This is a genomic window from Streptomyces tanashiensis, assembly GCF_014648895.1.
GTDB classification, from domain to species: Bacteria; Actinomycetota; Actinomycetes; order Streptomycetales; family Streptomycetaceae; genus Streptomyces; species Streptomyces tanashiensis.
Map to the genome: position 1 here is coordinate 972,245 of NZ_BMRZ01000003.1, position 55,671 is coordinate 1,027,915.

Sequence of the window (55,671 nt, forward strand, 5' to 3'; positions counted from 1 at the left end):
CGTACTTCCAGCGGCGCGCCGGCGTCCTGACCCTCACCGCCACCACGGCGGCCGGAACGGGCGGCTACGACGTGTACGACACGGGGGAGAGCCAGGGCCTCGCCTTCGCCGCCGAGGCCGTACCCGGGCTCCTCGCGCCCTTCCTGGAGCCCGTACACACGCCGGAGGCCCGGCCCACCCTCAGGTGAACCGGGCCTCCGTACCGGTGGATCAGGCCGAGGCCGGCGGATACAGGCTCCGCGGCAGCTCCGAAGCGGCCGCCGCGTCCAGCAGCCACAGCGTGCGCGAGCGGCCGTAGGCACCGGCCGCCGGGGCCTGCACCTCGCCCGCGCCCGACAGCGCGATCGCCGCGGCCTTCGCCTTGTCCTCCCCGGCCGCGAGCAGCCAGACCTCCTTGGCCGCCCGGATCGCCGGGAGCGTCAGCGAGACGCGGACCGGCGGCGGCTTCGGCGCGCCGTGCACCCCGACCACCGTCCGCTCGGTCTCGCGGACCGCCGGCAGCTCCGGGAAGAGCGAGGCCACATGCGTGTCCGGGCCGACGCCCAGCATCAGCACGTCGAAGGTCGGCACCCCGCCGTGGTCGCCGGGACCCGCGGCCGCGGCCAGCTCCTCCGCGTACGCCGCGGCGGCGGCGTCGACGTCGACGTACGGCCCGTCCGAGGCCGGCATGGCGTGCACCCGCGCCGGGTCGAGCGGCACCCGGTCGAGCAGCGCCGCACGGGCCTGGGTGACGTTCCGCTCGGGGTCGCCCTCGGGCAGGAACCGCTCGTCGCCCCACCACAGGTCGAGCCGCGACCAGTCGACCGCGTCCCGCGCGGGCGCCGAACCGAGCGCCGCGAGCAGGCCGTTGCCGTTGCGGCCGCCGGTCAGCACGACCGAGGCGGAGCCACGCGCCGCCTGGGCGTCCACGATCCGGGTGATGAGCCGGGCCGCTGCGGCCTCGGCCATCAGCTCCTTGTCGCGGTGGACGACCAGCTGAGGGGTGCTCACTTGGCCGCCTTCTTGGCCGGGGCCTTCTTCGCGGCGGGCTTGGCGGCGGGGACCGTCTCCACGACGGCCTCCACCTCGGCCTCCACGACCGTCTCCACGACGGTCTCGGGGGCGGTGGTCGCCGCCTCCTCGTCCAGCCGCTCCAGTCCGAACCTGAGCGCCGTCGCGTAGGTGTCGTCCGGGTCGAGCCGGCGCAGCTCCTCCGCGATCAGCTCGGCGGTGTCGCGGCGCTTGAGCGCCACCCCACGGTCGGGCTGGCCCTGGATGGAGAGCGTCGCGAGCGAGCCGTCCGGCCGGTCGAGCACGATCGGGCCGGAGCTGGTCTCCATCCGTACGGAGGTGAGACCGGGGCCCGCCGACTTCGAGCGGCGCACCGGCACCTTCAGCCGGTCCGCGAGCCACATCGCGAGCAGTTCGACGCTCGGGTTGAACTCCTCGCCCTCCACCTCGGCCGAGGTGACCTCGCAGACGACCTGGTCGAGCGCGGCGGCCAGCATCGAACGCCACGGGGTGATCCGGGTCCACGAGAGGTCCGTGTCGCCCGGGGTGTACGCGTCCGCGCGCGCGGTCAGCTCCTGGATGGGCTGCTCGGCGGAGTACGTGTCGGTCACCCGGCGCTGGGCGAGCGCGCCCAGCGGGTCGTTCGCCGGGTCGGACGGCGCGTTCACCGGCCACCAGACGACGACGGGGGCGTCCGGGAGGAGCAGCGGCAGCACCACCGACTGGGCGTGGTCGACGACCTCGCCGTACAGCCGGAGGACCACCGTCTCGCCGGTGCTGGCGTCGGCGCCGAGGCGGACCTCGGCGTCGAGCCGCGCCTTGGCGCGGTCCCGCGGGGAGCGCGAGACCCTCTTGATGACGACGAGGGTCCGCGAGGGGTGCTCGCGGGACGCCTCGTTGGCCGCCTTGAGCGCGTCGTAGGCGTTCTCCTCGTCGGTGACGATCACGAGGGTGAGCACCATACCGACGGCCGGCGTGCCGATCGCCCGCCGCCCGAGCACCAGCGCCTTGTTGATCTTCGAGGACGTGGTGTCCGTCAGGTCGGTCTTCATGGCCGGCGCCAGCTCCTGCCGTCTCGTGCGAGCATCTCGTCCGCCTCGACCGGACCCCAGGTCCCGGACTGGTACTGCGCGGGCTTGCCGTGCGTGTCCCAGAACTGCTCGATCGGGTCGAGGATCTTCCAGGACAGCTCGACCTCCTCGACGCGCGGGAAGAGGTTGGAGTCGCCGAGCAGGACGTCGAGGATGAGCCGCTCGTACGCCTCGGGGCTGGACTCCGTGAAGGACTCGCCGTACGCGAAGTCCATCGACACGTCCCGGATCTCCATCTGGGTGCCGGGCACCTTGGAGCCGAACCGCACCGTCACGCCCTCGTCCGGCTGGACCCGGATCACGATGGCGTTGCGGCCGAGCTCCTCGGTCGCGGTGTGGTCGAAGGGGGAGTGCGGGGCGCGCTGGAAGACGACCGCGATCTCGGTGACGCGGCGGCCCAGGCGCTTGCCGGTCCGCAGGTAGAACGGGACGCCCGCCCAGCGGCGGTTGTCGATCTCCAGCTTGACGGCCGCGTAGGTGTCGGTCTTCGACTGGGGGTCGATGCCGTCTTCCTGGAGGTAGCCGACGGCCTTGGCGCCGCCCTGCCACCCGGCCGCGTACTGGCCGCGGACCGTGGACTCGCCCAGGTCCTTGGGCAGCTTCACGGCGCCGAGGACCTTGGTCTTCTCGGCGGCCAGCGCGTCGGCGTCGAAGGAGGCGGGCTCCTCCATCGCGGTCAGCGCGAGCAGCTGGAGCAGGTGGTTCTGGATGACGTCACGGGCGGCGCCGATGCCGTCGTAGTAGCCGGCGCGGCCGCCGATGCCGATGTCCTCGGCCATGGTGATCTGCACGTGGTCGACGTACGACCGGTTCCAGATCGGCTCGAAGAGGGTGTTGGCGAAGCGGAGCGCCAGGATGTTCTGGACGGTCTCCTTGCCGAGGTAGTGGTCGATCCGGAAGACCGCGTCGGGCGGGAAGACCTCGTGGACGACCTCGTTGAGCTCCTTGGCGGAGACCAGGTCGTGGCCGAAGGGCTTCTCGATGACCGCGCGGCGCCAGGAGCCGTCCTTCTGGTCGGCGAGGCCGTGCTTCTTGAGCTGCTGGACGACCAGCGGGAAGAACTTCGGCGGCACGGAGAGGTAGAAGGCGAAGTTGCCGCCCGTGCCCTGCGCCTTGTCGAGCTCCTCGATCGTCGACTTGAGCTGTTCGAAGGCCGTGTCGTCGTCGAAGTCGCCCTGGACGAACCGCATGCCCTGGATCAGCTGCTGCCACACCTCCTCGCGGAAGGGGGTGCGCGCGTGCTGCTTGACGGCCTCGTAGACCTCCTGCGCGAAGTCCTCGTCCGCCCACTCGCGGCGGGCGAAGCCCACGAGCGAGAAGCCCGGCGGCAGCAGGCCGCGGTTGGCCAGGTCGTAGACGGCGGGCATCAGCTTCTTACGGGACAAATCGCCCGTGACGCCGAAGATCACCAGACCCGACGGCCCCGCGATGCGCGGGAGCCGTCGGTCTGCGGCGTCACGGAGCGGGTTGGCTCCGTGGACTGCGCTCAAAGTGCTTACGCCTCCGAAGATCCGCGGCGGGCGAGCTCCGCCTCGGTGGACTTGAGCAGGTCGTTCCAGGACGCCTCGAACTTCTCGACGCCCTCGTCCTCCAGCAGCTGGACGACGTCGTCGTAGCTGATGCCCAGCTTCTCGACGGCGGCCAGCTCGGCCCGCGACTGCTCGTACGTGCCGCGGATCGTGTCACCGGTGACCTCGCCGTGGTCGGCGGTGGCCTCCAGGGTGGCCTCCGGCATGGTGTTCACCGTGCCGGGCGCGACCAGGTCCACGACGTACAGCGTGTCCTTGTAGGCCGGGTCCTTGACGCCGGTCGAGGCCCACAGCGGACGCTGCTTGTTGGCCTGCGCCTTGTCGAGGGCGGCCCAGCGCTCCGAGGAGAAGACCTCCTCGTAGGCCTCGTAGGCCAGGCGGGCGTTGGCCAGGGCGGCCTTGCCCTTGAGCGCCTTGGCCTCGTCGGTGCCGATGCCGTCCAGGCGCTTGTCGATCTCCGAGTCCACGCGGGAGACGAAGAAGGAGGCCACCGAGTGGATCTTGGAGAGGTCGAGGCCGCGCTCGCGGGCCTTCTCCAGACCCGCCAGGTAGGCGTCCATGACCGCGCGGTAGCGCTCCAGCGAGAAGATCAGCGTGACGTTGACGCTGATGCCGAGGCCGATGACCTCGGTGATCGCCGGCAGGCCCGCCTTGGTGGCCGGGATCTTGATCAGGGTGTTGGGGCGGTCCACCAGCCAGGCCAGCTGCTTGGCCTCGGCGATGGTCGCCGCCGTCTCGTGGGCGAGACGCGGGTCGACCTCGATGGAGACCCGGCCGTCTTGGCCCTCGGTCGCCTCGAAGACCGGCCGCAGGATGTCGGCGGCGTCACGGACGTCCGCCGTCGTGATCATGCGGATGGCCTCGTCGACGGTCACCTTGCGGGCGGCGAGGTCGACGAGCTGCTGCTCGTAACCGTCACCCGAGGAGATGGCCTTCTGGAAGATCGACGGGTTCGTGGTCACACCGACCACGTGGCTCTGGTCGATGAGCTCGGCCAGGTTGCCGGACGTGATCCGCTTGCGCGAGAGGTCGTCCAGCCAGATCGCGACGCCTTCGTCGGAGAGGCGCTTGAGAGCGTCTGTCATGAGAATTGCATCTCCATTAAGTCGTACGTACGGACGTCAGCGCGCGGCGGCGGCCACGGATTCCCGCGCGGCGGCGACGATCGCCTCCGGCGTGAAACCGAACTCGCGGAAGAGGACCTTCGCGTCCGCCGAGGCACCGAAGTGCTCCAGGGAGACGATCCGGCCGGCGTCACCGACGTACTTGTGCCAGGTGAGACCGATACCGGCCTCGACCGCGACCCGGGCCTTGACCGACGGCGGCAGGACCGAGTCCTTGTACGCCTGGTCCTGCTCCTCGAACCACTCCACGGACGGCATCGAGACCACACGGGTCGGGACGCCGGCGGCCTGGAGCTGCTCGCGGGCCTCGACGGCCAGGTGCACCTCGGAGCCCGTGCCGATCAGCACGACCTGGGCTTCGCCGCCCTCGGCGTCGAACAGCACGTAGCCGCCCTTGACCGTGTCCTCGTTCGGCGCGTACGTCGGCACACCCTGGCGGGTGAGCGCGAGGCCGTGCGGGGCGCCCTTGCCGAAGACCTTCGTGTGACGCTGCATGATCTCGCGCCAGGCGATCGCCGTCTCGTTGGCGTCGGCCGGACGGACCACGTTCAGACCCGGGATCGCGCGCAGCGAGGCCAGGTGCTCGACCGGCTGGTGCGTCGGGCCGTCCTCGCCCAGACCGATCGAGTCGTGGGTCCAGACGTAGGTCACGGGCAGGTGCATCAGCGCGGAGAGACGCACCGCGTTGCGCATGTAGTCGGAGAACACCAGGAAGGTGCCGCCGTAGATGCGCGTGTTGCCGTGCAGGGCGATGCCGTTCATCTCCGCGGCCATGGAGTGCTCGCGGATGCCGAAGTGGATCGTCCGGCCGTACTTGTCGGCCTCCGGCAGCGGGTTGCCCTCGGGCAGGAACGACGAGTCCTTGTCGATCGTCGTGTTGTTCGAGCCGGCGAGGTCGGCCGAGCCGCCCCACAGCTCCGGGATGACGGCGCCGAGCGCCTTGAGGACCTGGCCCGAGGCGGCACGGGTGGCGACACCCTTGCCCGGCTCGAACACCGGGAGCTTGTCGGCCCAGCCGGCCGGCAGCTCGTTCGCCTGGATGCGGTCGAACTCGGCGGCGCGCTCCGGGTTGGCCGTACGCCACTCCGCGAGCTGCTTCTCCCACGCAGCGCGGGCCTCGCGGCCGCGGTCGCCGAGCGCGCGGGTGTGCGCGATGACGTCGTCGCCGACCTCGAAGGTCTGCTCCGGGTCGAAGCCCAGGACGCGCTTGGTGGCCGCGATCTCCTCGTCGCCGAGCGCCGAGCCGTGCGCGGCCTCGGTGTTCTGCGCGTTCGGGGCGGGCCAGGCGATGATCGAGCGCATCGCGATGAACGACGGACGCTCGGTCTCGGCCTCGGCGGCCTTGATCGCCGCGTACAGCGCGGCCGGGTCCAGGTCGCCGTTCGACTGCGGCTCGACGCGCTGGACGTGCCAGCCGTACGCCTCGTACCGCTTCATCGTGTCCTCGGACACGGCCGTCTCGGTGTCGCCCTCGATCGAGATGTGGTTGTCGTCCCACAGCAGGATCAGGTTGCCGAGCTTCTGGTGGCCGGCGAGGGAGGACGCCTCCGCGGAGATGCCCTCCTGCAGGCAGCCGTCACCGGCGATCGCGTAGATCCGGTGGTCGAACGGCGAGGCGCCGGTGGCAGCCTCCGGGTCGAACAGACCGCGCTCGAAGCGGGCGGCCATCGCCATGCCCACGGCGTTGGCGACACCCTGGCCCAGCGGGCCCGTGGTCGTCTCGACGGCGGCGGTGTGGCCGTACTCCGGGTGACCGGGGGTCTTCGAACCCCAGGTGCGGAAGGCCTTCAGATCGTCCAGCTCAAGCCCGAAGCCACCCAGGTACAGCTGGGTGTAGAGGGTCAGGGACGAGTGTCCCGCGGAGAGGACGAACCGGTCGCGCCCGACCCACTCGGGGTCGGCCGGGTCGTGCCGCATCACCTTCTGGAAGAGGGTGTACGCGGCGGGCGCCAGGCTCATCGCCGTACCGGGATGGCCGTTGCCGACCTTCTGTACGGCGTCCGCGGCCAGGATGCGGGCGGTGTCGACAGCCCGCTGGTCCAACTCGGTCCACTCGAGGTCTGTGGTGGTCGGCTTAGTGCTCACCCTGGGTCAGGGCTCCTCTCCACATGTCTTAAGCCGGTGACTGAGGGTGTACCGGCGTTGTCGAGCCTACCCCCGCGGAACGCCCCTCTTTTCGTGTCCATGCCCCTCAAATGAGCGGAGAAATGAAAGGACACAGCAAGAGTGCCGGTGGTCGTGGGAGTTCGCCTCCCGAGCCACGCCCGGAGCCGCCTCCGAACCGTGTCCACCCCTTGGGACGTACCGCACCAACACGACCCCACCCCCGCGAAGATCGGCGTCTGGGCAACGTCTACAGTGGCGTGGTACGCGCAAGCTTTACCCCGTCTTCACTCGGGGAGCTTGCTGGGAATTTCTCTGTCAGGGGTGTGCGTGACGGCCGTCGAGTCCCGACCCGCAGGGGTCGTCTTGACTCCCAGCCCGGGGGGCCATCGGCCGTTCGGGGCCCGCGTCAAGGCATTCGTGGCGCTGACCAAGCCGCGGATCATCGAACTGCTGCTCATCACGACCGTTCCGGTGATGTTCCTCGCCGAACAGGGCGTGCCGGATCTGTGGCTGGTGCTGGCCACCTGCTTCGGCGGCTATCTGTCGGCGGGCGGCGCGAACGCGCTGAACATGTACATCGACCGCGACATCGACGCCCTGATGGACCGCACCTCGCAGCGTCCGCTCGTCACGGGCGTGCTCACCCCGCGCGAGGGCCTGGTCTTCGGCCTCACCCTCGCCGTGGTCTCCACGCTGTGGTTCGGTCTGCTGGTCAACTGGCTGTCCGCCGCCCTCTCGCTCGGCGCGCTCCTCTTCTACGTCGTGATCTACACGATGATCCTGAAGCGGCGCACCGCGCAGAACATCGTCTGGGGCGGCATCGCCGGCTGCCTGCCGGTGCTCATCGGCTGGTCGGCCGTGACCAACTCGATGTCGTGGGCCGCGGTCATCCTCTTCCTCGTCATCTTCTTCTGGACGCCGCCGCACTACTGGCCGCTGTCGATGAAGGTGAAGGAGGACTACGCACGCGCGGGCGTGCCGATGCTGCCGGTCCTCGCCTCCAACAAGGTCGTCGCCAAGCAGATCGTGATCTACAGCTGGGTCATGGTCGCCGTCTCCCTGCTGCTCACCCCGCTCGGCTACACGGGCTGGTTCTACACGGCGGTGGCACTGGTCACCGGCGGCTGGTGGCTCTGGGAGGCGCACGCGCTCCTGAACCGCGCCAAGGCCGAGGTGACGGGCGCCAAGCTCAAGGAGATGCGCCTCTTCCACTGGTCCATCACCTACGTCTCGCTGCTCTTCGTGGCGGTCGCGGTGGACCCCTTCCTGCGCTGAGACACCCGCTCATCTGATCGTGTACGGCCGACGGCCGGGCCACGTGGGACAGCCCACACGGCCCGGCCGTCGCCACTGGATCTACCCCTCGGTAGCATCCGTGTCATGGCAGAAACGAAGCAGGAAGAGCGCAAGGCGGCCAAGCTCGCCAAGGAGATCCAGGCCTTCTCCAAGGCGCACGGCGGCTCCGAGGGGCACCTCGCGCACATCGGCCAGGCGGGCACCCGGATCGTCCTGGTCGGCACGGACGGCGGCTGGGGCGACCTCGTCGCGCCGACCTACGCGGTCGCGCAGAAGGCCGCCGAGAAGGCCGGCCTGACCCTCCACGAGGAGTTCGACGGCGAGTTCGCCGCCAAGGTCGCCACCGGCCCGTACGAGTGGACCCGGATGGCCGGTATCCAGATCGGCGGCCCCTCCAACAGCTGAGGCAACAACCTCGCGCGGGGCTCACCCGTTAGGACGTGTGGAGACACGTCCACACAGGGAGCCCCCCGAGATGATCGACACGCCGAACCTGGTGGACCAGTACTGCCACGGGGTGCTCCGTACGGAGCTCGGCCTCGGCACCTTCGAGGCCCGCCTCGGCGCCCACCTGGGCGGGTCCGCGGCCCTGCCCGCCGCGGGCACCACCTTCTTCGACACCCAGACCGGCTTCGCCGTGCGCCGCTGGTGCCCGCCGCTCCTCGGCCTGGAACCGCACTGCCCGCCCGCGCGCTACCTCGCCCGCCGCCGGGAGCTCGGCGCCGCAGAGGCGGGCCGCCGCCTGCTGCGCGCCTCCGGGATCTCCACATACCTGGTCGACACCGGGCTCCCCGGCGACCTCACGGGCCCCGCCGAGCTCGGTGCCGCGGGCGCCGCCGAGGCCCACGAGATCGTCCGTCTCGAACGCCTCGCCGAGCAGGTCGCCGACACCTCGGGCACGGTCGAGGCCTTCCTAGCCAACCTCGCCGAGGCCGTCCACGGGGCAGCCGCCGACGCCGTGGCCCTCGCCTCCGGGGCGGGAGCGCGCCAGGGGCTCGCGAGCGCCCCCGAACCGCCCGGTCCGGGAGAGGTACGCGGGGCCGCGGGGCGCTGGCTCGCCGCCCGTCCCGTGGGCGGGAGGCTCACCGACCCCGTCCTGCTGCGCCATCTGCTCTGGATCGCCGTCACCGCCGGGCGGCCCCTCCAGCTGCACACGGGGGACCGGGATCCGGCCGCCCTGGCCGGCTTCGCCGCCGCCACCGCGGGCCTCGGCGCCGACCTCGTCCTGCTGCACGCCTATCCGCACCACCGGACGGCGGCCCACCTGACCGGACTCCACCCGCACGTGTACGCCGACCTCGGCCCCGCCCTCGCCCACACCGGCGCCCGGGCGGCGGCCGTCCTCGCAGAGGTCCTGGAGCGCGCGCCGTTCGGCAAGCTGCTGTTCTCCAGCGGCGCCCGTGGACTGCCCGAGCTCCACGTGGTCGCGGCCAGCGCGTTCCGCTCGGCGCTCACCCGGGTCCTCGGCGAGTGGGTCATGGACGGCGCCTGGTCCCGTACGGACGCGCAGCGGGTGGCCGGGATGATCGCGGCGGAGAACGCGAAGCGGGTCTACCGGCTCACGGGGAGCCGATAGACCCGTCGGGATCCGGGATCCGGGATCCGGGATCCGGGATCCGGGATACAGGATCCGGATGATGGATTCTGGATCCGGGATCCAAACGCCGTCAGGCCGTGGCCGCGAGTTCCGGGTCCGCCTGGGCCGGGATCCCGGCCGTGGGGAGCGGGCGCTCGCGCAGGCTCAGGGCCAGGCGCAGGACCGCGATCCACATCAGCGAGGAGCCGAGCATGTGGGCGGCGACCAGGAGCTCGGGGACCCCGGTGAAGTACTGGACGTAGCCGATCGCCCCCTGCGCGAGGAGCACGATCAGCAGGTCGCGGGCGCGGGCCCTGGTGTCGTCCGGGGCGTCCACCACGCGCAGGACCAGCCACATGGCGAGCGCGAGGGCGCAGACGACCCAGGCGGCGATCGCGTGGATGTGGGCGGCGTCCGTCCAGTCCCACGGCATGCGCGGGACGTCGCTGCTGTCACCGGCGTGCTTGCCGGCGCCGGTCACCGTCGTGCCGAGCACGATCAGCAGGGCGGAGGCGATCGTGATCGCCCAGGACAGCTTCCGGACCGGGCGGGGCACGCGGGGCCGGGGGGCGGTGTCGCCCTCGCCGGTGCGGTGCCAGGTGATGACGGCGACCGTGAGCAGGGAGTTCGCGGCGATGAAGTGGCCGGCCACCGTCCACGGGTTGAGGCCCATCCACACCGTGATGCCGCCGATGACGGCGTTGCTCATCACGATCCAGAACTGGGCCCAGCCGAGCCGGGTGAGCCCGCGGCGCCACGGCTTGGTGGACCGGGCGGCGATGATCGCCCAGCCGACGGCCGCCGACAGGACGTACGTCAGCATCCGGTTGCCGAACTCGATCGCGCCGCGGTAGCCCTGCTCGGGGGTCACGATGAGGCTGTCGTCCGTGCACTTCGGCCAGGTGTCGCAGCCGAGACCGGAACCGGTCAGCCGGACCGCGCCGCCCGTGACGATGATGAGGACGCTCATCACGACGGCGGAGAGCGCGGCGCGCCGGAGCGTCCGGGGGGACGGGGTCCAGCGCTGGGCGATGGAGGCGAGGGGGGTCTGCACGGGCCCTATCGTAGGACGGCGCTTGTGCGCGCTTTCACGAGGGGGGCGTATATGGCGGAACGGAACCTTACGGTTACTCCCAGCGGAAGAACCGGGCCGCCGCCCCGAGGCCCAGGACCGCCCAGACGGCCAGGATCAGGGCGTCGCCCCACGGCATCGAGGCCCCGTCCCGGAGGACGTCGCGCAGGCCGTCGGAGAGCGCGGAGATCGGGAGCAGCGCGAGCACGTCACCCGCGGCGCCGAACTTCTCCAGCGGGACGATGACCCCGCCGCCCACCAGGAGGAGCAGGAAGACCAGGTTGGCGGCGGCCAGGGTGGCCTCGGCCTTCAGCGTGCCGGCCATCAGCAGGCCGAGCCCCGAGAAGGCGGCCGTGCCGAGGACCAGGAGCAGCAGGACCGACAGGGGGTTGCCCTGCGGGGACCAGCCGAGCGCCAGGGCGATCGCCGTCAGGAGCGCGACCTGGAGGACCTCGGTGACGAGGACGGCGAGCGTCTTGGCGGTCATGAGCGCCCACCGGGGGAGCGGCGAGGCCCCGAGGCGCTTGAGCACCCCGTACCGCCGCTCGAAACCGGTCGCGATGGCCTGGCCGGTGAAGGCGGTGGACATCACGGCGAGCGCGAGGACGCCGGGGGTGAGGAAGTCGACGGCCTTGTCGTCCCCGGTGTCGACGATGTCGACGGTGGAGAACAGGACCAGGAGCAGCGAGGGGATGATCACGGTCAGGAGCAGCTGCTCGCCGTTGCGCAGCAGCATCCTGGTCTCCAGGGCGGTCTGTGCGGCGATCATCCGCCCGACGGGGGCGGCCCCCGGCCTCGGCGCGTACGTACCCGTGCTCATCCGCGCAGCTCCCTGCCGGTCAGTTCCAGAAAGACGTCTTCGAGGGTGTGGCGTTCGACGGAGATGCCGTCGGGCATGACGCCGTGCTGGGCGCACCAGGTGGTGACGGTGGCCAGCAGCTGCGGGTCGACGGTGCCGGTGATCCGGTACGTGCCGGGGAGCGGTTCCGCGGCGGCCGAGCCGTCCGGCAGCGCCTTGAGCAGGGAGCCCAGGTCGAGGCCGGGGCGGCCGGTGAAGCGCAGGGTGTTCTCGGCGCCGCCGCGGCAGAGCTGCTCGGGGCTGCCCTGGGCGGCGACGCGCCCGGCGTCGATGATGGCGACGTCGTCGGCCAGCTCCTCGGCCTCCTGCATGAAGTGGGTGGTGAGGACGACGGTCACGCCGTCGGCGCGCAGCTCGCGGACCAGGTCCCAGGTGGCGCGGCGGGCCTGCGGGTCCAGTCCGGCGGTGGGCTCGTCGAGGAAGACGAGCTCGGGGCGGCCGACGACGGCCATGGCGAGCGCGAGGCGCTGCTGCTGGCCGCCGGAGAGGCGCCGGTAGGTGGTGCGGCCGCAGGAGCCGAGGCCGAGCCGCTCGATCAGGGCGTCCACGTCCAGCGGGTGGGCGTGCAGTTTCGCCATGTGGCGGAGCATCTCGTCGGCGCGGGCGCCGGAGTAGACGCCGCCCGACTGGAGCATCACGCCGATCCGGGGCCGCAGGGCGGCGGCGTCGGCGACCGGGTCGAGGCCGAGGACGCGGACGGTGCCGCCGTCGGGCCTGCGGTATCCCTCGCAGGTCTCGATGGTCGTGGTCTTGCCGGCCCCGTTGGGGCCGAGGACCGCGGTGACGGTGCCCGCGCGGACGTCGAGGTCGAGGCCGTCGACGGCGGTCTTGTTCCCGTACCGCTTGAGCAGGCCACGTACCTGGACGACGCTGCCGACGGACTCGTTTGACATGCCGGGAAGTCTAGAGAGCGGGTGCGGGGTCGCGGTGCCCGGGGCCGCGGATTCATCCCACGAATGATCGTTTCCGCAGGTCAGGTAAGCCTTACCTGAGTGATGCACGGCACCGTCGTCGGTTCGGACGCCGCTTGTCACTCCTCGATTAATTACGCAACAATGGCGTTGTGAAAAACGTTGGCGCGGCTCCGGTGGAGGAACTCGCGACCCGGGAGCGTTCCACGCGCAACCGGGTCGCGCGGTCGATCCTGGATCACGGTCCCTCGACCGTCGCCGACCTGGCCGAACGGCTCCGCCTCACCCAGGCGGCCGTCCGCCGCCACCTCGACTCGCTGGTCGCCGAGAACGTCGTCGAGGCCCGCGAGAAACGCGTCTACGGGACCCGGGCCCGTGGCCGCCCCGCGAAGGTCTTCGCGCTCACCGACTGCGGCCGGGACGCCTTCGACCAGTCCTACGACTCCCTCGCCGTCGAGGCGCTCCGCTGGATCGAGCGCAACGCCGGAGGCGAGGCGGCCGTCGCCGCCTTCGCCCGCGACCGGATCGAGGCGCAGGCCGGGGCGTACCGCGAGGCCGTCGAGGCGGCCGAGCCCGCGCAGCGGACCGAGGCGCTGGCCAAGGCCCTCACGGCGGACGGGTACGCTGCCACTGCGCGGAACGCGCCGGTCGGCGAGCAGCTCTGCCAGCACCACTGCCCGGTGGCCCACGTCGCCGAGCAGTACCCCCAGCTGTGCGAGGCGGAGACGGAATTCTTCTCCCGCCTCTTGGGAACGCACGTCCAGCGTCTGGCCACCATCGCGCATGGTGACGGCGTCTGCACCACGTTCATCCCGCACAGCGCCCCACAGACCACCGAATCAGCATCCGTAAGCACGGCCGGGAGGAACCCCGCATGACCACCGAGATCAGCCACCCCGAGCTCGAGGGCCTGGGTCGGTACGAGTACGGCTGGGCCGACTCCGACGCGGCCGGTGCCACCGCCAAGCGCGGACTGAACGAGGACGTCGTCCGCGACATCTCCTCGAAGAAGAACGAGCCCGAGTGGATGCTGAAGCTGCGTCTCAAGGGTCTGCGTCTCTTCGACAAGAAGCCCATGCCGACCTGGGGCTCCGACCTCTCCGGCATCGACTTCGACAACATCAAGTACTTCGTGCGGTCCACCGAGAAGCAGGCCGAGTCCTGGGAGGACCTGCCGGAGGACATCAAGAACACGTACGACAAGCTCGGCATCCCGGAGGCGGAGAAGCAGCGCCTCGTCGCCGGTGTCGCGGCCCAGTACGAGTCCGAGGTCGTCTACCACCAGATCCGCGAGGACCTGGAGGAGCAGGGCGTCATCTTCGTCGACACCGACACCGCGCTGAAGGAGCACGAGGAGCTCTTCAAGGAGTACTTCGGCACCGTCATCCCGGTCGGCGACAACAAGTTCGCCTCCCTGAACACGGCCGTCTGGTCCGGCGGCTCGTTCATCTACGTGCCGAAGGGCGTGCACGTCGAGATCCCGCTCCAGGCCTACTTCCGTATCAACACGGAGAACATGGGCCAGTTCGAGCGGACGCTGATCATCGTCGACGAGGACGCCTACGTCCACTACGTCGAGGGCTGCACCGCCCCGATCTACTCCTCGGACTCGCTGCACAGCGCCGTCGTCGAGATCATCGTGAAGAAGGGCGGCCGCTGCCGCTACACGACCATCCAGAACTGGTCGAACAACGTCTACAACCTGGTGACCAAGCGCGCCGTCGCCTACGAGGGCGCCACCATGGAGTGGGTCGACGGCAACATCGGCTCCAAGGTCACCATGAAGTACCCGGCCGTCTACCTCATGGGCGAGCACGCCAAGGGCGAGACCCTCTCCATCGCCTTCGCGGGTGAGGGCCAGCACCAGGACGCCGGCGCCAAGATGGTCCACATGGCCCCGAACACCTCCTCCAACATCGTCTCCAAGTCGGTGGCGCGAGGCGGCGGCCGCACCTCCTACCGCGGTCTCATCGAGATCGGCGAGGGTGCCCCGGGCGCCAAGTCCAACGTGCTCTGCGACGCGCTGCTCGTCGACACGATCTCCCGCTCCGACACGTACCCCTACGTGGACGTGCGCGAGGACGACGTCTCCATGGGCCACGAGGCCACCGTCTCCAAGGTCTCCGAGGACCAGCTCTTCTACCTGATGAGCCGCGGCCTCACCGAGTTCGAGGCCATGGCGATGATCGTCCGCGGCTTCGTCGAGCCCATCGCCAAGGAGCTCCCGATGGAGTACGCCCTGGAGCTCAACCGGCTGATCGAGCTGCAGATGGAAGGCGCGGTGGGCTAGAGCGCCCCCCAGACCAGGCAAACGACCCGGGCTCAGTCGCTGAGCCCCGCGAGCCCGCCGCACGACGGCAGGTCCCCGGCCGGCGCCGCAAGGCGCCCGGCCCGACCGGCCCTCCGCACGGGGCGGGCCCGTAAGACGAGGCAGGAAGAGAGCAAGACGACAGCCATGGCTGAGGCTCAGAACATCCCGGCGGGCTCCACCACCGCCGGCTCGATCGCGGTGGCCGCCGAGTCCACCGTCGCCACGCGCATGAGCGCGCCCCCGTCCTTCGACGTCGCGGACTTCCCCGTCCCGCACGGCCGCGAGGAGGAGTGGCGGTTCACCCCGCTGGCGCGTCTGCGCGGCCTTCACGACGGCACCGCCGTCGCCTCGGGCGAGGGCGTCAAGGTCGAGGTCGAGGCCCCCGAGGGCGTCACCGTGGAGACCGTCGGCCGTGACGACGAGCGCCTCGGCAAGGCCGGCACGCCCGTCGACCGCGTCGCCGCCCAGGCGTACTCCTCCTTCGAGAAGGCCGCGGTCGTCACCGTCGCCAAGGAGGCGGTGCTCACCGAGCCGATCCGCATCTCCGTGCACGGCCAGGGCGGCGTCGCCTTCGGCCACCAGGTGATCGAGCTCGGCGCCTTCGCCGAGGCCGTCGTGGTCATCGACCACACCGGTGACGCGGTGCTCGCCGCCAACGTGGACTACGTCCTCGGCGACGGCGCCAAGCTGACCGTCGTCTCCGTCCAGGACTGGGACGAGAAGGCCGTCCACGTCGCCCAGCACAACGCGCTGGTCGGCCGCGACGCCTCCTTCAAGTCGGTCGTCGTCACCTTCGGCGGCGACGTCGTCCGCATCCACCCGCGCGTGCAGTACGCGGCCCCCGGCGGCGAGGCCGAGCTCTTCGGCCTGTACTTCACGGACGCCGGCCAGCACCAGGAGCACCGCCTCCTGGTCGACCACAACACCCCGCACTGCAAGTCCAACGTGGCCTACAAGGGCGCGCTGCAGGGCCAGGACGCGCACGCCGTCTGGATCGGCGACGTGCTCATCCAGGCCGCGGCCGAGGGCACCGACACGTACGAGCTCAACCGGAACCTGGTCCTCACGGACGGTGCCCGGGTCGACTCCGTGCCGAACCTGGAGATCGAGACCGGCGAGATCGCCGGCGCCGGTCACGCCTCGGCCACCGGGCGCTTCGACGACGAGCAGCTCTTCTACCTGATGGCCCGCGGCATCCCGGAGTCCGAGGCCCGCCGCCTCGTCGTCCGCGGCTTCTTCGCGGAGCTCGTCCAGCAGATCGGTCTGCCGGACGTCCAGGAGCGGCTCCTCGCCAAGATCGAGGCCGAGCTGGAGGCCTCCGTCTGATGGCCTTCGTCCGAGTCTGCGCACTGAGCGAGCTGGAGGCCGACACCCCGAAGCGGGTCGAGGTCGACGGCACGCCGGTGTCGGTCGTGCACACCGAGGGCGAGGTGTTCGCGATCAACGACATCTGCTCGCACGCGAACGTCTCCCTCTCGGAGGGCGAGGTCGAGGACTGCGCGATCGAGTGCTGGCTGCACGGCTCCAGCTTCGACCTGCGCACGGGCAAGCCCTCCGGCCTTCCCGCGACGCGCCCCGTCCCCGTATACCCCGTAAAGATCGAAGGGGACGATGTGCTCGTCTCCGTCACCCAGGAGTCCTGAGTCACCCATGGCTACGCTTGAAATCCACGACCTGCACGTCTCCGTCGAGGCGGAGAACGGCCCCCGCGAGATCCTCAAGGGCGTCGACCTGACCATCAAGCAGGGCGAGACCCACGCCGTCATGGGCCCCAACGGCTCCGGCAAGTCGACCCTGGCGTACTCCCTCGCCGGTCACCCGAAGTACACGGTCACCGGCGGCACCGTCACCCTCGACGGTGAGGACGTCCTGGAGATGTCGGTCGACGAGCGCGCCCGCGCCGGCGTCTTCCTCGCCATGCAGTACCCGGTCGAGGTCCCCGGCGTCTCGGTCTCCAACTTCCTGCGCACCTCCGCCACCGCCGTCCGCGGCGAGGCGCCCAAGCTGCGCACCTGGGTGAAGGAGGTCAAGTCCGCGATGGAGCAGCTCCAGATGGACCCGGCCTTCGCCGAGCGCAACGTCAACGAGGGCTTCTCCGGCGGTGAGAAGAAGCGCCACGAGATCCTCCAGCTGGAGCTCCTCAAGCCGAAGATCGCGATCCTCGACGAGACCGACTCGGGCCTCGACGTCGACGCCCTGCGCATCGTCTCCGAGGGCGTCAACCGCGTCCGCGAGACCGGTGAGGTCGGCACCCTGCTGATCACCCACTACACGCGCATCCTGCGCTACATCAAGCCCGACTTCGTGCACGTCTTCGCGAACGGCCGCATCGCCGAGTCCGGCGGCGCCGAGCTCGCCGACCAGCTCGAGAACGAGGGCTACGACAAGTACGTGAAGGGTGGCGCGTCCGCGTGACTTCTGCCCATCAGGGGCTCTCCGGCCTCCTCGACACCGAGGCGATCCGCAAGGACTTCCCGCTCCTGGATCGCGTGGTCCACGACGGCAAGAAGATCGTGTACCTCGACTCCGCCGCGACCTCGCAGAAGCCGCGGCAGGTCCTCGACGCGCTCAACGAGTACTACGAGCGTCACAACGCCAACGTCCACCGCGGCGTCTACACGGTCGCCGAGGAGGCGACGGCGCTGTACGAAGGCGCCCGTGACAAGGTCGCGGCCTTCATCAACGCCCCGAGCCGCGACGAGGTGATCTTCACCAAGAACGCCTCCGAGTCGCTCAACCTCGTGGCCAACATGCTGGGCTGGGCCGACGAGCCCTACCGCGTGGACCACGAGACCGAGATCGCCATCACGGAGATGGAGCACCACTCCAACATCGTGCCGTGGCAGCTGCTCTCGCAGCGCACGGGCGCGAAGCTGAAGTGGTTCGGCCTCACCGACGACGGCCGTCTCGACCTCTCGAACATCGAAGAGGTCATCACCGAGAAGACCAAGATCGTCTCGTTCACGCTGGTCTCGAACCTGCTGGGCACGATCAACCCGGTGGAGACGATCATCCGCCGCGCCCAGGAGGTCGGTGCGCTCGTCTGCATCGACGCCTCCCAGGCGGCCCCGCACATGGTCCTGGACGTGCAGGCGCTCCAGGCCGACTTCGTGGCCTTCACCGGCCACAAGATGTGCGGCCCGACCGGCATCGGCGTGCTGTGGGGACGGCAGGAGCTCCTGGAGGACCTCCCGCCCTTCCTCGGCGGCGGCGAGATGATCGAGACCGTCTCGATGCACTCCTCGACGTACGCGCCGGCCCCGCACAAGTTCGAGGCGGGTACGCCCCCGATCGCCCAGGCCGTCGGCCTCGGCGCGGCCGTGGACTACCTGTCGGCGATCGGCATGGAGAACATCGCGCGCCACGAGCACGCGATCACCGAGTACGCCGTCCGGCGCCTCCAGGAGGTGCCCGACCTGCGGATCATCGGCCCCACCACGGCCGAGGACCGCGGCGCGGCGATCTCCTTCACGCTGGGCGACATCCACCCGCACGACGTGGGCCAGGTGCTCGACGAAGAGGGCATCGCGGTCCGGGTCGGCCACCACTGCGCGCGGCCGGTCTGTCTGCGGTACGGAATTCCTGCGACCACGCGGGCGTCGTTCTATCTGTACTCCACCCCGGCCGAGGTCGACGCCCTGGTCGCGGGTCTGGAGCACGTACGGAACTTCTTCGGCTAGGGGACGGCTCGTGAAGCTGGATTCGATGTACCAGGACGTCATCCTGGACCACTACAAGCACCCGCACGGGCGCGGTCTTCGGGACGGCGACGCCGAGGTGCACCACGTCAACCCGACGTGCGGCGACGAGATCACGCTCCGCGTGAAGTACGACGGCTCGCGCATCGAGGACGTGTCGTACGAGGGCCAGGGCTGCTCCATCAGCCAGGCCTCGGCCTCCGTCCTCAACGAGCTGCTCGTCGGCAAGGAGCTGGCCGAGGCGCAGAAGATCCAGGGCACCTTCCTGGAGCTGATGCAGTCCAAGGGCCAGATCGAGCCGGACGACGCGATGGAGGAGGTCCTGGAGGACGCGGTCGCGTTCGCCGGGGTCTCCAAGTACCCGGCCCGTGTGAAGTGCGCGCTGCTCAGCTGGATGGCGTGGAAGGACGCGACCGCCCAGGCGCTGGGTGACGCGGAGAGGAAGTCGGCATGACCGAGAACGCCGAGGCCACGATGAAGCCGGCCTCCGAGGAAGAAGTCCGTGAGGCGCTGTACGACGTCGTCGACCCCGAGCTGGGCATCGACGTCGTCAACCTGGGCCTGATCTACGGCATCCACATCGACGACTCGAACGTCGCGACGCTGGACATGACCCTGACGTCGGCGGCCTGTCCGCTGACCGATGTGATCGAGGACCAGGCGAAGTCCGCGACGGACGGCATCGTCAGCGAGCTCAAGATCAACTGGGTCTGGATGCCCCCGTGGGGCCCGGACAAGATCACGGACGACGGCCGCGAGCAGCTGCGCGCGCTCGGCTTCAACGTCTGATCGCAGGTGTACGTGAGAACGGCCGCGCCCTCCGGGGCGCGGCCGTTCCGCGTGTCCGGCCGCCGTACGCGTGTCCGGCGGCCGTTCCGTGCGTCTAGAGGAGTCCGGCCGCGCGGGCCAGTTCCGGGGCCAGGTTCTCCTTGCGGACGCGCTGGTCGACGTAGAGCAGGGCGGTGATCAGCGGCGGGAAGACCGAGACGATGCCCTGGCTGATCAGCTGGCTCACGGCGAGGAAGGCGAAGAGGACCAGGAAGGAGGCGAGCAGGGCGTTGGGATCGCTGCCGGAGAAGTCCATGGTCGCCAGCGGCGCCGAGAGCACGAGCGAGAAGACCTGCTGGATCAGCCAGCTCACCACGGCGGCCATCACCCCGGCGGCGAGCAGGCAGCCGAACATCCGCCACCAGGAGCCCCGGACCAGGGACGAGGAGCGGCGCATCGAGGAGAGGGCGCCCTGGCCCTCGATCACGGCCGCCGCCGGGGCCAGGCTGAACTTCACCCAGATCCACAGGGCGAGCGGCAGGGTGACCGTCGCGCCCGCGAGCGCCAGGAACGGCGCGATCAGCGGGCCGGTCTCGATCGCGAGCAGCGCCACGGTCAGGGCGACGAAGGCGACCAGGAACAGGACGGCCGGGAGCAGCAGCGCCACCGAGGTCAGCAGGACGGTGCCGAAGACGGCCGGTGTCCGGGACCAGGCCCGGCGCCAGACCGCGCGGAAGGTCGTGGGACGGCCGAGGACCGCCTCCTGGACCACGGCCGGGCAGGCGGCTGCCACGACGGTGTTGGCGACGAGGATCGCGATCATGGCGGCGAGCCAGACGCAGACGAAGGCGGTGATCAGCGGCCGGACGTCCTCCCAGCGGGGCTCCTGGCCCGCCGGCAGGTCGAACACGGCGGGGAAGGCGTCGCCGACGGCCGCGTAGGCGATGCCGACCGCCGCGCCGACGATCAGGATCGCGACGCCGTAGACGGCTCCCGCCACCCCGAGCAGTTGCTTCCAGTAGCGGCCGAACGTGGCGAAGGCGCCGGTCAGGATCGTGCTGAAGCCGACCGGCGCCAGGGGTATCACGCCCGGCTTCGGCGGCGGGGGCGGCGGCGGATAGCCGTAGCCGTAGGGCGGTCCTGGCGGACCTGGGGGATACGTCATGCGGGACACCGTATCGGGGGCCGTTGCGTACACCCGTACGCACCGTTGGGTACGCTCGTACACATGGGCTACGGACTGCTTGCGGGCGCCATCGCGGCGGAGATACTCGCCACCACCTCCATGAAGTACAGCGAGGGCTTCACGAAGCTCTGGCCCTCCCTCGTCACCGGCGCGGGCTATCTCATCGCCTTCGCGCTCCTCGCCCAGGCGCTCAAGACGCTCCAGGTCGGCACCGCCTACGCCATCTGGTCCGGGGTCGGCACCGCCGCCGTCGCCGTCATCGGCTTCCTCTTCCTCGGCGAGAGCCTCAACGCCGCCAAGATCGCCGGAATCGTCCTCATCATCGCCGGGGTCGCCGTACTCAACCTGGGCGGCGCGCACTGATGGCCCGGCCCCGGAGGTACGACCCCGGGCGGCGCGAGCGGATCGTCGACGCCGCCCTCGCCGTCGTCGGGCGCGCCGGGATCGGCGGCCTCAGCCACCGCACGGTGGCCGCGGAGGCCGACGTGCCGCTCGGCTCCACCACGTACCACTTCGCCTCCCTCGACGAACTCCTCGTCGCGGCGCTCCGCAAGGCCAACGAGGGCTTCGGGCGGCTGCTCCGCGAGCACCCCGCCCTCACCGACCCGGACACCCGGCTCGCCGTCGCGCTCGCCCGGCTCCTGGGGGAGTGGCTGGGCGGCGAACGCGCCCGCGTGGAGCTGGAGTACGAGCTCTACCTCGCCGCCCTGCGGCGCCCCGCCCTGCGCCCGGTCGCCGCCGAGTGGACCGAGTCCGTCGTCGCCGCCCTGGCCCACCGCACCGACCCCGTGAGCGCCCGGGCCCTGGTCGCCGTCATGGACGGCATCTGCCTCCAGGTCCTGCTCACCGACGGCCGCTACGACGAGGAGTACGCGCGCGTGATCCTCGCGCGGGTCCTGAACGAAGGACCGAAGTCACCGCCCGCGGGCTCGTCGGAACCGCCGACGGACTCGACCGACACCTGAGACCGGTTGGCCCGGGCGGGGACCCGCCGGTTAGGTTTTCCGTCATGACCACTGCTCCTCGCACCACCGGCGCCGTCGCCGCCGGCCTCGCCACCATCGCCGGCGACGGCACCGTTCTCGACACCTGGTTCCCCGCCCCCGAGCTGACCGAAGCCGCCGGCCCCGCCGGCACCGAGCGCCTCGGCGCCGACGAGGCCGTCAACGCCCTCGGCGAAGGCGCCGCCAAGGCCCTCGGCGTGGACGCCCGCCGCGGCGTCGAGGTGGTCGCCGTCCGTACCGTCATCGCCTCGCTCGACGAGAAGCCGCTCGACGCCCACGACGCCTACCTGCGCCTCCACCTGCTGAGCCACCGGCTGGTCAAGCCGCACGGCCAGAGCCTGGACGGCGTCTTCGGCCTGCTCGCCAACGTCGCCTGGACCTCGCTCGGTCCGGTCGCCGTCGACGACATCGAGAAGGTCCGGCTCAACGCCCGCGCCGAGGGCCTGCACCTCCAGGTGACCTCGATCGACAAGTTCCCGCGCATGACCGACTACGTCGTGCCCGCCGGGGTCCGCGTCGCCGACGCCGACCGCGTCCGCCTCGGCGCCCACCTCGCCGCCGGCACCACCGTCATGCACGAGGGCTTCGTCAACTTCAACGCCGGCACCCTCGGCACCTCGATGGTCGAGGGCCGCATCTCCGCCGGTGTCGTCGTCGGCAACGGCTCCGACATCGGCGGCGGCGCCTCCACCATGGGCACGCTCTCCGGCGGCGGCAACGTCGTCATCTCGATCGGCGAGCGCTGCCTGATCGGCGCCGAGGCGGGCGTCGGCATCGCCCTGGGCGACGAGTGCGTCGTCGAGGCCGGTCTGTACGTCACGGCCGGCACCCGGGTCACGATGCCCGACGGCCAGGTCGTCAAGGCCCGCGAGCTCTCCGGAGCCTCGAACATCCTCTTCCGCCGCAACTCGGTCACCGGTGCCGTCGAGGCCCGCCCGAACAACGCGGTCTGGGGCGGCCTGAACGACATCCTGCACAGCCACAACTGATGCCGGGCCGGTGACTCCGCGTCCGGGGCTCCGTTAAGCAGGACGCAGAGTCACTGCACGCGGACGAGGCGAGGAGCCGGCATGAGGACGAGGTCCACGGTCACCGGAGTGCTCACGGCGGCGGCGGTCCTGCTGCCGGCCGGCACGGCCGCGGCGGACGAGACGCACAGCCACTCGCACAACGGGCCGAACGTCTCGCTGATCTCCACCGGGCAGATCGACGACCCGCTGGAGGACGTCCTGGAGCACGCCGCGATCCTCGGTCACACCACGACCAGCGACTCCGCCTGAACCAGCGCCTCGTGCGCCGCCCGCAGCCCGTCGGCCGCCTCCCGGCCGGCGGGCTGCAGGGGTTCCCGCAGCGGGCCGCCGAGCAGCGCCTTCACGGTCACCGTGCCCGGCAGGCCCGCGGCCATCATCAGCTCGGCCAGCGGCAGCGTGCGGGCGTTGAGCCGGGCCGCGCCCGCGGTGTCGCCCGCGTCGAAGGCGTCGAGGACCGCGCGCAGCTGACGCGGCGCCACGTTCGCCACCGTACTGACGTATCCCGCGCCGCCCACCGCGTACAGCGGGAGGTTCAGCTCCTCGCAGCCCGAGTAGTACGCGAGTCCCGTCTCCGCGATCAGCCGGGCCGAGCCCAGCAGGTCGTACGAGCAGTCCTTGACCGCCACGATCCGCGGGTGCCGGGCGAGCCGGCGCATCGTCGCGGGCTCGACCCGGGTGCCGGTGCGGCCGGGGATGTCGTAGACCATCACCGGAAGACCGGTCGCGTCCGCGACCCTCAGGAAGTGCGCCTCGACGGCCGCCTGCGGGGGACGGCTGTAGTACGGGGTGACGACGAGCAGCCCGTCCGCCCCCGCCTCCTCGGCCTGCCGGGCGAGCTCGGCCGTGTGCCGGGTGTCGGCGGTGCCCACCCCCGCGAGGACCGAGGGGCCGGGGCCGACGGCCTCGCGGACGGCGCGGACGAGCGCGGCCTTCTCGGCGTCGGTGGTGGTCGGGGACTCGCCCGTCGTGCCGTTGAGGACCAGACCGTCGCAGCCCTCCGCGACGAGCCGGGCGGCGAGGTCCCCCGCCGCGTCCGGGTCCAGCGCGCCGGTGGGGGTGAACGGGGTGACCATCGCGCAGAGGGCGCGCCCGAAGGGGCGTTCAGTGTTCATTCGAGAAGTCTGTGCGGAAGCGACCGTGAAGGTCCACTTAGATCTGCTTGGTTCGAGGATTCAGTTTCTGTGAACGATGGCGTCTGGCATGATCGGCCGGGCGCGACAGGGGGACATGGAGAGCAGCACAGCATGAGCGCACACAGCACGGCCGCCGGACAGCGCGTCGCACTCGTCACCGGCTCGTCCTCGGGCATCGGAGCAGCCGTCGCCCGACGGCTCGCCGAGGCCGGTTTCCGGGTCGTCGTCAACTCCGCGCGGTCGGCCGAAGCGGGTGAGGCCCTCGCCGCCGCACTGCCGGACGCCGTCTACGTCCGGGCCGACGTCTCCGACGAGGCCCAGGCCGCGGGGCTCGTCGAGGCCGCGGTGGAGGCGTACGGCCGCCTCGACCTCCTCGTCAACTGCGCGGGCACCACCCGGTTCATCCCGCACGACGACCTCGAAGCCGCCTCGCCCGAGGTCTGGCGCCACCTCTACGACGTCAACGTCATCGGCGTCTGGCAGACGATCACCGCCGCCGTCCCGCACCTGCGGAAGACCCGCGGCGCCGTCGTGACCGTCTCCTCCCAGGCCGGCGTCCGGCCGGGCGGCAGCTCCATCCCGTACGCCGTCTCCAAGGCCGCCGTCAACCACATGACGAAGCTCCTGGCCAAGACCCTCGGCCCCGACATCCGCGTCAACGCGGTCGCGCCCGGCCTCATCGACACCCCCTGGTTCGACGGGGTGGACGGCGCCGACGCCGCCAAGGAGCACGTGGCCGGGGCCGTCCCGCTGCGCCGCGTCGGCCGCCCGGAGGACATCGCAGGCGCCGTCTTCGACCTCGCCCACGCCTCGTACATCACCGGCGAGGTGCTCCTCGTCGACGGCGGCGGGCATCTCCTCGGCTAGGGCCTGTCCGGCGATCAGGGCCGGGGCCGCGGCGCGCCGGACAGGCCCTGGAGGGCCGGCGGGGCGCGCCGGACAGGCCTAGAGGGCCAGCTTGAAGCCGTCGTGGCTGCGCGCGAAGCCCAGCGAGGCGTAGAAGCGGTGGGCGTCCGTCCGCCGCTTGTCGCTGGTCAGCTGGACGAGCGCGCAGCCCCGCTCCTTCGCCCGCGCCACGGCCCGCTCCATCAGCTCGCGGCCGAGCCCGCCGCCGCGTCGGTCGGCCCTGATCCGGACCGCCTCGATCAGGGCCCGCTCGGCGCCGCCCTTGCCGAGGCCCGGGATGTACGTGGCCTGGAGGCAGCCCAGGACGAGATCACCGTCCACCAGGACCAGCATCTCGTTGCGCGGATCGCCCTGGATGTCCGCGAAGGCCCGCTCGTACGCCTCGGTCACGCGGACCGAACCGGGGTCCACGACCCTGTCCTCGTCGGCGAGCAGGGCGAGGACGGCGGGCAGTTCGGCGCGGCAGGCGGGGCGAAGGATCATGGCGCGAAGTCTCCCAGCCGGCGCCGTCCGTGGCTCGTGGGGGCCGGGTGCGGCGGTACACGCCCGCGCTCGGTCCGAGCGCGGGCGTGTGACGGGGCGGGGCGTCAGGGGCGGAAGCGCAGGACCTGCGGGTCGTGGTCGCTGTCCTGGTCGGCGAACTCCGCGTTGATGTGGACGCTGTCGTACTCGAAGTGGTGGACGCCCGGGCTGGTCAGGATCTGGTCGAGGACCTGGCTGTTGCCCTGGTACACGTACGAGTAGCGCTCGCTGCGCGGCAGCGACTTCACGGCCGGGTACAGCACGTCGCCGTCGGTCAGCGCCTCCGTCGTCCCGGAGAACTCGAAGTCGTTGATGTCTCCGACGACCAGGACGTCGGCCTGCTTCTCCAGGGCGACGATGTCCTTCACGAAGGCGTTGACGGCCTGCGCCTGGAGCAGACGCTTCGCCTCGGAGGAACGGTTCGGCGGCTGGTGGTGCGAGACGATGGACTCGTCGCCGCCCTTCGAGCCGAAGTGGTTGGCGATCACGAAGACCGTGCGGCCGCGGAAGACGAACTCGCCCGCGAGCGGCTTGCGGCTGGCCTCCCAGGCGGCGTTCGACGGGTCGATGCGGCCGGGGGAGAGGGTCAGCGCGGCGCGGCCCTTCGAGCCCGTCACGGCGGTGGCGGTGGTCGCGTCGCCGCCCGCGCGGTCCGTGAAGGAGACCCGCTCGGGGTTGAAGAGGAAGACCTGACGGATGTTGCCGCCGGGCTCGCCGCCGTCCTTGCCGTTCTCCGGGTCGACCGAGCGCCACTCGTACGCCGGGCCGCCGGCCGCGACTATCGCGTCCGTGAACTTCTTGACGGTCTGGTCGGCGGCGACCGTGCCGTCGTTCTTCGCGCCGTTGTTGTCCTGGATCTCCTCCAGGGCCAGGATGTCGGGCGAGGCGAGGTTGTCGACGACCGCCTTGGCGAGGGCGTCGAACTTCTCCTGCGGGTCGGTCGGGTCGAGGTTCTCGACGTTGTACGTCGCCACGGCCAGCTCGTTCTTGTGCTGCTTGTCCGTGGTCTCGCGCTCCAGGCCCTTGTCCTCGACCTTGCCGAGCGTGCGGGCCGTCAGCGTGTAGCCGCCGAACTGGTTGAAGTCGAGCGGGCCCTCGGTCGTGCCCGTCAGCCAGTCGCCGACGTTCGCCTTCGGGAAGGGCTGCTGGGCGATCGGGGTCAGCGACTGGATCTGGAGGCGGCCGGTGTTCTGGGACTCGTACGAGCCGTAGACCGTGCCGCCGCGCCAGTTGCGGTTCTCCCAGGGCTTCACCGTCACCCAGAGCTCGGAGTACGGGTCGGTGGCGCCGACCACCCGCGAGGTGCCGACGCGGACGTTGGTGCCCTCCAGGGACTCGTAGTAGTCCAGGGCGTACGTCTCCGGGTCCAGCGTCAGGCCGTTGATCGAGCCGCCGGCGGCCGGGTCGCCCTCCGGGGTGTACTCGTCGGGGACGGACCAAGGGGCGATCGTCACCGGGGCCGGGACCGGGTTGTCCTTCGACACCACGGTGACCACGGGCTTGGAGATCTGGGTCAGGGACTGGTTGCCCGAGTTCAGGCCGCCGGGGACGTACTCGGTGACCGTGCCGTTCAGGCTGACAGCGTCGCCGACGGCGACGGTCGGGACGGAGCTGGTGAAGACGAAGATGCCTTCGCTGGTGGCCGGGTTCGCGTCCGCCTCCGGGTCCTGGATCCAGAATCCGCGCGAGCCGTAGGTGCGGACGCCGGTGACGATGCCCGTGACGCCGGTGACCTGCTTGCCGACGAGGGGGGAGACGCGCGTCGTGCCCTGGATGTCGTGGACGCGGACGCCGGCGGCGGCGTCCTCCGCCGCGGCGCTCGACGAGCCGGCGAGCAGACCGGCGGCGAGGGCGGAGGCGACGAGCGCGGAGACCGCGGCGAATCTCGGTATGGACGAAGACATCAGAGGCTCCGAGGGTGCTTGGAGGATCGGCAGATGAATCTACGCGCGTCAATCTCTTGTGAGAGCACTGCACTTGTCAAGAGTCGACGGGTGTACGAAGGCTGACGGGCACGTGAACCGGCGGACGGGGTCCCGGATGCGTCTACCCTGAAGGACCGCTCGTTGAGCCCGTATCGCCTTCACCCACGCACGCGTCGAGGAGACCCCCCAGATGTCAGCGGAGCACCCCACCCTTCCCCCCGTTCGGCTGCGTGCGGACGCGGAGCTGGCGCGGGACGCCCTGGCCGCCCCCCTCCTCGCCCAGGCGGTCCGGCTCGCCCGCTGGGCCGGGCCCGAGACCCGGGTCGACGCGGGCGGCGAGCTCGTCGACGAGCAACTCCCCGAGGCCGCCGAGGTCCTGGGCCTCACCGACGACGAGGACGGCGAGACCTGGGCCGGCGACGCCTGGCGGCTCGCCGTCGACACGGGCCTCGTCGCCGTCGAGGACGGCGAGGAGCGCGAGGACGCCGACCTCCCCGGCCGGGCCGGACCCGGCGAGAACCTCGCGCTGGTCACGGGCGGTTCGCCCCAGGACGTCCTCGGTCTCTGGCTGGACGGGTTCGACGCCGTCTTCGCCGACGCCGTCGCCCCCGTCCTGGACGACCTCGACGCGATCGTTGGCGAGGACGGCGAGATCGACTTCGAGGCGCTCGACTGGGACCCCGAGGTGGAGGCCGACTTCCTGGAGGGCGTCCTCGGCAACCTCTACCTGCTGACCGTCAGCGAGGGCGGAGCCGGCGAGGGCCCCGTGCCGCTGCCCGCGCTCGCCGCGTCGATGGTCGTCCCCGACGACATGGGCGAGCCCACCGACGACGTCCTGGAACAGGTCTCGGACGCGATGATGCGGCTCGACGAGCAGTTCCGGCTGCTCGAACCGATCGGACTCGTCGACTACCAGCCCGTCGACGAGGCCCTGATGGCCGAGGAGGGCGAGGAGCCCGCCCCGCCCGTCGACGACGAGGACGTCACCCGCTACGGCATGGTCCGGCTCACCCCGCTCGGGCTCTACGGCGTCCGGGCCCGGATGCTGGAGGCCGGCGTGGACGCGCCCGCCGTCGGCGACCTGACGGACAAGGGCGCCGACGCGCTCCTCGACGGGATCGCCGGCTACCCGGAGGCCGCCGCCCGCGAGGAGACCGCCGCCTGGCTGGCCGGCCGCGACGCGCTCGACGCCGCCCGCGAGCTGCTGCACGCCGCCCGGGGCGCCGACGCGGGCTCCCCGCTCCGCCGCCTCCACTGCCAGCAGACCCTCTCCCTCGTGGGCGCCGAGGCGGAGCCCGCCGTACGGGAGGTCCTCGACGACGCGGAACTCGGCGGCCTCGCCCGGGTCTGGCTCGCCGAGCGCGGCGCGTCGGACGTGCCCGCGCCCCCGGAGGCGATGATCTTCTGGCTGGCGATCGACACGATCGCGGCCCAGCTCGACTCGGACGGGGACCTGGAGGAACTCCAGGAGCTGATCGAGGGCCTGACCGGCCGCCACGGCGGCTTCTTCGAGGCGGCCTGGCGGGTCGAGCACCCGGCGACGGCGGAGGTCCTGGAGGCCATGGGCCGCCTGCACCGGGACAAGACCGCGGCGAAGGAGGCCCGCAAGGCCGCCTTCAAGGCCCGTTCCCGCGCGGGGGCGTCGGGTTCCTGACGCCGGCCGGTGGCGGAGCGGGGTCACGGTTCCTGACCCCGGCCTCCACCGGAGCGTGGCGCGGGGTTCCTGACGCGGCCCGAAGCGGCGCGGTGTCCCGCGCGGGCCGCGGGGGCGCGCCGCCCGGGATGCCGGGCGGTGTTCCCGTGGTGTTCAGGCGGTGTTCGCGGGGGCGCGGGAGGGTGGCCCGCGAGATCCGGCCACCACAGGGAGACCCCACCACCATGCCGCTCAATCGCAGAGAGTTCACCAAGCAGTCCGCCGTCGCCGGTGCGGGCCTCGCCCTCACCGGTGTCGTCGGGGCTCTCGCCACCGCGCCCGAGGCGCTCGCCTCCGACGAGCCGGAGGCGTACGGAGCCGGCCACGAGCACGGCCACGGCCACGGTCATGGCCACGCCCTCGGGTACGGCCCGCTGGTCGCCGACCCCGACGGGATGCTGGCCCTGCCCGAGGGGTTCTCGTACCGCGTCGTCACCCACAGCGGCGTGACCCGGCTGGAGTCCGGTGAGTTCACCCCCTCCAACCACGACGGCACCGCCGCCTTCGCCGGCCCGCGCGGCACCACGTACCTCGTCAACAACCACGAGCTCAAGGGCCCCCGCGCCTCCTGGGCCCACCCCGTCCCGCTCACCGAGGGGCTCGTCTACGACCCGGCCGCGGCCGGCGGCTGCACGGTCGTCGAGGTGCACCGCGACGGCACCGTCGCCGAGTGGGTCGGCATCGCCGGCACCTCCACCAACTGCGCGGGCGGCCGCACCGCCTGGGGCACCTGGCTGACCGGCGAGGAGACCGAGGACCTGGCCGGCAAGAACGGCATGACCAAGGACCACGGCTACATCTTCGAGGTCGACCCGCGCGACCGCCGCGCCAACCTCGCCCCGAAGCCGGTCAAGGCCTTCGGCCGCTACGCCCACGAGGCCGTCGTCATCGACCCCAAGCGCGGCCACGCCTACCTCACCGAGGACGCCTCCGGCCCGAACGGGCTGCTCTTCCGCTGGGTGCCGCCGCACGGCTTCGAGCACGGCCGCGGGAAGCTCCGTACCCTCGCCGACGACGCCGGTGTGCTCCAGGCCTTCAAGTGCATCGACTCCTCGGGCCGCTTCGTGGACGACCTGTCCCGCGCCACCCGGATCGGCACCGTCTACGGCGTCGACTGGGTCGACGTCCCCGACCGCGACGCCCGCACCACCCCCGTCCGCAAGCAGTTCGCGGCCGGCCAGGTCACCCGCGCCCGCAAGCTGGAGGGCATGTGGTGGGCCGACGGCGGCGCCTACGTCGTCTCCTCCTACGCGCGCGAGGAGAGCCCCGGTACCGCGCACGACGGCCAGGTCTGGTTCTACGACCCGAAGCGCCGCACCCTCACCCTCAAGGTGCTCCTCGGTGTGAACGCGGCCCCGGACGAGGACGGCGCCTTCGACGGCCCCGACAACATCACCGTCTCGCCGTACGGCGGGCTCGTCATCGCCGAGGACGGCGAGGGCGTCCAGCACCTCTTCGGCGCGACCGACTCGGGCCGCACCTACCCGATCGCCCGCAACGACCTCAACGGCAGCGAGTTCACCGGCGTCGTCTTCTCGCCCGACGGCGACACGCTGTTCGCCAACATCCAGGACCCGGGCATCATGGTGGCGATCACCGGTCCCTGGCGCCGTCAGCCCCGCCGCTGAGACAGTTGAGGCCGAAACTGATCTCTGGTCAGTTCCATGGACTGACATCTAACATGTCAGTCCATGGACGCACTGCGGCCCGTGGGCCGGACCCTGCTGCGTGACCGGGCGTACGAGGCGCTGCGCGAGGCCATCGTGCGCGGCGACCTCGCTCCCGGCGCCTCGCTGAAGGACGCGGATCTCGCCGAACGGCTCGGGCTCTCGCGCGCACCCGTGCGCGAGGCCCTGGCCCGGCTCGGCGACGAGGGGCTCGTCGAGTCCAAGCCGCAGAGCTACACCCGGGTCACCCGGCCGGTCAGCCGGGTCGTCCGGGACGCCGCCTCGGTGGTGCGGGTGATGCACGAACTCGCCGCCCGGACCGGCGTGCCGCTGCTCGGCCCCGAGGGCATCCGGGCCATGCGCGAGGCCAACGAGCGCTTCGCGGCGGCCGTCCGCGCCTCCGACGTGGAAGCCGCCCTGGACGCCGACGACGAGCTCCACCAGGTCCTCGTCGTCGCCAGCGGCAACCACGCCGCCGCCGCCACCATCGCCCGCTACACCCCTCTGATCCGCCGCGTCGAGCGGCGTCTCTTCGGCGACGCCGGGAGCTGCGGATCGGCCGAACTGCACGCCCGGCTCATCGAGGCGTGCGCGGCGGGGGACGCGGAGGAGGCGGTGCGGGTCACCACGGAGATCTGGGCCGCCCTCGAACAACTGGCGGACGACGCGATCGAGGTGGCCGAGGTCACCGGCATCCCGGCACCCGTCGATCCTCCCGAACGGCCGTAGCGCGTCCAGGACCGTCGACCAGCCGCCGTCACCCACCGGGAGCCGCTTTGCCGATCACCGACTTCGACCGCTACCCGCTCCTCTTCGGGCCCTCCCCGGTCCACCCGCTCGAACGGCTCACCCACCACCTCGGCGGCGCCACCCTCTGGGCCAAGCGCGAGGACTGCAACTCCGGTGTCGCCTACGGCGGGAACAAGACCCGCAAGCTGGAGTACCTGGTCGCCGACGCCCTCGCCCAGGGCTGCGACACCCTCGTCTCCATCGGCGGGGTCCAGTCCAACCACACCCGCCAGGTCGCCGCCGTCGCTGCCCGCGCCGGACTCGCGTGCGTCCTCGTCCAGGAGAGCTGGGTCGACTGGCCCGACCCGGTCTACGACAAGGTCGGCAACATCCTGATCAGCCGCCTCGCGGGCGCCGACGTGCGCCTGGTGAAGGCCGGGTTCGGCATCGGCTTCAAGGAGAGCTGGGAGCAGGCCCTGCGGGAGGTCGAAGAGGGCGGCGGGAAGCCGTACGCGATCCCGGCGGGCGCCTCCGACCACCGGCTCGGCGGCCTCGGCTTCGCGAACTGGGCGTACGAGGTGGCCGAGCAGGAGCGCGCGCTCGGCGTCCTCTTCGACACGGTCGTCGTCTGCTCGGTGACCGGCTCCACGCAGGCCGGCATGGTCGCGGGCTTCGCCGCGCTCGCCGAGGAGGGCGGTCCGGCCCGGCGGATCATCGGGATCGACGCCTCCGCGAAGCCCGTCCCGACGCACGAGCAGATCACCCGGATCGCCCGGGACACCGCCGCCCTCATCGGCGTCGAGCGCGAGGTGACGGCCGCCGACGTGGAGCTCGACGAGCGCTACCACGCCGGGGTGTACGGCGTCCCGGACGAGGCCACCCTCGACGCGATGCGGCTCGCCGCCCGCACCGAGGGCATGGTCACCGACCCCGTGTACGAGGGGAAGTCGATGGCGGGTCTGGTCGATCTGGTGGACCGGGGAGAGATCGGCCGGGACTCGACCGTGCTCTACGCCCACCTCGGCGGCCAGCCCGCCCTCAACGCCTACAGCGCGCTGTTCTGACCGGGGGACCCGGCCGCTCAGAGTGCCTGGGCGGCCGGCTTCACCATGCCCCGGACGGTCCGCGACTTCACGAACTCGCCCATCGCGGTCATCTCCCACTCGCCGGAGAACTGCTTGATCAGCTTGGCCATCATCACGCCGGTCTGCGGCTCGGCGGTGGTCAGGTCGAAGCGGACCAGCTCCTCGCCGGTCGCCGCGTCGATCAGCCGGCAGTAGGCCTTGGCGACCTCGGTGAACTTCTGGCCGGAGAACGAGTTCACAGTGAAGACCAGACCGGTCGCGTCGGCGGGCAGCCGGCCGAGGTCGACGACGATCACCTCGTCGTCGCCCGCGCCCTCACCGGTGAGGTTGTCGCCGGAGTGCTTCACCGAGCCGTTGAGGATGGACAGCTTGCCGAAGTAGCAGCTGTCCAGGTGGTTGCGCTGCGGGCCGTACGCGATGACGGAGGCGTCCAGGTCGATGTCCTTGCCCCGGTACGCGGGCTCCCAGCCGAGGCCCATCTTGACCTGGGAGAGCAGCGGGCGGCCGCCCTTGACCAGGGACACCGTCTGGTTCTTCTGGAGGCTGACCCGGCCCTTGTCGAGGTTGATCTTGCCGGTGGATACGGGGGCGGCAGCGGCGGCCGGGGCCGCGATCCGCGGGTCCACCGGGGCGGCGGGCGGCGCGGGCGGCGCCGGCGGTGCGACCGGAGCCGGGGCCGGGGCGACGGGCGCGGGGGCCACCGGGGCCGGGGCGACGGGCGCGGGTGCCTGCGCGGCGGCGGGCTCGTCGTCCACCGAGACGCCGAAGTCGGTCGCGATGCCGGCGAGCCCGTTCGCGTACCCCTGGCCCACCGCGCGGGCCTTCCACGCGCCGTTGCGCAGATAGATCTCGACGACCACCAGCGCCGTCTCCGTGGCCAGCTGCGGCGGCGTGAAGGTGGCGATCACGGCGCCGTCGTCCGCGTTCCGGATGGTGGCCGTGGGCTCGATGCCCTGGAAGGTCTGGCCCGCGGCGTCCGGGCTCGCGGTGACGACGATCCTCTCGATGCCGGCCGGGACGGCGCCGGTGTCCACCAGGATCGCGTCGGGCGCGGTCCCGCCGCCGGAGCGGTAGGTGACACCGGGCCCGGCCGGCTGGTTGTAGAAGATGAAGTCGTCGTCCGAGCGCACCTTGCCGTTGGCGCCGAGCAGCAGGCCCGAGACGTCGAGCCGCACGGGGGCGGCCACGTCCACCGCCACGCGCGCGGCGGTGAGAGGGATGTTCGAGCCGGGGGTCATTGCGGTCATGCCAGGGCTAACGATCCGGGCCCCTTTGCCGTTCCCTTACCCGCGCCGGGTTCGGCCGGTCTGGTTACGCGGGTGGCTCCTGGCCTGCCGTTCGTTGCCGAAGCGGTACGAGCCCGTCCAGCGGGCCATGACCAGCTGGGGGTCGCCCGCCTCCACCTCCGCGAGGAACTTCTCGGCGCGCCCGCCGCGCAGCACGCCCGCGGCGCGTCCCTGGTGGGTGAGGACGACGGAGCCGTCGTGGCGGCGCTCGTAGGTGAATCCATGGGGTCGTGGCATGCCGCGCATCCTGCCGTTCCCGGTCAGATCCGTCATATGAATATTCTTTCGGTCCATGGGAGCTGTGGGGGTCGCGGGTGGCGCGGGGGCTGTGGGCGGGAACTCGTTCCGGACGGGTGACGTGGACGAGGCGCGCGAGGAGCTCGACGCGCGCTACTACGCGAACCGCATGGCCGTCGTCGACCGGGAGCGGCGCCCCTTCGCGGCCCGCTTCGACACCGTGGCGCTCGGGCCGCTGGTCATCGGGGACCTCAGCTGCGGCACCGATGTCCGGATGAGCTTCGGCGAGCTCGGCGCGTACCACCTGAACGCTCCGCTGAGCGGGACGATGGAGATGCGTCAGGGCGGCGGCTCCCGGATCGTCGCGACGCCCGGCGAGGCGCTGCTGCTCGACCCGGCCGGGGACACCTTCCTCGACCGCTGGAGCGGGGACTGCCGGACCCTGTCCGTGAAGGTCGGGGCGGCCGAACTGCGGGACCGCCTCGAACAGCTCATGGGCCGGGCGCCACGCGGCCCGCTCACCTTCGCCCCGCACCTGGACATCACGCGGGGCCCCGGCCTGAGCTGGGTGCGCTTCGCCCGCCAGGTCGCCGCCGAGGCGCTCGCCGGGGAGGGGCTCGCCACGCACGAGCTGGTCGCCAGGCCCCTGCAGGAGGCGCTGCTCAACGGGCTGCTCCTGGCCGCCGAGCACCCCTGGCGGGAGGCGCTCGCCCATCCGGGGGAGGCGCGGCGCCCGGCCCCGGTCAAGCGGGCGATGGACGCGGTGCGGGAGCGCCCCGAGCACCCGTTCACGACCACCGAGCTCGCCGCCCTGGCCCGGGTGAGCGTGCGCCGCCTCCAGGAGTCCTTCCGGGAGTACGTGGGGATGTCGCCGATGGCGTACGTGCGGGAGGTCCGGCTCGACCGGGTCCGCGAGGAGCTGCGGGCCGCCGCGCCGGACGAGGTGAGCGTGAGCGAGGTGGCCTGGCGCTGGGGCTTCGCCCACCAGGGGCGGTTCGCGGCCCGCTACCGGGAGAGGTTCGGCGAGTCGCCGTCCTGGACGCTCCGGTCGGGCCGCTGAGGCGGCAGGGGGCGCGCCGGTGGCCGGGCGTGCGCTTCCGTGCTCCGACTCATCGCGCAATCCGGACAGGTGCCGCGTTCCGCGGCTCGCGATGATCTTCGACCGGGCCTACGGTGAGCTGGTCGGGCGCGCCGAGGCGCGCCGTGACCCGGGCCCCGGCCGGCTCCCCCGTATCAGTCCGGCCGGGTCCTGCGTACCTCCCGCCGCCGACACCGAGAGCGTCACTCCGGGGTCTCTCGGCGGCGGTCCGGCCGCGCCGCTCTCACGCCAGTCCTCCGTTGCTCATCAGCAGCTGCCCGTTGACCCACTGGCCCTCGGGGGAGCAGAGGAAGTCCACCAGGTGCGCGGTGTCCCGAGGGGTGCCGAGGCGGCCGAGCGGGGTCTGCCGGACCATCTCCTCCCGGAGCTCCGCCGTCATCCAGCCGGTGTCCACCGGGCCCGGGTTGACGGCGTTCGCGGTGACCCCGAGATGCGCGAGCTCCCGCGCCGCGGCCAGGGTGATGCGGTCGAGCGCGCCCTTGCTCGCCCCGTACGGGAGGTTCCCCACGGTGTGGTCGCTGGTCAGGGCGACGATGCGGCCGGTGCCGGGAGCGCCGGTGAAGCGGCGGCCGAACTCCCGGATCAGCAGCCAGGACGCGCGCGTGTTGACGGCGAAGTGCCGGTCGAAGCTGTCGAGCGTGGTGTCGAGCAGGCCCGAGTCGACGGACTCGCAGTGACACAGGACGAGAGCCGTGACCGGGCGGCCGTACCGCTCCTCGACCGCGTCGAAGACGCGCCCGGGAGCCTCCGGATCGGCGAGGTCCGCCTCGACGGCCAGGGCGGTCGCGCCCCGCTCGGCGAGGTCGCCCCGGATCGCGGCGGCCGCTCCCTGCTCGACACCCCACTCCATGCGCAGGTCGTAGGGGGTCCAGCAGGTGAACGCGATGTCCCAGCCCGACTCCGCGAGGCGCCGGGTGATGCCCGCGCCGATGCCGACGGTGCGGCCGACGCCGGTGACGAGGGCGAGTGGACGGGTCACGGGGTGTCTCCTTCGTCGCTGCGGTCCGCCGGCCCGGTGCCGGCGGGGGGCCCGTTCAGTGGGGCCAGCGGGGCGGGTCCACGCAGAAGTGGCCGCCCAGGTAGAGGTCGTCGGGGCTGCCCTCCGCCGGGAGGCCCTTCTCGGCGATGAGCTTCTCCGCGTAGACCTCCGAGTCGTCCTCCGGCGCGTAGCCGAGCGCCCGGGCCGTGGAGAGGTCCCACCACGCGCGCGTGTTCGCGGAGGAGCCGTACACGACCGTGTGGGCCACGTCCTCGGCGGTGAGGGAGGCGTGCAGGAGGCGGGCGCAGTCGGCGGGGCTGAGCCAGATCGAGAGCATCCGTACCGAGGTGGGCTCCGGGAAGCAGGAGCCGATGCGGAGGGAGACCGTCTCGACCCCGTGCAGGTCCCAGTAGAGCTGGGCCAGGTCCTCGCCGAAGCACTTGGAGAGGCCGTAGAAGGTGTCGGGCCGGTGCGGGGTGTCGACCGGGATCGGCGGCTCGCCCTCGCGCGGGCGCCGGGTGAAGCCGACGGCGTGGTTGCTGGAGGCGAGGACGACGCGCCGGACGCCCTCCTCGCGGGCGGCCTCGTAGAGGTACTGGGTGCCGGCGATGTTGGCGGCCATGATCTTCTCGAAGTCGGCCTCCAGGGAGATGCCCGCCAGGTGCACGACCGCGTCCACGCCCCGGACCGCCTCGCGCAGTGCGGCGCGGTCCGCGAGGTCGGCGACGATCGCGTCCGGAGCCCCGGGGACGGGGGCGACGTCCAGCAGGCGGAGCTCGTAGCCGTACGGGGGCAGCAGCTCCCGCATCAGCGTGCCGACGCCCCCGGCGGCGCCGGTGAGCAGGAGGGTGCGGGGTGCGGACATGGAGCGGGTCTCCTCCGTCGAACGGCATCCACATGAGTGGGATTCACAACCGTGGACACGCTAGGGACGCGTCCGACGGAGCGTCAAGATCCTTGACGGAGGCGGCCCATCGCCTTGACCGGCCGATCGGGGCTGCTCTAGCGTGCGTGAGGTCAGCGTTCATGCATATGGATGACAGTCATAACTGTGCACGACGGACTTCCCTGGGAGCACCCGTGACCACCGCCCCGCTCGCCGGCCGGCTCGACGGCCTGCTGTTCTTCCCCGTCACCGCCTTCGCGCCCGACGGCTCCGTCGACCTCGGCGCCTTCCGCGCCCACGTCCGCGCCGGCGTCGACGCCGGCGCCGCGGCCGTGTTCGCCTGCTGCGGCACCGGCGAGTTCCACGCCCTCACCCCCGAGGAGTTCCGGGACTGCGTCGCCGCCGCCGTCGAGGAGACCGCCGGCCGCGTCCCCGTCGTCGCCGGCACCGGCTACGGCACCGCGCTCGCGATCCGGTACGCGCGCCTCGCCGAGGAGGCCGGCGCCGACGGACTCCTCGCCATGCCCCCCTACCTCGTCGTCGCCGACCAGGCCGGACTGCTCCGCCACTACACCGAACTCGCCGCCGCCACCTCGCTCGACGTCATCGTCTACCAGCGGGACAACGCGGTCCTCACCCCCGACACCGCCGTCGCCCTCGCCCGCACCGACGGCGTCATCGGCCTCAAGGACGGCCTGGGCGACCTCGGCCTCATGCAGCGGATCGTCAGCGCCGTCCGTGCCGAGGGGCTCGACCTCCTCTACTTCAACGGCCTGCCGACCGCCGAACTCACCGGCGCCGCCTACCGGGGCATCGGCGTCACCCTCTACTCCTCCGCCGTCTTCTGCTTCGCCCCCGACCTCGCCCTCGCCTACCACCGCGCCCTCACCACCGGTGACGACGCCACCGTGAACCTGCTCGTCGACGGCTTCTACCGGCCGCTCGTCGAACTCCGCGCCCAGGGCCGCGGATACGCCGTCTCGCTCGTCAAGGCGGCGGTCCGCAGGGGCGGTACGGACGTGGGCGAGGTGCGGCCGCCGCTGAGCGAGCCCGCCCCCGAGCACGTCGACGCCCTCATGCTGCTCGTCGAGCGCGGCCGCGCCCTCCTCAAGGAGAGCGGAGCGTGAGCCGGAGCGAGAACGGCCTGAGAGCCGGAGCCTTCCTCTACCCCTGGGACGTCGACGGCGACCCCGCCGCCCCCGGGCTCCTCGCCGGCCTCGGCCTCGCACAGATCACCCTCGCCGCCGCCTACCACTCCACCCGGGCGCTCACCCCCCGCCACCCGGCCCACCGGATCGTCACCGCCGAGCACGCCGCCGTGCTCCACCCGACGGACCCCGGCCGCTGGGCCGGCCGCGCGCTCCGCCCCTACCCGGCGGGGGACTGGGCCCGCGGCGACGCCTACGGACGGGCCGCCGAGGCCCTCGCCGCCGCCGGCCTGGAGGTGCACAGCTGGGTCGTCCTCGCGCACAACTCCCGCCTCGGCGCCGAACATCCCGAGACCTCCGTCGTCAACGCCCATGGCGACCGCTATCCGTGGGCCCCCTGTGTCGCCCGCCCCGACGTCCGCGCCCTCCTCGTCGACCTCGCCGCCGAGGCCGCCGTCCGGCCCGGCGCGGCCGGCACGGAACTGGAGTCCTGCGGCTGGTACGGCCTCGCGCACCTGCACGCCCACGACAAGACCGCGGGCATCGCCCTCGGGGAGCGCGAGCAGCTCCTGATGTCGCTCTGCTTCTGTCCCTCCTGCCGTGCGGGGTACGGGACCGAGGGCGCCGACCCCGACGAGCTGGCCGCCGCCGTGCGCACCGCCCTGGAGCCCGTGTGGACCGGCACGGGACCGGCCGGCGGGCTCGGCGCCCTGGAGGCCCCCGCCCTCGCCTGGCGCACGCGGACCGCCCGCGGCTTCCAGGAGGCCGCCGTCGCCGCCGTGCGCGCCGCCGCCCCGCCCGGCTTCCGCGTCCTGCTGCACGCCGACCCCGACCCGTACCACTGCGGCGCCGACGCCGGCACGGACCCGGCGCACGTCCTGGGCCTCGCGGACGGCGTCGTCGCCCGCCCGCCGAAACTCGCCGCCTTCGCGGAGCACGCCCGCCCGGGGACCGTCCTCGCCGCCAACCTCCCGATCGTCGCCGGCATGGGCGGCGACCCCGGGCGGCTGGCCCGGGACGCCCGGCACGCGCGCGAGGCGGGCGCGACCGAACTGCGCCTCTACCACGCGGGACTGGCCTCGGACGCCGACCTGGACGCCGTCCGGACGGCGCTGTCGAAGCCGGTCTAGAGGGCGTCCCGGGGAGCCGCCGTCGCGACGCCGGCTCCCCCGTAGGCTCCCCGCCGCTCCTCGCGGCGGCGCCGCCACGCGAGCGCGAAGCCGATCCCCGCGACGAGCGCGGGGACGGCCGCCTGCGCCGTCAGGGCGGCCGCCCAGTCGGGATTGAGCCGGGACGTCAGACCGCTCGTGAACTGGCAGGTGGCCTGCGGCGGAAGGAAGGAGTACTCCAGCGTCCTGGGCGCGTGCGAGCCCCAGTCGCCTCCTCTGGAGCAGGCCGACGACGGACCGGCGAGCAGCTTCCAGCCCGCCAGGGCGTACAGCGTCAGGAAGGCGGAACCGGTCACGAAGAAGGCCGTCCCCGTCCGGCTCAGCTTCTCGGCCCGGGACATCGGCCTCACCCAGGGGCCGCCCGGGCGCGGTTCGAACCACTCCGCGACCAGCGCCGCGAACAGGCAGACGACCAGGACCGCCAGGGCGAGCCGGAGCAGCGGGCCGAGGACGCCCCAGTCGTCGAGCGACGAGACCTCGCCCCGCTCGAACACGCAGACCGTGGCCGGGGGAAAGGCCTGGTACCGCGTCCGCAGCAGCCCTCCCGGCCCCTGGACCAGGCCCTGCGCGCACCGCTCGTCGTACTCGAGCATGCTCAGCAGCGCCGCCCCCGAGCCGATCACCACCACGCCGAAGGCGATCCCCGCCGCGGCCCACAGGCCGCCCGTCCGATATCCGCCGTGCGGAGGCCTGGGTGACATCCAGGCACCCTAGGGGGTGTCCGGCAGCGCCGCCAGCAGTCGGAGGGTCGAGGCGCGGGTGTCGGCGACATGGGCGCGGGCCAGGGCCTCCGCGCCGTCCTCGTCACGGTCGCGGACCGCCTCGAAGAGCCGCTCGTGCGCCCCGCACATCGGCTCGCCGTCCGACTGGGCCGAGGTGAGCCGGAAGAGACGGCGCAGCCGGGAGTCGAGCGGGGCCATCAGGTCCACCAGGAGCGGGTTCCCGGAGAGTTCGACGATCCGGCGGTGGAAGTCGGCGTTGAGCGAGACGGCCTCCCGGAGCCGCCCGGTCTCCGCCGCCTTCCTCGCCCGCGCCAGGAGCCGCTCCAGGTCCCGCAGCCGCTCGGGGCTCGCGTGCCGGGCGGCGAGGCGCGCGGCCAGGCCCTCCAGGTTCTCCCGTACGTCGAAGAGGTACGCGGCGTCCTCCGGTCCGAACTCCGCCACCACCGATCCCCGGCGCGGCTGCACCGAGAGGAAGCCCTCCGACTCCAGGCGCTGCATCGCCTCGCGCACGGGCACCCGGGAGACCCGCAGCTCGTCGGCGATCTCCCGCTCCACGAGGCGCAGCCCCGAGGGGTAGTCGCCCTCGATGATCCGCTCGCGCAGCTCCACGTACACCCGCTCCCGCAGGGACGGATGGGTGTCCCCGATGGCGGTGCTGCGGCCGGTGGGGCGGGGGGTGGTCATCGGGAGGGCTCCAGTCGGGAGGGGAGGAGGGGGTGCTTCCCCGATCTTCGCAGACCGGCCCGGGAGTCCTCGCGGACCGGTTCCCGATCCGCCCGGACCGGTTCCCGGGGCTCCCGAAGTGAGGGTCCTCAAGCCATTGCCTGGTATTCGGTATACCAGTTACCTTTGCGCCGCACCGCGGTCACCAGGGGGATCACGGCGCGCGCCCCTGCGACTCGTCCGTACTTCGCGAAGGAGACACCATGAGCGAGGCCTCCGCCCCGCCCGGTCCCAGCGCCCTCCTCGGGGCCACCCTCCCCGACGGCCGCACCGCCGACGTGCACCTCCGGGACGGCCGCGTGAGCGCCGTCGAGGCGCACCTCCCGGACCGCCCCACCCCGCCCGGCGCGCTCCACCTCGGCGGCGCGCTCCTGCTGCCCGCCCTCGTCGACGGCCACGCCCACCTCGACAAGACCCTCCTCGGCGCCCCCTGGCGCCCGCACCGGACCACCGCCGGCCTGCGCGAGCAGATCGCCGCCGAGCGCGCCTCCCGCCGCACCGAGGAGGTGCCCGTCGCCGAGCGGGCCGCCGCCCTCGCCCGCCGGATGGTCTCCCTCGGCACCGGACACGTCCGCTCCCACGTCGACGTCGACCCCGACACCGGCCTCGACCACCTGCACGCCCTCCTCGACGTCCGCGAGACGTTCCGGGACCGGCTCGGCATCCAGCTCGTCGCCTTCCCGCAGTCCGGGGTCGTCACCGCACCCGGCGTCGCCGAGCTCCTCGACGCCGCCCTGGCCGACGGCGCCGACCTCGTCGGCGGCCTCGACCCGGTGGGCTTCGACGGCGACGCCGCCGGCCAGCTCGACACCGTCTTCGGCCTCGCCGAACGCCACGGCAAGGGCATCGACCTGCACCTCCACGACGGCGGCGAGACCGGCACCGCCCAGCTGCGGGACATCGCCGCCCGCACCGCCGCCCTCGGCCTCGGCGGCAGGGTCGCCGTCAGCCACGCCTACGCCCTCGGCGACGTCGACGACGCCGAACTCGACCGCACCTGCACCGCGCTCGCCGCCGCCGGGGTCGCGATCATGACCAACGGCCCGAGCGGACCCGTGCCGCCCGTCCTCCGGCTGCGCGAGCACGGCGTCCGGGTCTTCGCGGGCTCCGACAACATCCGCGACACCTGGTGGCCCTACGGCACCGCCGACATGCTCGAACGCGCCACGATCATCGGCCTCAGGACCGGGCTCATGACGGACCCCGAACTGTCCGCCGCCGCCTCCCTCGTCACCGGCGAGGCCGCCGCCGCGCTCGGCCTCACCGACTACGGCATCGCCCCCGGCAGCCGCGCCGACCTCGTCGCGGTCGCCGCCGGTTCCGTCCCCGAGGCCGTCGCCGCCCACCCCCGCAGGCTGCTCGTGCTGCACGCCGGAAAGGTCGTCGGCCCCTCCGCCGACGACACCCACCCCGTGCTCGTCCCGCCGGCGTCCGTCCCGTCCGCCGGAGGAGCCGCGTGACCACCGACACCACCCCCCGTACGGCCCCGGAGGCCCCGGAAGCGGCGGGGAAGCTCGCCACCGGCCGGATCGGCACCTTCGACCTCGTCTTCTTCGTCGTGGCCGCCGCCGCGCCGCTCACCGTCCTCGCCGGCGTCGCCCCCTTCGCCATCGGCATCGGCGGCCCCGGAGCCCCGCTCGCCTATCTCGTCTCCGGCGCCCTGCTCGCCCTCTTCGCCGCCGGGTTCACCGCGATGAGCCTGCACGTCCGCAATGCCGGGGCCTTCTACGCGTACGTCGCCCGCGGCCTCGGCCGCACCCTCGGCGTCGGCACCGCCTACGTCGCCGTCGTCTCCTACAACCTCGTCACCCCCGGAGTCGCCGCCGCCTTCGGCTACTTCGCCGCCGGATCGATCCACGACGCCACCGGCGCCGACGTGCCGTGGTGGCCGCTCTCCGGGCTCTGCGTCCTCGCCGTCGGCGTGCTCGGCTGGCTGAAGGTCACGCTCAGCGCCAAGGTCCTCGGCATCGCCCTGGTCCTGGAGGTCCTCTCACTGGTCGTCATGGACGGCGGCATCCTCGGCGAACGCGGCACCGCCGCCCTCGACACCGCGTCCTTCGCCCCCTCCACGCTCGCCGCCGGCGGCGTCGCGGGCATGTTCGTCCTGGTCATCGGCGCCTTCACCGGCTTCGAGGCCACCGCGATCTTCGCCGAGGAGGTGCGCGAACCGCGCCGGACCGTGCCGCGGGCCACCTTCATCGCGATCGGCTTCCTCGCCGTCTTCTACTCCCTCGGCTGCTGGCTGATCATGGGAGCCTTCGGCACCGACGAGGCCGTGGAGCTGGCCCGCGCGGCCGACGGACCCGAACTCACCTTCCGGGCCGCCGAGCTGTACGCGGGACCCTGGCTGGCGGACGCCATGCACGGGCTCATCGTCGTCAGCGCCTTCGCCGCCACACTGGCCTTCCACAACGCCGGAGCCCGCTACCTGTACGCCCTCGGCCGCGAGGGCCTGCTGCCCCGCCGGCTCGGCGCGGTCTCCGGGAAGCACGGCTCGCCCGGCGGCGCCGTCGTCGCCCAGACCGGCTTCAACCTGGCCGTCGTCGCCGTCGGGGCGCTCCTCGCCGCCGACCCGTACGGCGAGGTCTTCCTCTGGACGAACAGCGTCGGCGTCCTCGGCATCATGGGCATGCAGGCCCTCGCCGCGCTCGCCGTCTGGTCCTACTTCCGGCGCGACCGGATGGGCCTCTCGGCCGCCCGCGTCGTCTGGGCACCGCTGATCTCCTGCGCCGGGCTCGCCCTGCTCACCGTGCTGGCCGTGGTCCACTTCGACCTGCTCACCGGCCGCACCGGCGCCGTCAACACGGCCCTCCTGGTGCCGCTGCCCGTGGTCCTGGCGGCCGGTCTGCTCGTGGCCCGCCGCATCCGGCGCACGGACCCCGAGCGGTACGCCTCGCTCACGACGGTGGACGTGGAGCGGGACTGAGACCCCGCCGGGGCGGGGGCCGGCCCCCGCCCCGCGGACGTCACACCAGGCGGCCGTCCCGCGCCACCACCCGTCCCGCGCGGACCACGAGGTCACGACGGGGCAGATCCACCACCACCTGCGGCACGCACTCCCCGTCGACCAGCATGAAGTCGGCGGGGGAGCCCGGACGCAGGTCCGCCTTCGGCAGGCCGAGCAGCTCCGCGCCCCCGTCGGCGGCGAGCCGGAAGCAGCCCTCCAGCTCCTCGTCGAGCCGTGCGTCCAGGGCCCAGGCGGCGAGCCAGGCCCGGTGCAGCATGTCCGCGTCGCCGAACGGGCTCCAGCTGTCCCGCACCCCGTCCGAGCCGAGGCCGACCCGCACCCCGCGCTCGGCGAGCCGCCGGAACGGCAGGATCGTCGTCGCGGACAGCGCGACCGTGGTGAGCGCGATCCCGGCCTCCGCGAGCAGGTCCGCCGTCTCGTCGAGCTCCGTGCCGGACAGCCCGGCGACCGCGAAGGCGTGCGCCACGCTCACCCTGCCCCGGAGGCCGAGGGCCCGGGTGCGGGCGGCGATGTCGCGCAGCGGCGCGAGGCCCTGCTCGCCCCGGTCGTGGAGGTGGATGTCGAGCCCGAGCCCGTGCTCCTCGGCCAGCGCGAAGACCGTACCGAGCTGGTCGCCGTCGCCGTCCGCGTCGAAGCCCGCCGGGTCGATGCCGCCGATGTGCGTGACGAGCCCGCTCGCGGCGGCCTCCGCCAGGAGCTCGGTCACGCCCGGCGTCCGGACCACCCCGTGCTGCGGGAAGGCGACCAGCTCCACGTCGACGATCCCCGCGAGCTTCCGGGCCGCCTCGGCGACCCCCTCGATCCCGGAGAGCCCGTAGGCCGGGGCCACGTCCGCGTGGGCGCGCATCGCCCGGGTGCCCTGGGCGGCGGCGTGCGACATCAGCCGCAGGGCCCGCTCGGCCACCGGGGTCGGCAGGGCGCGGGCCAGCTCCACGTCACCGGCGACGTACTCGGCGATGCCGTGCGCGGGCCGGCGGCTGTGCCAGGGCTCGCCCCAGGAGGTCTTGTCGGGGTGGATGTGCGCGTCGACCAGGGTCGGCAGCGCCAGCCGGCCGCCCCCGTCGACCCGCTCGACGACGGCGCCCGGGGGGACCTCCGCCACGAGGAGTCCGTCCACGGCGACCAGGTCACGGGCCGGCCCGCCGAAGGGCCGTACGTCGTGGAACAGGGTGGCGGTGCGGGGAGGCGGGGTCACGGGGGTCTCCTCGGAGGGGCGGGGAACAGGGCCTCCATTTGGTATACCATGTGGTCCCTCCGTGGGGGCGTGGTACCGGACACGGTGGTCCGCGTGCGGACCGCGCCGCTCACCACGCCAGGTCCTCCAGCGCGTCCAGGTCCGGTACGGCCATCGCCACCGGCTCGTCGCCGTTCGCGCCCACCCGCAGCTCCGCCCAGATCGTCTTGCCGCGCCGGGCGTACCGCGTGCCCCAGCGCTCCGCGTACTGGGCGACCAGATAGAGCCCGCGCCCGCCCTCGTCCGTCGTCGCCGCGTGCCGCAGGTGCGGCGAGGTGCTGCTGCCGTCCGAGACCTCGCAGATCAGCGTCCGGTCGTGGAGGAGCCGCACGCGCACCGGATCCGCCCCGTACCGCACCGCGTTCGTGATCAGCTCGCTGAGGATCAGCTCCGCCGTGAACGCGAGCCCGTCGAGCCCCCACTCCGACAGCTTCGCCGCCGCCGCGTTCCGTACCGGCGACACCGCCGACGGGTCCCGGGGCACCTCCCACTCGGCGATCCGGTCCCGGTCGAGGAGCCGGGTCTGCGCCACGAGCAGCGCGATGTCGTCGCGAGGCGTCGGCGAGAGGAGCGTCGCGAGCACGTCCGCACAGGTCTGCTCCGGACTCCGGTCCGGCCGGGCGAGCGTCGACCGCAGCAGACCCAGCCCCGTGTCCAGGTCCCGCCCGTGGTCCTCCAGGAGCCCGTCGGTGTAGAGGACCAGCTTGCTGCCCTCCGGCAGCCGCAGCTCCGTCGACTCGAACGGCACGTCGCCCAGGCCGAGCCCCAGCGGCAGCCCCGGAGCCAGCTCGGGGAACTCGACCCGCCCGTCGGGACCCACCAGCGCCGGACCGGGATGCCCCGCGCTCGCCACCGTGCACAGCCCGGACGCCGGGTCGTAGATCGCGTACAGACAGGTCGCTCCGGTGATGCCCTCGTCCCGCCGCCGCACCTCGCCGTCCGGCCCCTCCGACTCCCGGTCGTCGATCCGGCCCGTCAGCTCGTCGAGATGACCGAGCAGTTCGTCCGGCGGCACGTCCAGGGTCGAGAAGTTGTGCACCGCCGTCCGCAGCCGCCCCATGGTCGCCGCCGCGTGCAGCCCGTGCCCCACCACGTCCCCCACCACGAGCGCCACCCGCGCCCCCGGCAGCGGGATCACGTCGAACCAGTCGCCGCCCACCCCGGCCTTCGCCGGGAGGTAGCGGTACGCCACCTCCACCGCGCTCTGGTCGGGCAGCACCCGCGGCAGCAGGCTCCGCTGGAGCGTCACCGCCATCGCGTGCTCCCGGGTGAACCGGCGCGCGTTGTCGATCGCGACCGCCGCCCGCGCCGCCAGCTCCTCCGCGAACGACAGGTCCTCCTCCCCGAAGGGCTCCGGGGTGTCAGCCCGCCAGAAGTTGGCCATCCCCAGGACCACCCCACGCGCGAGCAGCGGCACCGTCAGCAGCGAGTGCATCCCGTACGCGAGGGCCTGCGCCGCCCCCTCCGGATCCTGCGCCCGCCAGCCCTCCGCCGAGGCCAGCTCCGCCTGCACCACCGCGTGCCCCGCGTGCAGGGCCGTCGCCATCGGCGTGCTGGCGACGTCGAAACGGACGGTGTCCCCGACCGGCTGGAGCGGCTGGTCCGGACGCAGCCCGCTCAGCGCCGTCCGCCGCATCTCCGTGGACGTCGCCGCGGACCCGGGCGGCTCCTCCCCGCGCAGCACCGGTTCGAGCAGCTCCACCGTCGCGAAGTCCGCGAACCGGGGCACCGCCACCTCCGCCAGCTCCTCCGACGTCCGGACGACCTCCAGCGTCGTCCCGATCCGCACCCCCGCCTCGTACAGCAGCTGCAGACGGCTGCGGGCCACCGCCGCCCGGCCGGTCACGACCGCCAGCTCGGTGGTGTCCCGCATCGTCATCACGCACCCCGACTCCGAGCCGTGCGCCAGCGTGGGCCGCACGCTCACCGCGAGCAGCCGGTCGCCCGCCCGGTGCACCTCGTCCGTCGCCGACCGCCCCGACTCCAGGAGCTCGACCGTCCGGGGATCGAGGCCGAGCTCCGAGACGTGCCGCCGCTCCGCGTCCGCCGTGAGGCCCAGCAGCCGGCGCGCCTCGTCGTTGGCGAGCAGCAGCCGGTGGTCGGCGTCCACGATCAGGACGCCCTCCCGCACCGCGTGCAGCACCGCCTCGTGGTGCTCCTTCATCCGGGTCATCTCCGCCGGCCCCAGCCCGTGCGTCTGCCGCCGCAGCCGCCGGCTCACCAGCGCCGCGCCGCCCACGGCCACCGCGAGCGCGCCGCCCGCCGCGCCGATGAGCAGCGGCAGCCGCCCCTGCACCGCGTGCGAGATGCTCTCCACCTCTATGCCGCTGCTGACCATGCCGACGAGCCGGCCACGGTCGTCGAGGACCGGGACCACGGCCCGCACCGCGTCGTTCGGGGCGCCGTGGAAGAGCTCCGTGAACGACTGCCGGTCCACCGTCGCCCGCGAGAGGTCCCCGGTCGCCTTCCGCCCGATCAGCGCCGGGTCCGAGTCGGTGTACCGCACCCCGCTCGTGCTCAGGACCGCGATGAAGTCCACGCTCGTGGCCCTCCGGGTCGCCTCCGCCCGGCCCTGCAGCTGTGCGGTCGGATCGGACGACAGAAGGGCGTCGTCGACGCCGGGAGCGTGGGCGAAGGCCTCCGCGACCGCCAGCGAACGGATCCGGGCGTCCCGCTCGGTGTCGCTGCGCGCCTGGTGGAGCGTCACGAACACGGCCGCCGCGATCACCAGGAGCGCGATCAGCGCCTCCAGGGCGAACACCTGCCCGGCGACGCTCCGCAGCCCGGTGCCACGGCTGCCCTTGCCCTGCCCCTCGTCCTTGCTCCGGCCCCGGTGCGTCATCCCGTGCTCCGGGCGATCAGGAGCGCCACGTCGTCCGGCGCGCCCGGCCTGCGCAGCGCCCGCAGGAGCCGGTCGCAGGTCTCCTCCAGCGGCCCGCGCGTCTCGTCGAGGAGACGTACGAGCAGGGCGAGCCGGTCGTCGATCGAATCGGTGCGGGTCTCGATCAGGCCGTCGGTGTACAGCACCAGAAGATCCCCGGGCCGGAACGGCACCCGGGTCGTCCGGAACGTGGCGCCGCCGACCCCCAGCGGCACACCCGTGGACAGCCGCACCAGCTCGGCCGGTCCGTCCGCCGGGACCCGGACGGGCGGCAGGTGGCCCGCGTTCGCGATCCGGCACCGCTGCCGCAGCGGGTCGTGCACGGCGAAGAGACAGGTCGCGATGTAGTGCTCGAGACCCGCCGTGATCCGGTCCAGATGCCGCAGGACCTGCGCCGGGGACAGATCCAGGTCCGCGAACGCGCAGGTCGCCGTCCGCAGCCGGCCCATCGTCGCCGCCGCGTCGATCCCGCTGCCCATCACGTCCCCGACGACGAGCGCCGTCTTGTCGTCGGGCAGCGCGATCACGTCGTACCAGTCGCCGCCGACCTCGCTCGACGCGTGCGCCGGCTGGTAGCGGGCGGCGACCTCCAGACCGGCCCGCTCCGGGGGCGCCCCCGGCAGCAGACTGCGCTGGAGCGTCACCGCCGAGTTCCGCACGCTCTGGTACCAGCGGGCGTTGTCGATGCTGACGGCCGCGCGGGCCGCCAGCTCCGTCGCCAGCAGGACGTCGTCCCCGTCGAAGGGCAGCGCGTTGCGGTCCCGCTTGAGGTCCAGCGCGCCCAGCACCTCCCCGCGCGCGATCAGCGGCACCGCCAGGTACGAGTGGACCCCGGCCCGCGCGAGGAGCTCCGCGGCTTCGGGGTTCCTGGCGATCCGCGACAGGTCGCCGGGCCCCACGTGCTCCACCAGGACCGGCAGGCCCGTGTGCACGCACCGGGTGACGAGCCGGTCCGCCCCGTACATCGCGACCTCCCCGGGCGGGTCCGCCGCCGGCAGCGCCTCCGTGCGGCCCTCGGCCTTCACCGCGAGCGCCCGGAACAGTTCGGGGCCCTCCTCGGGCGCGCCGGGCCTGCGCAGCGCGAGGACCGAGTCGAGGACGTCGACGGCGGCGATGTCCGCGAGCGCCGGCACCACCACCGAGGCCAGCTCGTCGGCGGTCCGCTCCACCTCCAGGGTCGTTCCCACCCGGGCCGAGGCGTCCGCGATGAGCGCGAGCCGCCGCCGGGACCGGTCGGCGTCCGCGTCCGCCCGGTGCCGCTCGGTCACGTCGATCACCGAGGCCGCGACGCCCTGGACCCGGCCGTCGGGCCCCTCCAGACGGTAGAAGGAGAGCGACCAGGTGTGCTCGTGGTCCGGGTCCGCGGGGGTCCGGCCCATCGTGGAGTGGTCGAGCACGGGCCTCCCCGTGGCCAGCACCGCGCGCAGCGCCTCCTCCAGGGCCTCCGCGTCGACCTGCGGCAGCATGTCCGCGATCCGCCGTCCGAGGTGCTCCGAGGCCGGGACGCCGTTGATCCGTTCCAGGGCGGGGTTCACCAGGACGTAGCGCAGCTCGGTGTCCAGGACGGCGAGGCCGATCGGGGACTGGGAGACCAGCCGGTCGGAGAGCGCGAGCTCGGTCTCGACCCGCTCGACGGCGGTGGCGTCGGCGGCGATCCCCAGGGCGTACAGGTCGCCCACGTCGTCGGTGAGACGCATGTTGCGGAACTCCACCCGCCGCACCGAGCCGTCCTTGTGCCGTACGGGGAAGGTGCCCGCCCAGGACGAGCCGCCGCTCAGCACCTCGCCGAAGAGGCGCATCGCCTCCTCCCGGTGGTCCGCGCCCACGATCAGCCGGGCCACGTACTGCCCGAGGGCCTCGTCGGCGCCGAACCCGAAGAGGCTCTCCGCCTGCGGGCTCCACAGCACGATGCGGCCGCGGGCGTCCACGACGACGGCCGCGACCCCGAGCACGTCGAGGAGCCCCTTGCCGTCCAGGGGCACACCGACCCGCCCCGCCGTCCCAGGGAAGGAACCGGCCGTCACACTGCCCTCCTCCCGCCGCCGCCCGCGCCTCCCTCCATGCTCCCCGCCCAGGGGCCCCCGCGCCCGTTGTGGGCCCGCGCCCACTGCCGTGTGGGCGATCGTCCCGCTGGGGCGGGACGGGTGGGCACACGGGACGGCGCCCTTGCCGGCGCCAGAGGCTCCCGCGCCTGGACCCGCACCCCTTCGTGCGCCGCGCTCGTGGTGCGGGTCAGGGCGCAGGGGGCGGAGGCGCCGCTGAAGGCGCCGTCTCGTGTGCTCACCCTCCCCCAAGCTCTCGGCTTCGCTCGAGCAGAGGGGACCCCCATCGCCCAGCGGGACGATCGCCCACACGGGGCGGCGTCCCGCCCCGCGCCACCAGCCATGTCGCCCATGCGACGCCCGTCAGGCCGAGCAGCGGCAGCAGGACGCGGGTGTCGGTCACGGCGACCAGGCCCGCGCCGAGTGCGAGGGCCAGCGCGTTCGGGGCCATGACCAGGGTGTTCGCGGTCGCCGCCACCCGGCCGACCGCCTCCGCCGGGGCCTCCCGCTGGACGGCCGTCATCACCGCGACCAGGACCCACGGCAGGCCCAGGCCGATGACCGCGCTCGCGGCCAGGGCCGTCGCCTCGTACGGCAGCGCTCCCCGCACCCCCACCGCCACCGCGAACAGCGCGAGACCGGCGGCGGCGAGGGTCCGCTCCGGGATCCGGCGGAGCAGCGGGCCGGTGAGCAGGCCCGCGAGGACCGAGCCGATCCCCTGGACCGCGTAGAGGACCCCGGCGTACGCGGGCGAGTGCCCCAGCCCCCGGTCCACGACGGCGTAGATCGCGGCCCCGTTCACCCCGGCGAGCAGCAGGGTGAACGCGCCCGTCGCCACGAGCGGCCGCAGCACCCGCGAGGCCCGCAGCAGCCGCACGCCCTCGGCGGTCTCCCGCCACCAGTTCCGGGACTCCGGCCGGGCGGGACGCGCCTCGCGGACCGGCATCAGCGCGAACAGGACCGCCGCGACGGCGAAGCTCGCCGCGTCCAGGAGGGCGACGGGCCCGCCGCCGTACGCCGCGAAGAGGCCGGCCGCGACGAGCGGGGCGATCAGTTTCATGGACTCGTTCGCCGTCATCCGCAGCCCGTTGAACGTGCCGCGCCGCCCCTCGTCGACCACGGTCGCCACCAGGGCCTGTTCCGCCGCCTCGTGGACGGCGCCCTGCGCCCCGTACAGCACGAGGACCGCGTAGAGCAGCCACACCCGGTCCGCCGACTCCACCCACAGCAGGACCGGCAGCAGGCCGGCCATCGCCAGGTTCAGGACGACGAGCAGCGGCCTGCGCCGCACCCGGTCCGCGAGCGTGCCGAGCAGCGGCCCGAGGAGTACGGGCGCCCAGAGGGCGAAGGCGGCCAGGGCCGCCAGACTGTCGGAGCCCGTGAGGGACTTGACCCAGATTCCGGACACCAGCCACATCGCCGTCGTGCCGAATCCGGACACGACGACACCGGTCAGATACCAACGCATGGCCGAAGGCTGTCGTCTGAGGCGGTCGTCGCGGATCGGTCAGATGCCCTATCCGGCGGCGGCCGTTCCCCCGGACATGCCGGTCAGCGCCCTGAGGGCCGCCGCGCACAGCGCGTCGTCGTCCGGGACGGACCGCCAGCCGCCGTGCTCCACCGGACGCTCGTCCGCGTCCAGGAAGGAGCGGAGCACGGGGGCGGCGGGGGCGGCGGCCGGGCCGATCTCCCCGAGCAGCCGGACCGTCTCCGTGACGGCCGGGGTGACGCCTCCGCCGGTGTACGGCTCGATCGCCGCCACCAGAGCCGGCACCACCTCGTCGGCCCGCCCGGTGATCCGCCACAGCGCCTCGCCCACCCGCAGCGGCACCAACCCCGTGGTCTCGCGGCGCAGCAGCTCGCGCAGCCGGTCGGCGTACGGGGCGCCCGCCGGACCCAGCTCGCCGAGCACGATCGCCGCGTGGTCGATCCCGTACGGCTCGCCGAGCTCGGGCAGGTACAGGGCGAGCGCGGCCTCCCGGTCGCCGGTGAGCCGGCCGTGGGCGCGGGCCGGCGCCCGTGCGGCGAAGGGCTGACCCCCGGGCGGGGTGTCGATCAGGCGCCGCAGCAGGTCCCGGTCCACGACCGCGGCCGCCTCCGGGCCGATCGCGGCGAGCGCCTCGGCCGCCCACACGGCCGCAGGGCTTTCCGGGAGGGCGCACAGCTCCGGGACCGCGGGCGCGGCGGCCGGGCCCCACTCCGTCAGGACCTGGGAGAGGGCCCGCGCCTCGTCCACCGACCGCGCGGCCCGCAGCCGGGCCCGCAGCGGAGGCAGCAGCACGCCCGCGTGGGCGGCGAGCGGGCCGAGGGTCTCGCTCAGGCTCAGCTCGTACGTCCACCAGCCCTCGGCGTGGACCGAGAAGCAGCCGAAGCCGAGCCGCTCCCCGGCGAGGCGGCGGGCCAGCGGGCGGCGCAGCGCGGGTCCCCGTCGAGCCCGGCGAGCGGGTCGTACGCGCCCGGTCCCTCGCTCACGCCGGGGCCTCCGCCCCCGGCGCCGCCCGCTTCTCGAACCGCAGGGCGAGTCCCGTCACCACCGCGCCGAGCCCCTCCCACAGGCCCACGCCGAGGAAGCCGGCCGGGGCGCGGCCGGTGACGACCGCGAGGGTGAAGACGGCGCAGGTGAGCAGCCGGAAGGGGACCGTCCAGCGGAAGAAGGACTTCCAGTCGGCGAGCGCGGCCAGGACGTAGTAGACGCCCATGTTGAGCGCGGCCATCGAGGAGGCCGTCAGGAAGACCAGGGTGTGGTCTCCGTCCGCGCGTCCGCCCTCGGGCACCGGCTCGAAGCCCATGACGGTGAGCAGGGCGTCCGGGGCGACCAGGCCCACCACTCCCAGGGCGGCGGCGAGCACGCCGAAGACCGCCATGGTCCAGCCGGACAGGGAACGGGGCAGGCGCACGGCGGTCCTCCGTGGGACGGGAGCAGGGGCACGCCCCGCGATTCGAATGCGTACTCGGATCGCGGGGTGTGCCCCTGCATATCGTGTGACGGGGGCAGACGGCCAATCGGCCCCCGTCTCCCGTCACTTCAGTGCCGCCTCCATCATCTTCTGCGCCACCGGGGCCGCCAGGCCGTTGCCGCTGACCTCGGAGCGGGCCGCGCCCGAGTCCTCGATCATCACCGCGACGGCGACCTGCTTCCCGGTCGAGGGGTCCTTGGCGTAGGACGTGAACCAGGCGTACGGCGTCTTGCTGTTGTTCTCGCCGTGCTGCGCGGTGCCGGTCTTGCCGCCGACCTCGGCGCCGTCCACGGCCGCGTTGGTGCCGGTGCCCTTCTCCACCACGGTCACCATCGCGCTCCGCAGCTGCTCGGCCGTCGAGGAGGAGACGATCCGCTCGGTGTCCCCGTCCTCGAAGGACGTCAGCGCGTCGCCGTCGGAGTCGACGACCTGCGAGACCATGTGCGGGGCGGCGAGCAGGCCGTCGTTGGCGATCGCGGCCGACACCATGGCCATCTGCAGCGGGGTGGCGGTCACGTCGAACTGACCGATGCCGGTGAGCGCCGTCTGCGCCTTGTCCATGCCGGAGGGGTACACGCTCGCGTAGGCGCGGACCGGGACGTCCAGCTCGTCGTCGTTGAAGCCGAACTTCTCCGCCATCGCCTTCACCTTGTCCTGCCCCAGGTCGGCGGCCATCTTGGCGAAGACGTTGTTGCAGGAGTACTGGAGCGCGGTGCGGATCGTGGCGTTCTCGCAGGGCGCGGAGGCGTTCTCGTTCTTCAGCACGGTCCGGGTGCCCGGCAGGGTGTACGGGTCGGGGCTCGTGGTCGCCGTGTCCACGGAGCCGTACAGGCCGTCCTCCAGGGCGGCTGCAGCGACGACCAGCTTGAAGGTGGAGCCGGGCGGGAGCGGCTGCCGGAGCGCGCGGTTCACCAGCGGCTTGTCCTCGTCGGTGGTCAGCTCCTTCCAGACGTCGCCGTCGTTCGTCCCGGAGATCTTCGACGGGTCGTAGGACGGGGTGGAGACCATGGCGAGGATCCGGCCGGTCGCCGGGTCGACGGCGACGGCCGCGCCCTTCTTGTTGCCCAGCGCCCGGTAAGCGGCCTTCTGCACGTCCGGGTCGATCGTGGTGACGACGGTGCCCGGTTCCTGCTGCTTGCGGGTGACGGCGTCCACGGGGTTCTTCAGCCGGTCGTCGGTGCCGTCGAGGACCTTGGAGTAGATGCCCTCCAGCTGGGTGGCGCCGTACGCCTGCGAGCTGTAGCCGGTGACGGCCGCGTACAGCTCGCCGTCCGTGTAGGTGCGCTTGTACGCGAGATCCGTTCCCTCCGTCTTCTTCGAGCCGGTGACCGGTGAGCCGGCCACGACGATGTTCCCGGGCGGCTGCGCGTACTGCGCGATGGTCTTCCGCCGGTTCTTCGAGTCGTCCGCGAGCGCCTTGCCTTCGTACGCCTGCACCCAGGTGGCCCGCCCGAGGAGGGCGAGCACCAGGATCAGGACGAAGACCGACGTGTGCCTGATCGTCTTGTTCATCGCACTTCTGGGGACGAACGGGCCGGTGCCGGGCGTTCCGGATGTGTGCCGTTTCTCAGCGAACCTTCATGTCGGAGGCCTGTGCGACGATCATGAGGAGGCCCTGGTGAGGGGCCGGAGACGTACGGGGGAGGAGCCGGCGTGAGCGCGGGTGGGGAGAAGGACGGTTCGTCCGTTCCGGACGAGGTGTGGGCGGAGTTCCTGAGGACCGCCGGCGAGGGCGGCGACGCGCCGAAGGAGCCGTCCGCGCGGGCCCGCGAGGTCGCGGGCCGGCTGCGGGACCGGCCCGCGGAGCCGACGCCCTGGCGCGCCCACACGCCCGGGCGGCCCCGGCGGCGGAAGGGCTGGTACGTGGCGGGGTTCGTGGCCTCGCTGGCGCTGCTCGTCGCGGCCGTGGACCCGGGCGGTCTCGTCGGCTGGTCCGGCGACGGGGACCGGGACGCGAAGCCCCTCGCGCAGGAGACGGCGCGACCGGACGAGGCGCCTCCCGCCGAGCCGGGCGGGAGGCCCACCCTCGCCGAGCCCTTCCGGGGCTCCCCGGCGGTGCGCTGGGCGGACGGCACGGCCGGCATCACCGTGCCCGCCGCCCGGGCGACCGGCTGGATGACTGAGGCCGAGGTGGAGCGGGCGCTCGCGCGGACCCGTGACTTCCTCGTCGCGTCCAACCTGGACCCGGCGGTGCTGCGCGGCGCGCGCCCGGACAAGGCCGTCGCCCTGATGAACCCGCACCAGAAGGACGTCACGACCTTCGTGACGACCTCGCTGCGCACCCCGGACGAGGACCACGACCCGCTGCTGCTCTTCAGCCGCTTCGACCCCGCGCAGGCGCGCCCGGCCGGGGACGTGGTGAAGACCCGCGGCCGCCTCTCCTACCGCGAGGGGCGGCTCGGAGCCCTGGAGGTGACCGCCGACGTCACGTACGTGTACCCGGTCGCGCCGGCCGGCGGCGGCGACGAGGTCGTGCGGGTGATCGTGCGCCGCGAGACCGTGGTGAGCTGGGACGATCCGGCGAAGGTCAGCACGGAGAAGGGGACCCTCAGCCTCCTGTCGTACAAGACCTACCTGACGAACGGCGGCTGCGGCGACGTCACCGGCTCCTTCCGGCCGGAGTTCGGCGGCGGAGGGGCGGGCGCCGACGCGGACGGCAAGGTGGTCGACCCGTACGACCGCACGGGTCCGATCACCGACGGCCGCGGTGACTGCGGGATCGCCACGCGGTCGTGAGACCCGGGCCCCCGCCGCCGGCGGGGGCCTCAGCCCGTCCGTACGAACCCCGACTCGTACGCCAGGATCACCGCCTGGGTGCGGTCGCGGGCGCCCAGTTTCGCCAGGACCGCCGCCACGTGCGTCTTCACCGTGGCCGGTCCGACGCCCATCCGGCCGGCGATCTCGGCGTTCGTGAGGCCCGTCGCCACCAGGCGCAGCACCTCCGCCTCCCGCTCGGTGAGCCGCGCCACCCAGGGCGGTGCCACCGGCGGCCGGCGGCGGGCGTGCTCGGCGGCCAGCCCCCGTACCGCCGCCGGGTAGAGCAGCGAGTCGCTCCGCGCGACCAGCCGGACCGCGCTCACCAGTTCGTCGGCCGCCGCCCGCTTCAGGAGGAAGCCGGCCGCGCCCAC

The 55,671-nt window shown here is 73.0% G+C and carries 53 protein-coding genes (2 of these 53 only partly in view); 27 read left to right on the top strand and 26 right to left on the bottom strand.

From position 1 onward, the window contains the following. Positions 1–188: the end of a PH domain-containing protein gene (locus IE237_RS15005; protein ID WP_189802404.1), read on the top strand. It extends 1,330 nt beyond the left edge of the window; only the last 188 of its 1,518 coding nucleotides appear in the window; its start codon lies beyond the left edge, outside the window; its stop codon occupies positions 186–188. 22 nt (positions 189–210) lie between these two features. Here IE237_RS15005 and pgl read toward each other — a convergent pair whose 3' ends face one another. The 5 genes from pgl to tkt are packed head-to-tail and all read right to left on the bottom strand — an operon-like array spanning position 211 to position 6,819. After that, positions 211–990, bottom strand: coding sequence for a 6-phosphogluconolactonase (gene pgl, locus IE237_RS15010; RefSeq protein WP_189802405.1), 780 nt, complete (start codon positions 988–990; stop codon positions 211–213). Further along, the gene (gene opcA / locus IE237_RS15015) at positions 987–2,042 is read right to left on the bottom strand and encodes a glucose-6-phosphate dehydrogenase assembly protein OpcA (protein WP_189802406.1); all 1,056 of its coding nucleotides are present in this window, start codon (positions 2,040–2,042) and stop codon (positions 987–989) included. The genes pgl and opcA overlap by 4 nt, the downstream gene beginning before the upstream one ends. Continuing rightward, positions 2,039–3,571 (bottom strand): glucose-6-phosphate dehydrogenase, encoded by a 1,533-nt coding sequence (gene zwf, locus IE237_RS15020; RefSeq protein WP_189802407.1) that lies wholly within the window; start codon positions 3,569–3,571, stop codon positions 2,039–2,041. The genes opcA and zwf overlap by 4 nt, the downstream gene beginning before the upstream one ends. 5 nt (positions 3,572–3,576) lie before the next feature. Further along, positions 3,577–4,695: a transaldolase gene (gene tal / locus IE237_RS15025; protein ID WP_189802408.1), complete on the bottom strand. Its 1,119-nt coding sequence runs from the start codon at positions 4,693–4,695 to the stop codon at positions 3,577–3,579. Positions 4,696–4,731: 36 nt separating this feature from the next. Further along, entirely contained in the window at positions 4,732–6,819 is a 2,088-nt protein-coding gene (tkt, locus tag IE237_RS15030; RefSeq protein WP_189802409.1) for a transketolase, read from the bottom strand. A gap of 348 nt (positions 6,820–7,167) precedes the next feature. On the opposite strand from tkt, the gene IE237_RS15035 reads away from it, so the two are divergent. The 3 genes from IE237_RS15035 to IE237_RS15045 all read left to right on the top strand — a co-directional run bounded on the left by IE237_RS15035 (position 7,168) and on the right by IE237_RS15045 (position 9,712). After that, the gene (locus IE237_RS15035; RefSeq protein ID WP_189802410.1) at positions 7,168–8,115 is read left to right on the top strand and encodes a heme o synthase; all 948 of its coding nucleotides are present in this window, start codon (positions 7,168–7,170) and stop codon (positions 8,113–8,115) included. A gap of 105 nt (positions 8,116–8,220) precedes the next feature. Beyond that, a complete protein-coding gene (locus IE237_RS15040; RefSeq protein ID WP_189802411.1) occupies positions 8,221–8,541 on the top strand; it encodes a hypothetical protein in 321 nt (106 codons plus the stop codon). 70 nt (positions 8,542–8,611) lie between these two features. Continuing rightward, positions 8,612–9,712: an amidohydrolase gene (locus tag IE237_RS15045; RefSeq protein WP_189802412.1), complete on the top strand. Its 1,101-nt coding sequence runs from the start codon at positions 8,612–8,614 to the stop codon at positions 9,710–9,712. A gap of 91 nt (positions 9,713–9,803) precedes the next feature. On the opposite strand, the gene IE237_RS15050 is transcribed toward IE237_RS15045, so the two are convergent. From IE237_RS15050 to IE237_RS15060, 3 genes are all read right to left on the bottom strand, one after another. Further along, entirely contained in the window at positions 9,804–10,775 is a 972-nt protein-coding gene (locus tag IE237_RS15050) for a COX15/CtaA family protein (RefSeq protein ID WP_189802590.1), read from the bottom strand. Between the two features lie 64 nt (positions 10,776–10,839). Then, positions 10,840–11,604, bottom strand: a complete 765-nt coding sequence (locus tag IE237_RS15055) for an ABC transporter permease (RefSeq protein ID WP_189802413.1) — start codon at positions 11,602–11,604, stop codon at positions 10,840–10,842. Next, positions 11,601–12,536: an ABC transporter ATP-binding protein gene (locus tag IE237_RS15060; protein WP_189802414.1), complete on the bottom strand. Its 936-nt coding sequence runs from the start codon at positions 12,534–12,536 to the stop codon at positions 11,601–11,603. The genes IE237_RS15055 and IE237_RS15060 overlap by 4 nt, the downstream gene beginning before the upstream one ends. A gap of 170 nt (positions 12,537–12,706) precedes the next feature. Here IE237_RS15060 and IE237_RS15065 point away from each other — a divergent pair, with 170 nt between their 5' ends. The 8 genes from IE237_RS15065 to IE237_RS15100 all read left to right on the top strand — a co-directional run bounded on the left by IE237_RS15065 (position 12,707) and on the right by IE237_RS15100 (position 19,352). Continuing rightward, positions 12,707–13,432 (top strand): helix-turn-helix transcriptional regulator, encoded by a 726-nt coding sequence (locus IE237_RS15065; RefSeq protein WP_189802415.1) that lies wholly within the window; start codon positions 12,707–12,709, stop codon positions 13,430–13,432. Beyond that, entirely contained in the window at positions 13,429–14,844 is a 1,416-nt protein-coding gene (sufB, locus tag IE237_RS15070; RefSeq protein ID WP_116161623.1) for a Fe-S cluster assembly protein SufB, read from the top strand. The genes IE237_RS15065 and sufB overlap by 4 nt, the downstream gene beginning before the upstream one ends. 165 nt (positions 14,845–15,009) lie before the next feature. Continuing rightward, the gene (sufD, locus tag IE237_RS15075; RefSeq protein ID WP_189802416.1) at positions 15,010–16,191 is read left to right on the top strand and encodes a Fe-S cluster assembly protein SufD; all 1,182 of its coding nucleotides are present in this window, start codon (positions 15,010–15,012) and stop codon (positions 16,189–16,191) included. Next, the gene (locus tag IE237_RS15080; RefSeq protein ID WP_030322524.1) at positions 16,191–16,508 is read left to right on the top strand and encodes a bifunctional 3-phenylpropionate/cinnamic acid dioxygenase ferredoxin subunit; all 318 of its coding nucleotides are present in this window, start codon (positions 16,191–16,193) and stop codon (positions 16,506–16,508) included. The genes sufD and IE237_RS15080 overlap by 1 nt, the downstream gene beginning before the upstream one ends. 7 nt (positions 16,509–16,515) lie before the next feature. Further along, positions 16,516–17,280: a Fe-S cluster assembly ATPase SufC gene (gene sufC / locus IE237_RS15085; RefSeq protein WP_017238623.1), complete on the top strand. Its 765-nt coding sequence runs from the start codon at positions 16,516–16,518 to the stop codon at positions 17,278–17,280. Further along, the gene (locus IE237_RS15090; protein WP_056646030.1) at positions 17,277–18,545 is read left to right on the top strand and encodes a cysteine desulfurase; all 1,269 of its coding nucleotides are present in this window, start codon (positions 17,277–17,279) and stop codon (positions 18,543–18,545) included. The genes sufC and IE237_RS15090 overlap by 4 nt, the downstream gene beginning before the upstream one ends. 10 nt (positions 18,546–18,555) lie before the next feature. Further along, the gene (gene sufU / locus IE237_RS15095) at positions 18,556–19,017 is read left to right on the top strand and encodes a Fe-S cluster assembly sulfur transfer protein SufU (protein WP_041128635.1); all 462 of its coding nucleotides are present in this window, start codon (positions 18,556–18,558) and stop codon (positions 19,015–19,017) included. Further along, positions 19,014–19,352: a metal-sulfur cluster assembly factor gene (locus tag IE237_RS15100; RefSeq protein ID WP_030205917.1), complete on the top strand. Its 339-nt coding sequence runs from the start codon at positions 19,014–19,016 to the stop codon at positions 19,350–19,352. Before sufU ends, IE237_RS15100 begins: the two co-directional genes overlap by 4 nt. Before the next feature lie 94 nt (positions 19,353–19,446). On the opposite strand, the gene IE237_RS15105 is transcribed toward IE237_RS15100, so the two are convergent. Continuing rightward, a complete protein-coding gene (locus tag IE237_RS15105) occupies positions 19,447–20,496 on the bottom strand; it encodes a DUF7847 domain-containing protein (protein ID WP_189802417.1) in 1,050 nt (349 codons plus the stop codon). Positions 20,497–20,559: 63 nt separating this feature from the next. Between IE237_RS15105 and IE237_RS15110 the strand changes: the two genes are divergently transcribed. The 4 genes from IE237_RS15110 (at position 20,560) to IE237_RS15125 (ending at position 22,801) form a co-directional block, all read left to right on the top strand. Continuing rightward, on the top strand, positions 20,560–20,880 hold the full coding sequence (locus IE237_RS15110; protein WP_189802418.1) for a DMT family transporter: 321 nt from the start codon (positions 20,560–20,562) through the stop codon (positions 20,878–20,880). After that, on the top strand, positions 20,880–21,482 hold the full coding sequence (locus IE237_RS15115) for a TetR/AcrR family transcriptional regulator (protein WP_189802419.1): 603 nt from the start codon (positions 20,880–20,882) through the stop codon (positions 21,480–21,482). Before IE237_RS15110 ends, IE237_RS15115 begins: the two co-directional genes overlap by 1 nt. 44 nt (positions 21,483–21,526) lie before the next feature. Beyond that, positions 21,527–22,510, top strand: coding sequence for a 2,3,4,5-tetrahydropyridine-2,6-dicarboxylate N-succinyltransferase (gene dapD, locus IE237_RS15120; protein WP_189802420.1), 984 nt, complete (start codon positions 21,527–21,529; stop codon positions 22,508–22,510). 81 nt (positions 22,511–22,591) lie between these two features. Further along, on the top strand, positions 22,592–22,801 hold the full coding sequence (locus tag IE237_RS15125) for a hypothetical protein (protein WP_189802421.1): 210 nt from the start codon (positions 22,592–22,594) through the stop codon (positions 22,799–22,801). On the opposite strand, the gene dapA is transcribed toward IE237_RS15125, so the two are convergent. After that, a complete protein-coding gene (gene dapA, locus IE237_RS15130; RefSeq protein WP_189802422.1) occupies positions 22,774–23,664 on the bottom strand; it encodes a 4-hydroxy-tetrahydrodipicolinate synthase in 891 nt (296 codons plus the stop codon). The two genes, IE237_RS15125 and dapA, sit on opposite strands and share 28 nt — an antisense overlap. Positions 23,665–23,796: 132 nt before the next feature. Here dapA and IE237_RS15135 point away from each other — a divergent pair, with 132 nt between their 5' ends. Continuing rightward, positions 23,797–24,552: an SDR family NAD(P)-dependent oxidoreductase gene (locus tag IE237_RS15135; protein ID WP_189802423.1), complete on the top strand. Its 756-nt coding sequence runs from the start codon at positions 23,797–23,799 to the stop codon at positions 24,550–24,552. Between the two features lie 78 nt (positions 24,553–24,630). On the opposite strand, the gene IE237_RS15140 is transcribed toward IE237_RS15135, so the two are convergent. Further along, on the bottom strand, positions 24,631–25,074 hold the full coding sequence (locus IE237_RS15140) for a GNAT family N-acetyltransferase (RefSeq protein WP_189802424.1): 444 nt from the start codon (positions 25,072–25,074) through the stop codon (positions 24,631–24,633). Between the two features lie 104 nt (positions 25,075–25,178). Further along, positions 25,179–27,017 (bottom strand): DUF8508 domain-containing protein, encoded by a 1,839-nt coding sequence (locus IE237_RS15145; protein ID WP_189802425.1) that lies wholly within the window; start codon positions 27,015–27,017, stop codon positions 25,179–25,181. 211 nt (positions 27,018–27,228) lie between these two features. On the opposite strand from IE237_RS15145, the gene IE237_RS15150 reads away from it, so the two are divergent. From IE237_RS15150 to IE237_RS15165, 4 genes are all read left to right on the top strand, one after another. Then, the gene (locus tag IE237_RS15150) at positions 27,229–28,692 is read left to right on the top strand and encodes a hypothetical protein (RefSeq protein WP_189802426.1); all 1,464 of its coding nucleotides are present in this window, start codon (positions 27,229–27,231) and stop codon (positions 28,690–28,692) included. A 224-nt stretch (positions 28,693–28,916) separates the two neighbouring features. After that, positions 28,917–30,359, top strand: a complete 1,443-nt coding sequence (locus IE237_RS15155) for an alkaline phosphatase PhoX (protein WP_189802427.1) — start codon at positions 28,917–28,919, stop codon at positions 30,357–30,359. A gap of 63 nt (positions 30,360–30,422) precedes the next feature. After that, entirely contained in the window at positions 30,423–31,127 is a 705-nt protein-coding gene (locus IE237_RS15160) for a GntR family transcriptional regulator (protein ID WP_189802428.1), read from the top strand. 47 nt (positions 31,128–31,174) lie between these two features. Further along, a complete protein-coding gene (locus IE237_RS15165) occupies positions 31,175–32,191 on the top strand; it encodes a 1-aminocyclopropane-1-carboxylate deaminase (RefSeq protein ID WP_189802429.1) in 1,017 nt (338 codons plus the stop codon). Positions 32,192–32,208: 17 nt separating this feature from the next. Here IE237_RS15165 and IE237_RS15170 read toward each other — a convergent pair whose 3' ends face one another. After that, positions 32,209–33,459: a TerD family protein gene (locus IE237_RS15170; protein ID WP_189802430.1), complete on the bottom strand. Its 1,251-nt coding sequence runs from the start codon at positions 33,457–33,459 to the stop codon at positions 32,209–32,211. A gap of 36 nt (positions 33,460–33,495) precedes the next feature. Next, entirely contained in the window at positions 33,496–33,735 is a 240-nt protein-coding gene (locus IE237_RS15175) for a hypothetical protein (protein ID WP_189802431.1), read from the bottom strand. A 55-nt stretch (positions 33,736–33,790) separates the two neighbouring features. On the opposite strand from IE237_RS15175, the gene IE237_RS15180 reads away from it, so the two are divergent. Further along, positions 33,791–34,795 carry an AraC family transcriptional regulator gene (locus IE237_RS15180; RefSeq protein WP_229842684.1) on the top strand — a complete coding sequence of 335 codons (1,005 nt, stop codon included), beginning with the start codon at positions 33,791–33,793 and terminating at the stop codon, positions 34,793–34,795. Positions 34,796–35,057: 262 nt separating this feature from the next. On the opposite strand, the gene IE237_RS15185 is transcribed toward IE237_RS15180, so the two are convergent. Further along, positions 35,058–35,813, bottom strand: a complete 756-nt coding sequence (locus tag IE237_RS15185; protein ID WP_189802432.1) for an SDR family oxidoreductase — start codon at positions 35,811–35,813, stop codon at positions 35,058–35,060. A gap of 55 nt (positions 35,814–35,868) precedes the next feature. Continuing rightward, entirely contained in the window at positions 35,869–36,678 is an 810-nt protein-coding gene (locus IE237_RS15190) for an NAD-dependent epimerase/dehydratase family protein (RefSeq protein ID WP_189802433.1), read from the bottom strand. A gap of 215 nt (positions 36,679–36,893) precedes the next feature. Here IE237_RS15190 and IE237_RS15195 point away from each other — a divergent pair, with 215 nt between their 5' ends. Both IE237_RS15195 and IE237_RS15200 read left to right on the top strand, forming a co-directional pair. Next, on the top strand, positions 36,894–37,826 hold the full coding sequence (locus IE237_RS15195; protein WP_189802434.1) for a 5-dehydro-4-deoxyglucarate dehydratase: 933 nt from the start codon (positions 36,894–36,896) through the stop codon (positions 37,824–37,826). Positions 37,827–37,843: 17 nt separating this feature from the next. Continuing rightward, entirely contained in the window at positions 37,844–38,977 is a 1,134-nt protein-coding gene (locus IE237_RS15200) for a hypothetical protein (RefSeq protein ID WP_189802592.1), read from the top strand. Here the strand turns inward: IE237_RS15200 and IE237_RS15205 are convergent. Next, positions 38,974–39,717, bottom strand: coding sequence for a hypothetical protein (locus IE237_RS15205; protein WP_189802435.1), 744 nt, complete (start codon positions 39,715–39,717; stop codon positions 38,974–38,976). The two genes, IE237_RS15200 and IE237_RS15205, sit on opposite strands and share 4 nt — an antisense overlap. Before the next feature lie 9 nt (positions 39,718–39,726). After that, the gene (locus IE237_RS15210; RefSeq protein WP_189802436.1) at positions 39,727–40,422 is read right to left on the bottom strand and encodes a GntR family transcriptional regulator; all 696 of its coding nucleotides are present in this window, start codon (positions 40,420–40,422) and stop codon (positions 39,727–39,729) included. A 242-nt stretch (positions 40,423–40,664) separates the two neighbouring features. Between IE237_RS15210 and IE237_RS15215 the strand changes: the two genes are divergently transcribed. Together IE237_RS15215 and IE237_RS15220 are read left to right on the top strand one after the other, a co-directional pair. Then, a complete protein-coding gene (locus IE237_RS15215) occupies positions 40,665–41,921 on the top strand; it encodes an amidohydrolase family protein (protein WP_189802437.1) in 1,257 nt (418 codons plus the stop codon). After that, complete coding sequence (locus IE237_RS15220; protein WP_189802438.1) at positions 41,918–43,387, top strand: APC family permease; 1,470 nt, start codon at positions 41,918–41,920, stop codon at positions 43,385–43,387. The genes IE237_RS15215 and IE237_RS15220 overlap by 4 nt, the downstream gene beginning before the upstream one ends. 40 nt (positions 43,388–43,427) lie before the next feature. Here IE237_RS15220 and IE237_RS15225 read toward each other — a convergent pair whose 3' ends face one another. The 7 genes from IE237_RS15225 to IE237_RS15255 all read right to left on the bottom strand — a co-directional run bounded on the left by IE237_RS15225 (position 43,428) and on the right by IE237_RS15255 (position 54,055). Then, complete coding sequence (locus tag IE237_RS15225) at positions 43,428–44,669, bottom strand: amidohydrolase (protein ID WP_189802593.1); 1,242 nt, start codon at positions 44,667–44,669, stop codon at positions 43,428–43,430. A 64-nt stretch (positions 44,670–44,733) separates the two neighbouring features. Beyond that, a complete protein-coding gene (locus IE237_RS15230) occupies positions 44,734–47,505 on the bottom strand; it encodes a SpoIIE family protein phosphatase (RefSeq protein ID WP_189802439.1) in 2,772 nt (923 codons plus the stop codon). Continuing rightward, positions 47,502–49,568 carry a SpoIIE family protein phosphatase gene (locus tag IE237_RS15235; protein ID WP_189802440.1) on the bottom strand — a complete coding sequence of 689 codons (2,067 nt, stop codon included), beginning with the start codon at positions 49,566–49,568 and terminating at the stop codon, positions 47,502–47,504. Before IE237_RS15235 ends, IE237_RS15230 begins: the two co-directional genes overlap by 4 nt. A 256-nt stretch (positions 49,569–49,824) precedes the next feature. After that, a complete protein-coding gene (locus tag IE237_RS15240; RefSeq protein WP_189802441.1) occupies positions 49,825–51,054 on the bottom strand; it encodes an MFS transporter in 1,230 nt (409 codons plus the stop codon). A 48-nt stretch (positions 51,055–51,102) separates the two neighbouring features. Next, positions 51,103–51,867 (bottom strand): hypothetical protein, encoded by a 765-nt coding sequence (locus IE237_RS15245; protein ID WP_189802442.1) that lies wholly within the window; start codon positions 51,865–51,867, stop codon positions 51,103–51,105. A gap of 187 nt (positions 51,868–52,054) precedes the next feature. Continuing rightward, positions 52,055–52,450 carry a hypothetical protein gene (locus IE237_RS15250; protein ID WP_190102830.1) on the bottom strand — a complete coding sequence of 132 codons (396 nt, stop codon included), beginning with the start codon at positions 52,448–52,450 and terminating at the stop codon, positions 52,055–52,057. Between the two features lie 156 nt (positions 52,451–52,606). Continuing rightward, positions 52,607–54,055, bottom strand: a complete 1,449-nt coding sequence (locus IE237_RS15255) for a peptidoglycan D,D-transpeptidase FtsI family protein (RefSeq protein WP_189802444.1) — start codon at positions 54,053–54,055, stop codon at positions 52,607–52,609. A 141-nt stretch (positions 54,056–54,196) separates the two neighbouring features. Between IE237_RS15255 and IE237_RS15260 the strand changes: the two genes are divergently transcribed. Next, positions 54,197–55,279: a serine/threonine-protein kinase gene (locus IE237_RS15260; RefSeq protein ID WP_189802445.1), complete on the top strand. Its 1,083-nt coding sequence runs from the start codon at positions 54,197–54,199 to the stop codon at positions 55,277–55,279. 29 nt (positions 55,280–55,308) lie between these two features. Here IE237_RS15260 and IE237_RS15265 read toward each other — a convergent pair whose 3' ends face one another. After that, positions 55,309–55,671, bottom strand: partial view of a response regulator transcription factor gene (locus IE237_RS15265; protein ID WP_189802594.1) — the 3' portion only. Its footprint extends 285 nt past the window's final position; the window shows 363 of its 648 coding nt (coding positions 286–648); its start codon lies beyond the right edge, outside the window; the stop codon is at positions 55,309–55,311.

Bases quoted from the DNA above. Each gene is read 5' to 3' on its own strand.
- IE237_RS15110 (WP_189802418.1), top strand. From the start codon at position 20,560: ATGGGCTACGGACTGCTTGCGGGCGCCATCGCGGCGGAGATACTCGCC.
- IE237_RS15060 (WP_189802414.1), bottom strand. From the start codon at position 12,536: ATGTCAAACGAGTCCGTCGGCAGCGTCGTCCAGGTACGTGGCCTGCTC.
- IE237_RS15155 (WP_189802427.1), top strand. From the start codon at position 28,917: ATGCCGCTCAATCGCAGAGAGTTCACCAAGCAGTCCGCCGTCGCCGGT.
- IE237_RS15210 (WP_189802436.1), bottom strand. From the start codon at position 40,422: ATGACCACCCCCCGCCCCACCGGCCGCAGCACCGCCATCGGGGACACC.
- IE237_RS15115 (WP_189802419.1), top strand. From the start codon at position 20,880: ATGGCCCGGCCCCGGAGGTACGACCCCGGGCGGCGCGAGCGGATCGTC.
- IE237_RS15160 (WP_189802428.1), top strand. From the start codon at position 30,423: ATGGACGCACTGCGGCCCGTGGGCCGGACCCTGCTGCGTGACCGGGCG.
- IE237_RS15140 (WP_189802424.1), bottom strand. From the start codon at position 25,074: ATGATCCTTCGCCCCGCCTGCCGCGCCGAACTGCCCGCCGTCCTCGCC.
- dapD (WP_189802420.1), top strand. From the start codon at position 21,527: ATGACCACTGCTCCTCGCACCACCGGCGCCGTCGCCGCCGGCCTCGCC.
- dapA (WP_189802422.1), bottom strand. From the start codon at position 23,664: ATGAACACTGAACGCCCCTTCGGGCGCGCCCTCTGCGCGATGGTCACC.
- IE237_RS15255 (WP_189802444.1), bottom strand. From the start codon at position 54,055: ATGAACAAGACGATCAGGCACACGTCGGTCTTCGTCCTGATCCTGGTG.
- sufD (WP_189802416.1), top strand. From the start codon at position 15,010: ATGGCTGAGGCTCAGAACATCCCGGCGGGCTCCACCACCGCCGGCTCG.
- IE237_RS15180 (WP_229842684.1), top strand. From the start codon at position 33,791: ATGGGAGCTGTGGGGGTCGCGGGTGGCGCGGGGGCTGTGGGCGGGAAC.
- IE237_RS15175 (WP_189802431.1), bottom strand. From the start codon at position 33,735: ATGCCACGACCCCATGGATTCACCTACGAGCGCCGCCACGACGGCTCC.
- IE237_RS15055 (WP_189802413.1), bottom strand. From the start codon at position 11,604: ATGAGCACGGGTACGTACGCGCCGAGGCCGGGGGCCGCCCCCGTCGGG.
- IE237_RS15230 (WP_189802439.1), bottom strand. From the start codon at position 47,505: ATGACGCACCGGGGCCGGAGCAAGGACGAGGGGCAGGGCAAGGGCAGC.
- IE237_RS15145 (WP_189802425.1), bottom strand. From the start codon at position 27,017: ATGTCTTCGTCCATACCGAGATTCGCCGCGGTCTCCGCGCTCGTCGCC.
- IE237_RS15205 (WP_189802435.1), bottom strand. From the start codon at position 39,717: ATGTCACCCAGGCCTCCGCACGGCGGATATCGGACGGGCGGCCTGTGG.
- sufB (WP_116161623.1), top strand. From the start codon at position 13,429: ATGACCACCGAGATCAGCCACCCCGAGCTCGAGGGCCTGGGTCGGTAC.
- IE237_RS15105 (WP_189802417.1), bottom strand. From the start codon at position 20,496: ATGACGTATCCCCCAGGTCCGCCAGGACCGCCCTACGGCTACGGCTAT.
- sufC (WP_017238623.1), top strand. From the start codon at position 16,516: ATGGCTACGCTTGAAATCCACGACCTGCACGTCTCCGTCGAGGCGGAG.
- IE237_RS15150 (WP_189802426.1), top strand. From the start codon at position 27,229: ATGTCAGCGGAGCACCCCACCCTTCCCCCCGTTCGGCTGCGTGCGGAC.
- IE237_RS15250 (WP_190102830.1), bottom strand. From the start codon at position 52,450: ATGGCGGTCTTCGGCGTGCTCGCCGCCGCCCTGGGAGTGGTGGGCCTG.
- IE237_RS15100 (WP_030205917.1), top strand. From the start codon at position 19,014: ATGACCGAGAACGCCGAGGCCACGATGAAGCCGGCCTCCGAGGAAGAA.
- IE237_RS15045 (WP_189802412.1), top strand. From the start codon at position 8,612: ATGATCGACACGCCGAACCTGGTGGACCAGTACTGCCACGGGGTGCTC.
- IE237_RS15040 (WP_189802411.1), top strand. From the start codon at position 8,221: ATGGCAGAAACGAAGCAGGAAGAGCGCAAGGCGGCCAAGCTCGCCAAG.
- IE237_RS15080 (WP_030322524.1), top strand. From the start codon at position 16,191: ATGGCCTTCGTCCGAGTCTGCGCACTGAGCGAGCTGGAGGCCGACACC.
- opcA (WP_189802406.1), bottom strand. From the start codon at position 2,042: ATGAAGACCGACCTGACGGACACCACGTCCTCGAAGATCAACAAGGCG.
- IE237_RS15215 (WP_189802437.1), top strand. From the start codon at position 40,665: ATGAGCGAGGCCTCCGCCCCGCCCGGTCCCAGCGCCCTCCTCGGGGCC.
- IE237_RS15125 (WP_189802421.1), top strand. From the start codon at position 22,592: ATGAGGACGAGGTCCACGGTCACCGGAGTGCTCACGGCGGCGGCGGTC.
- IE237_RS15240 (WP_189802441.1), bottom strand. From the start codon at position 51,054: ATGCGTTGGTATCTGACCGGTGTCGTCGTGTCCGGATTCGGCACGACG.
- IE237_RS15170 (WP_189802430.1), bottom strand. From the start codon at position 33,459: ATGACCGCAATGACCCCCGGCTCGAACATCCCTCTCACCGCCGCGCGC.
- IE237_RS15135 (WP_189802423.1), top strand. From the start codon at position 23,797: ATGAGCGCACACAGCACGGCCGCCGGACAGCGCGTCGCACTCGTCACC.
- IE237_RS15190 (WP_189802433.1), bottom strand. From the start codon at position 36,678: ATGTCCGCACCCCGCACCCTCCTGCTCACCGGCGCCGCCGGGGGCGTC.
- tal (WP_189802408.1), bottom strand. From the start codon at position 4,695: ATGACAGACGCTCTCAAGCGCCTCTCCGACGAAGGCGTCGCGATCTGG.